The following is a 51,902-nucleotide window of genomic DNA, read 5'->3' as shown; positions in this document are numbered from 1 at the left end:
GCCACGAAACGGAACCAGTCGCGTCGCTGATCTCGCATTCCGCAGTTCAGCAGCAAACCGTCGGCGAAACGGCGGCTTCTTCAGCGTAGCCTTAATATCGTCATCGGCCGCGGCGTTCGTACTGCTCTGGGCTGACGCACTCCAAGACTCAGTTGAGTACCGAGGCTCTAGGTGTGGCTTCCTCACGCGAAAAGAGTTAAGGCGTTTAATGATGAGACTGATCCGAGAGTTCTCAATCGATGTCAATCGCGGGCGCCAGCCAATGCTCTGGCTGGCGCCTGTAGCGGTTTACTTCTTCGTGCGCGGGCTACGGCTCCATGGCTCATGCCAGCCAAGTTCTTCCATCTTGCGACGAATCGTGCTCGGGTCGACGAGAACTCCGTCATGCAGGTGAATGTCCCTCGCGAGGGATGGATAGGAATGCTTCAGGCTCTTTGGATCCTTCGACCTCTGATCATACGCACGGCGCAGGCGGGCGAGGATGGCGGGATCATCAAGGACGCTCCCGCGTCCTTGGGGTTTGGCTGAGAAAGACATGCGCGGTTCTCCAGCGGATTGGGGACTCTCTCGCGCGTTAGCACAAGAGCAACTCGATGGCCGGCGGCGCCGAAGCGCTTCAAGATTTCGAGTTGACGCACGCACTCCTGCCAGAGAGCGCGATCCGGTCTGAGACAGACCATTTCAGGGAGAAGAACATTGCAGGCGCGAAAACGCGACACGACGTCGAGCAGGCTCGGCGCCGCATTACCACGTTTTGACGGCATTGCGATGTTGCCGCCGAGAATGGCGGCACACGGGCCGGACACCGAAAGTGCGGCCCATTGACTTTCATGAACCGGGCGACTTCTAGCAACGAGGTCGCCGGTAGCTTGACTTGAACTGCACATGCCGATCGAACGGCTGAAGCAATTCTACTTGAGTTGGGTCCGGGCGGGGAGCCCGCCACTGGAGAAGTTAAGGCGTGAGGAAAATCCCATACGTTACGGCCTTGCACAGGGTCATTTGAAGTACGACGCGAACGTGTTCTCAAGTTCGACTGCAAGCTTTACCGCTGGCGCTTCCTGACCGGCGGGGCGGTTGGGCGAGGTTGCTACATGTTTCGATTGGTGCAGGTGCTCGCCACTCGGGCGGTCCCTATACATTCTTGAAAGACTGGCACTGCAAGCCAGTGTTCTCTGTTGCCAAATCATCACGTCCGAGGTGAGCGACGCGCCCCAGCCGTCGTAGGATCGAATAATTAAGGCGTTTATCTAGACAGACTCTTCCCCACCAAGTAAATCTGAGCGCAATCCGTTCGTAACACATACGGATTGAGAAAACAGGATGGCTGGGCTCAGTCAATGCCTGCCCTCGTAAATGTCGAAAGCGATGAAGAGAACATGGCAAACAACTATCAAAGGATTGCCCAGAAACTCGTGAGAAAAATTGCCTTGTATGGTGTGACTAAGCGCGAGATGGGAGACGCTCATCGCAGCATCGTGCGATCGATGCAGACAGCGATTGACTATCAGAATTGCGTTGCGAATTTTCTGGCGTTCCGCGCGGCAGGCTCGGCTCCCGCGGAGGGCCCGTATTTGCGCGCGGAGATGGACGACTTTTTGTTCCTGAACAGTATGGTCTGGCAACAGAAGACACTGGATCAACATCGCCAGGCACTCGATAAAGTATTCTCCGTGGTACTCCCGAGGTACAGGGCAGGAATCGCGACCCGGTTGCGCGGTCGGGCCTACACGGAGGACGAAGTTCAGCGGATTCTTGCCGAGCTAAGCGAGCGCCACGCCCGCTCTGTGCGCCTGCTCTATGCAACGGGAATGCGCGCCTTCGAGCCACTTCGCCTGAACGATCACGACTGCCTCCCCGTGTCGCCAGAGCGCCCTTGGCGTAGTGACCTGTTCGTCGGTCTGACAGACTTCGTGATCTGCAGTTGCAGTGGCAAGGGGGGGCTGATCCGACCCATCGCAGTTCCCACCGCGCTATACCATGAGATTTGCGAACATAGGTTTGCCCGACCAACCATCGTGTGGGACCGCAGGAAGCCGTTTGCCCCTATCTTTGATCTAACAGCTGGCCAAGCCCTCTCCACGGCGTTCACGCGGGCCTCAGTCAAGGCACTCGGCTTCTCCCTTGGTATCCACGGCCTGCGACATTCCTTCGTTCAGCGCAGACTAGCGCAACTCGAAGAACTCGGCCTCTCGTATCGCGATGCGCTTGAAATCTGCGCCCAACAAGTGGGGCATTTTCGAACAGATATCACGTTGCAGTATACCATTTTACGGAAGTGACGATGAGCTATGGAACCCTACCTACCGGCCTGCGGGCGCGGCGCCAACGCAGCGGGACAATCTATTTCTACTTTTCTTCTGGTCCCGGTATTAAGGAAATTCCGCTCGGAAGCAATAAGACCAGTGCGATCGCGCAGTATCAGATACTGCAACACCGGCGACTTATGGACACGCGACCACACGGGATCACGATGCTGGATCTGCTCACCCAATATCAGTTATGCGAGCCACCGCCGGCGGAACGCCACGCAAGACTACGACGAGACAAGGAACTTACCCAGCTCCACACATATTTCTCGGAGTGCGGCAATCCAACGGTTCGCGAAAGCCCGGACATACATAACTATCTGTCATGGCTAGCCAGCCGTGCGAACCACCGAAATCTCGACTCGGTCCGGCTGTTCCGTAGGATCTGGAACTTTATGCAGCGACATGACTATCTCGATAGCCCATGTCCGTGGGCATCGCCCCCAAGTCATAAGGAACGGATCGCGCTCGAAATCGCAGACATTCTTTATCTGTACGCTCCACCTAGGCTGAAGCAGCTTCTAGAGCAAATTCTCGATCCGAAGTCGACGTCTAGTGTTCAGCGAAGCGACCCAGCGTTGGCAAGAATCGCTTCGTCGGGTGAGGAGATCGAGAATGATCTTTCCGCTACGCTTGAACACGCCCGGCGAGACGCTAGTGAGGCACTCACGAACAGTCACCGCGATGATCTCATCGGCCCGCTCGTGACCCTGACCATCGACGAGCTTCTTGAACTACGATCCTCCCCCACACGAGCCAATCATCTTCCACCGGGAAAGATCGACCTGAGCATTGGTCGCAAAACGGTCATTGCCCGTCTTCGCGCGCGGACTTCTTAGCCTCACCACAACGACGGTTTGACTGCGTCTGGGACAGCGGTGACCAGACATCCGGCAGCGTCGTTGCCAACGCAGTAGTCGACGTGCATGGTAGACAAAAGTGGCACTTACATCCGGTTTGCCATAGCTCGATGAGTATTTCTCGCGTCGCAATGCTACCAAGTCGGACTTTTAGACGACATCGGAAGCACATTGCCGTCCAGTGGCACTCTCCATGTTGCGCTAAGTCGACCGGGTTAGTGCCCATCCGTCCCAGCCACAATAGCCGTCAAATCTCCAGGTGCGTGACCACTCTCTCAAACGAAACACTCTGCTCTCTTCCCGAATTGCTCTGTTCCGAGGGACGTGTAGACCGGCACTCGCCATCCACCATCCCAGATTATCGTCGGCTGACCGCGCTCGGCGAATGACAAAACTCAACAGCACTGCCGGTGGCATCCCCATATCAATGGAGCTTCGAGGTACACAGGTTGCCGAGTCATCGACATTCCAGGTAGCCAAGTATCGAAGCGAGAGCCCTGTTATACACATCCGCCTTGCCTTGAAAGTTACGGCTGTGTCACACAACCATCAATGCGGATATCCATTTAAATTCAATGGCATACGGACGACATTTTGCTTCATGGAAGCCGTTAAACGCCTTAGAAACCTGGCACGGCTCGAAGCAAGAACGAACGATTCCTCATATGCCAGTCCGATTCGCAACGAGCGCACATGCGCGTCGATGGCCTTTGAGTCTGGACAAGCGAGCTGCTTCACGCCTTAACTTCGCATCACTCACTATTGATTCTATTCGAACCCTAACTTACGATGGATCCGTCTCACTCGCCCTCGCGGCATTAACCGGTCTAGTGGCCGGGAATACGAAACCGGCGACAGGTATGCCGCTCATGAATGGGCCTCGGTGCTGTTCTGCGCAACATCAGAATCGAGCACATGGCTTTTGAAAAGTAGTCTGTAGCTAAGGGCCCAGCAAGACTGATCCACATCAGCAGTAGCAAGGAGGCACGCAACGCAGCGCCCCCAACCCGCACTTCTGTGCAGGTTGCAAAAGCAATGCGGTCGTGTCTATCGGAGTCGAAACCGGCGGCGGGGGTTTGAAATGGAATTTCTGCTGCCGTACAACGCTTCAATCAGAGACAGATAGCGATCGCAACGAGCGTTTGCATGCCCGTTAGAGCGGGCAAATTGTGAGCTAAGTCGCGCCTTGCGAGGACGCGCTGACGTAAACCGTCATCCAACTTTCATTGCTGTGTAGTACCGGCCCCCGGGGCGAGGAGGGGGCACGCCCCTTGTCGCTCAAACGAATCGGGCCTATTCGCCAATTTTCTCAAGAGGTGCCAAGGGAATAGCCATATCCCCGCTGCAGTCTGCACGAGCAGACAACAGTTGCATCCGTGATCCCGGGTGAGAAGCTACGAACGGATTGAATCCTATCCCAGATGATTTAAGGAGCTATTGCCATGGAAGACGTGATTGAAGTTCTAGCTTGCGACGTCGGGTATTTTTCAGTGAAAGCGGCCTACCGGTCACGCGGCGCCGTAGAGAGTTTCTCCTTCCCTTCAGTTACGAACCGCTCGACCCGCGAATCCCTCCGGTCCGCGACTGAGTTCCTTGGAAAGAATGAGTCAAGGATTGATGTCTGTGTAGGCTCAACCACCTATATTGTGGATACCGGTAAGTCGTCCCTACCGAGTTCGGCAGCAATGCGGGTGGAAGTCGACAATTTCCCGCAGACTGAGCAGTACATCGCGCTTGTCCTTGCATCGATTGCAAAAACTCGTACATCGCGGATACGCTGCCTGGTTTTGGGGTTGCCGATCCACACAATGACCAGGCATGCCGCTTACCTGAAGTCGCGATTCGAGGCCATTCACCGCCTCAGCGACCATGCCTGTGTGGTGGAGAAAGTTGTGGTCCTCCCACAACCGCTCGGCAGTTTCGCGGCTCTCAGGTCACAAGACACCATTTCGATCGATCGCACGATGAGCACATGCATCGTGGATGTGGGCTGGCACACGACCGATGCAATAGTCATCGGCCCAGACGGAACCCCGGACCTTGATCGGAGTGTGGGCCTGCCGGCAGGCGCGGCTCGGGTTGTGCGCGAGGTCGCCCACATGGTCAGTGAGAACACCGGGGTTCGTATTGAGAACCTGGACCGCGTCGATTACGCGCTGCGCACCCGCAACCCACTATTGTTGGGCGGCTCCTCCATTGACCTCGCACCGTACATCCGCCTGGCAAGCAAAGATACGATTCAGATCGCCAATGCCGTGCTGACCGGGCTGAAAACCGCCGAGGACCTGAATGTGTTCGCGACCGGCGGCGGCGCAACTTTGTACGTCGACGCATTGTCGGCCTCAATGGGATTTCCAGTAAAGCTGGTGGAACGCGCACAGATGGCGAATGCGCTCGGGTTCCTCATTGCCGCGGAAGGTGCGGCCAAGGCACGCAAATAGGGAAAATATGGCCACGATCCTGGAAATCCAGCTAACCCTTAACAATGTGGTATATCCAGCTTCCTTCAAGGCTCTCGGTCGGATTGGCTCGCCAAGACACAGAGCCGACCACATCAAGAGCATTCTTGAAAGTCACTTTCGAGCGCTGGAAGAGGCGCAGTCCAGACCGGGTGGCGACCACCTGCAACAATCAACACATTTAGCAACCTCGCGCAACCGCCCTGTCGGTTACGAAGCGCCAGCAGCAGAGCCTGCAGTCGAACTTGAGAACACGTTCGCCTCATACTTCAAGTGATTCTGCGCACGGCCGTAGCCTATGGAACTTCCTCACGCCTTAACTTCTGAGCCCGGGGGACTTGCGCCCGAACCCAACTCTTGTAAAATCAGGGCTGGCCGTTCGATCGGCAGCAGTTCAAGTCAAAATTGCCGGCGACCTCGCTGCCAGAGGTTGCCCGGTTCATGAATGGTATTGAGCCACACTTTCGGTGTCAGGCTCGTGTGTCGCCATCTTCAGCGGCAGTATCACAATCCCCGCAAATACGTGGTAGTGCGGCGCCGAGCCTGCTCGACGTCGTGTCGCGTTTTCGCGCCTGTAATGTTCTTCTCCCTGAAATGGTCTGTCTCAGTCCGGATCGCGCTCTCTGGCAGGAGTGCGTGCGTCAACTCGAAATCTTGAAGCGCTTCGGCGCCGCCCGCCATCGAGTTGCTCTTGTGCTAACGCGCGAGAGAGTCCCCAATCCGCTGGAGAACTGCGCATGTCTTTCTCAGCCACACCCCAAGGACGCGGGAGCGTCCTTGATGATCCGGCCATCCTCGCCCGCCTGCGCCATGCGTATGATCAGAGGTCGAAGGATCCAAAAAGCCTGAAGCATTCCTATCCATCCCTCGCGCGGGACATTCTCCGCCATCACGGGGTTCGTGTAGTTGCGAGCACGATTCGACGCCAGATGGAAAGACTCGGCTTGGACGAGCCATGGCGTCGTAGCCCGCGCAAGAAGAAGTAGATGCGTCAGGGCGCCAGCTGAAAAATCGGCTGGCATCCCACCAATACCTATGGAAGCGACGATGCGCACAACCTGTGCAGTTTGCTCTGTGTCGACCGTCGGTCCGGTTTCGTTATGGTCGCTACATCGCTGGGGACCTGATTTCTTCCCAGCATCGAATCGACTTGCTAAACACGATTAGGAATACAAAATGGATGAACTGTATGCACACGTGTCACCTGCGCCATACGTCACCGTCGATCTTGCCTCGGCGATAACCGGGCTGACCCAGAAGGCGATCCGCCGGAAGATCGAGGACGGCAAATGGATTGAGGGGCGAGAGTTCCGGCGATCGCCAGATGGACGCATCTTCATTTCAATCAAGGGGTATCAGGAATGGGTGGAAAGAACGGTGGGGTAGAGGTTCGTGCGCGCTCCATACGCCTGAATTTTACGGTTGATGGCGTGCGTCAGCGTCCGACACTCACAGTAAACGGCAAGCCGATGCCCCCGACACCGGCCAATCTGAAGTATGCACATCGGCTCGTTATCGAGATAGGTGAGCGAATCCGTACCGGTACGTTCACCATGACCGAATACTTCCCTACCAGCGGAAATTCGACGGCCCTGACCGTGAAGGAATGGTTAGAGACTTGGCTCGGCGCACAGCGCATCGAACGGTCAACCAGGGCCAGCTACCAAAGTGCATTGCGGTTCTGGGACACCGCAATATGCGACGAGAAGCAGCGCAGGATGGGCCAGATGCCGCTGCGCACGCTAAAACATAGCCATGTTCTCACCGCCATTGCAAACCGGCCCGATGTCAGCGGCAAGACGGTGAACAATTACGTGTCGGTGCTGCGCGACGGACTTGCGCTCGCGGTCAAGGATAAGCTACTCACGGCAAACCCCGTGGACGACGTGCCGCGCGCGAAGCATCAAAAGCCGCTGCCCGATCCTTTTTCGCGCGAGGAGTCGGAGTGCATTATTTCAGAGGCCGCGCGTGCTGACGAAGGCCAGATACACAACATGGTCGAGACCTGGTTTTGGACCGGTCTCCGCACATCAGAAATTCTCGGCCTCGAATGGGCGAATGTCGATTTTCCAAGCGGAACGGCCCTGATCGCCAGCGCGCTCGTTCACGGCGAACAGAAGGACAGAACCAAGACCTCTGTGGCGCGCGTGGTGCATCTTAACAGCCGCGCTCAGGCTGCACTGCAGCGCCAACGCGAATTCACACAGGTTGGAGGCGCGCGTGTTTTTCAGGATCCACGCTACAGCGCAGACTGGAAAAGCGAAGAAGCATTCCAGCGTGTGTACTGGAAACGAATGCTGAAACGGCTGGGGATCCGATATCGCCGGCCATACAACATGCGGCACAGCTACGCGACTGCAATGTTGATGGCCGGTATGACGCCCGCGTTCTGCGCGCGCCAGCTAGGGCACAGCGTCGAGGTCTTTCTGCAGACCTACGCCAAGTGGCTAGATGGTAACCAGAACGACATCGAGATGGCACGCCTCGAAGCGGCGCTATTGTCCCCGGCCCGTCCCCACAGGAAGTAGGAAACGCGCAAGCAATTGATTGATAGAGAGTTTTCTGGTGGGCCGGGTGGGAGTCGAACCCACGGTGTCCTTTCGGAGGCGGATTATGAGTCCGCTGCCTGCAACCAGCACGGCGTCCGGCCCTAAGATGACTTGAAACCAACAAAAAGACCCGGTCTAAAAGAGGCCGGGCCTATTCGTTGATTGGCCGACATACTACACGAAAAAGGGGCTTCCGTGACCGCTTCGCATCAGCAAAGCGACCAGGAAGCCCCCGTATCCGCAGCAGCAGCCGGATGCCCCTCGCTTAATTGCCTTCGAGGAACGACTTCAGCTTGTCAGAACGGCTCGGGTGACGCAGCTTGCGCAGCGCCTTAGCCTCGATCTGACGGATCCGTTCACGCGTCACGTCGAACTGCTTGCCGACTTCTTCGAGCGTGTGATCGGTGCTCATCTCGATACCGAAGCGCATACGCAGCACCTTCGCTTCACGCGGCGTCAGCGAGTCGAGCACGTCCTTCACGACATCGCGCATGCTGGCGTGCAATGCAGCGTCGGCAGGAGCCACCGTGTTGGTATCTTCGATGAAGTCGCCCAGATGCGAATCGTCGTCGTCACCGATCGGCGTTTCCATTGAGATCGGCTCTTTCGCGATCTTCATGATCTTGCGGATCTTGTCTTCCGGCATCTCCATCTTTTCAGCCAGCGTTGCCGGATCCGGCTCGAGACCGGTTTCCTGCAGAATCTGACGCGAGATGCGGTTCATCTTGTTGATCGTTTCGATCATGTGAACCGGAATCCGGATCGTGCGCGCCTGGTCCGCAATCGACCGCGTGATGGCCTGACGGATCCACCACGTGGCGTACGTCGAGAACTTGTAGCCGCGACGATATTCGAACTTGTCCACTGCCTTCATCAGGCCGATGTTGCCTTCCTGGATCAGATCCAGGAACTGCAGGCCACGGTTCGTGTACTTCTTCGCAATCGAGATCACGAGACGCAGATTGGCCTCGGTCATTTCACGCTTGGCCTGACGCGCCTTCAGTTCGCCCGCCGCCATCTGACGGTTGGTTTCCTTCAGGTCCTTCAGCGGCAGCACGACGCGCGCCTGCAGATCCAGCAGGCGTTGCTGCTGTTCGCGGATCGCCGGAATGTTACGCGTGAGAATGCCGCTGTACCCGTGACCTTCGGCCACGATCTTGTCGGCCCACTCGAGATCCGTTTCGCTGCCCGGGAAACGCGCGATGAACTCCGCACGCGGCATGCCGCACTTGTCGACCACCGTATGCAGAATCTGACGCTCGACCTGACGCACCTCGTCCACCTGAGCACGCAGCGTGTCGCACAGACGCTCGACAGTACGCGCGGTGAAGCGGATCGTCATCAGCTCGTTCTGGATCGTTTCCTGAGCCTTCAGATACGACTTCGACTTGTAGCCTTCCTTCTCGAAGGCACGACGCATCTTGTCGAACCATTCGCTGATCATGGCGAACTTCTCGAGCGAGGCACGCTTCAACGCTTCCATCTGCGCTGCGTTGGCGGTGGCTTGCGCGGCACCGTCGTCGTCTTCCTCTTCCTCTTCTTCGCCCTCTTCGACTTCGTCCTCTTCGCTCTCGATCGCTTCCGCTTCCTGCGCGGAGAAGCCGTCCGCATCTTCCGCGTTGGCGTCGATCAAACCGTCGACCAGTTCATCGATACGAATCTCTTCGTTCGCGACACGCTCAGCCATGGCCAGGATGTCGGCGATCGTCGTCGGGCATGCGGAGATGGCCATCACCATGTGCTTCAGGCCGTCTTCGATGCGCTTCGCAATTTCGATTTCGCCTTCGCGCGTCAGCAGCTCGACCGTACCCATTTCGCGCATGTACATGCGGACCGGGTCGGTGGTGCGGCCGAATTCGGAATCGACCGTGGACAGCGCTACTTCGGCTTCCTCTTCAACTTCGTCGTCCGACGAGGCCGCTGGCGCGTTGTCGTTCAGCAGCAGCGTTTCGGCATCGGGCGCCTGTTCGTAAACGGCCACGCCCATGTCGTTGAACGTGCTGATGATGCCTTCGATCGCCTCGGTCTCGGTGAAGTTGTCCGGGAGGTGGTCGTTGATTTCGGCGTAGGTCAGGAAGCCGCGTTCCTTGCCGAGCTTGATCAGCGCGCGCAGTTTCGAGCGGCGCTCTTCGAGCTCTTCGACGGTGCCTGGTTGGGAGGACGCAAACGCGTCTTTCAGCAGCGCTTTTTCCTTCGCGCGGCGGTCGCGTGCCTTGGCCTTGTCGCCTTTGCCCGGAGCTGCAGTAGTTTCCTCGCTCGGGGTTGCGTCGTCATCGACGGATACTTCGTTCAGCTTTTTCGTCATGGAGTTCGCCGTACCGGCTGTAGTCTCGACTCGCGGCTGCTGGACAACAGCCGGTAGAACCGTGGATACTGAAGACTCGCGCGCTACCGCATCGTCCTGGGCGGCAACCGCTTCCCTTGCGCTTCTGGTACTCGGCTGCTTCGTGACCGGCTTGGCGGCTTTCACCGTACTCACCGACGCCGCTTTCGCAGCGGAAGAAGTCGAGGATTTCTTCCGGGCAACAGGTGTCACGCTCACGGCAGATCCGGCAGACCCTCTTTCTGCGGAAGAAACGGACCTGGCCCCGGTGACCTTCGTGGTCGGCTCGTCAGAGCCTGTGCCTGCCGCTTTCTTTCCGCCTGTAGTCTTTGCCATTGCAATCGCCTTTCGCCTTTTGCCTGGAAAACAAACCGCTGAAAACCTTTTATTATAGCTTAGGTCCAGCCCACCCTCTTACAGCCCGAGCTGACGCTTCATGTCAGCCCGTTTCTGATTCAGATCCGTCAACTCCGCAAACTCCTCCGCGGTATGTCTGGATTGCCGCGAAAGTTGCTCGAGTCGCTCACAATAGGCGTCGTAACGCATCTTCAGGATCGCCGCCTTCAACTCCTCGCCGACAATCCGCTCCTGCTCGCGCCGTTCCTCAATAACGGCTGCATCCGTAGGGTCCTTCAGCAACAAATCCCGAACGTTTTCATCATAGTCCAGAATTTTGCGAAAGATTTCCTCGAAAGTCGGGGCATTGGCGCCATTTCGCAAGAGGTCGGACAGCAATTGAAACTCCGCGGCGTCGCCCAGCGCGCGGGCGTGCGTCGTCACTTCCTCGAACAGCTCGCCATGCCGTGTAATGGTTAGTAACGCTTGCTCGGCGTCTTCATCCAGCACCGCGACCGTCCGGGGATGCATCACCAGATTGCGCAGGGTCTTTTCCTCGATCCCGGTCACGCTGCGGCGGTCCTTGCGGGCCGGCGCCTGCCTTGCGGCCGCGGCGATCCGGGAATCCACCTCGCATAACGCGGCCACCTCGTCGAACGGCACGTCCAGCCGGTCGGCAAACATATGCATGATCTGCGCACGCAGCGCATTGGCCGGCAGCGCCTGCAGCAAGGGCTTGGCGTCGAACAGTGCGCGCGCCCGGCCTTCCGGCTGGTCCAGCTCCTTGCCGGCCAGCACTTCATTAAGCATGAACTGCGACAGCGGCATGGCCCGCTCGACCTGTTCGGCAAACGCTTCCGTGCCGAATTCCCGCACGTAGCTGTCCGGATCGTGCTCGGACGGCAGGAACAGGAAGCGAATCGTCCGGTTGTCCGCCGCATGCGGCAGACAGGCGTCGAGCGCCCGGCGCGCGGCCTTTCGGCCCGCGGAATCGCCGTCGAAGCTAAAAATTACCGTATCGGTCTGACGCAGTAATTTCTGCACATGAATCGGCGTACAAGCAGTTCCCAGCGTGGCCACCGCGTTCTGGAACCCCAACTGGGCCAGCGCGACCACGTCCATGTACCCTTCGACCACCAGCGCGTAATGCTGTTCACGAATCGCGAGGCGCGCCTCGAACAGCCCGTACAGCTCGCTGCCCTTGTTAAATAGAGGCGTTTCCGGCGAATTCAAATACTTAGGCTCGCCACCATCGAGCACCCGGCCGCCAAAGCCGATGACCTGACCTTTGACATTGCGGATCGGGAACATGATCCGCTCACGAAAGCGGTCGTACCGACGGTTCTGACCCTGAGCGTCGGCCTTCTCGCTGACGATCACGAGCCCCGAGTCCACGAGCGCCTCGTCCCGATAGTTGGGGAATGCGGCCTCAAGGTTCTGCCAGCCATCGGGCGCGTAACCGATGCCGAAATGGGCCGCAATCGGCCCCGTCAAGCCGCGCTTTTTCAGGTACTGGATCGCGTTGGGCGCGCCGCGCAATTGCTTGCGATAAAAATCGCATGCTGTTTGCATCACATCTGACAGCGCGGTGGTGACAGCTTTGGACGCGGCCGGCGCGTAGCCACCGCCCCCGCCCCCCTGACCCGGCGACGGCTCCTGCGGCACCGTCAAGCCGACCGACTGCGCCAGATCGTTGACCGCCTCGGGAAACGTCAGGCCGGCGTGCTCCATCAGGAAGCCGATGGCCGTGCCGTGCGCGCCGCAGCCAAAGCAATGATAGAACTGCTTAGTCGGACTAACCGTAAACGAAGGGCTCTTTTCGTTATGAAACGGACAGAGCCCCATAAAATTAGCGCCGCCCTTTTTCAGTTGCACGTACTTGCCGACCACGTCGACGATATCGACGCGGTTCAGCAGATCCTGCAGGAACGAATGCGGAATCACAGTGGGGGCACTACCTTGAAAGCCTGAAGGCTGCGCGGCCAGCCCGTCGAGGAGCGGGCCGCAAAGACCGGGAAAACCGCATTACTTCGCGAGCGCAGCCTTGACCAGCCCGGACACGGCGGTCATGTCGGCACGGCCCGCGAGCTTCGGCTTGAGCACGCCCATCACCTTGCCCATGTCCTGCGGGCCGGTGGCGCCGGTTTGCGCGACCGCGGCCTGCACTTCGGTGGCGATCTCCGCGTCGGACAGCTGCTCCGGCATATAGGCCGAGAGAATGGTGAGCTCGGCGCTTTCCTTCTCGACCAGGTCGGTGCGGCCTGCGGCCTCGAACTGGCTGATCGAGTCTTTGCGCTGCTTGATCATCTTGTCGATGACCGCGGTGATGGCGGTGTCGTCGAGCACGATGCGCTCGTCGACTTCACGCTGCTTGATCGCGGCGAGCAGCAGACGGATGGTGCCGAGACGCTCGGTTTCGCGGGCCCGCATGGCGGCCTTCATGTCGTCGTTGATCCGATCCTTGAGACTCATTACTCACCTGAATGCGTTGGAATGTAAAAAGATCTGGCCATGCTCCGTGCATCAACACAAAAACCCGCTTGGGACTGCTTCCTCAAGCGGGTTGGCGCGCGTGTTTTGCACGAATGCGCGGAGTAGATGCGGCTTGACCAGGTGGCCTTGAAGGCCAGGTTGTTCGCACGGGGCAGCATCTCGTGCCGCCACCGGTTGCGTGCCGACGCTCCGTAGGAACCGCAGCGACGTCAGAATCAATAAAACTTCTTTGGCAACATCTGGCTACGCAGCCGTTTGAAGTGGCGCTTCACCGCCGATGCCTTCTTGCGCTTGCGCTCAGCCGTGGGCTTTTCGTAAAACTCGCGCGCTCGCAGTTCAGTCAACAGACCGTTCTTCTCGATCGTGCGTTTGAAGCGGCGCATTGCGACTTCAAATGGCTCGTTTTCTTTTACGCGGATGATCGTCATTTTTCAATAACGGAACTTCGTAAAGGTTGGGGAGTATAGCAGACCTTTCTCATAAAGAGACGCCCGCGTCAAGCCCCCTGGGGCCAGTTCACGCCTGCTCAAGCCCTGGCGTACTCCGCGGCCGCCTGGCCTGCCGCCACGCCCGAGGCCCACGCCCACTGGAAATTGTAACCGCCCAGCCAGCCGGTCACGTCGACCGCCTCGCCGATGAAATACAGGCCGGGCACGCGGGCGCTCATCATTGTCGATGACGACAGATCGCGCGTATCGATCCCGCCGCGCGTCACCTCGGCCTTGCGGTAGCCTTCGGTGCCGTTTGGCGTGAGCGTCCAGCGCGACAGCGCCTCACCAATGCGGCGCAGGGCCTTGTCCGGCAGGTCGGCGATGCGCGCCTCCGCCGGAATCTGATGCGTCTCCAGCCAGACGTGGGCGAGCCGCGTCGGCACCCATTCGGCCAGCAGGTTGGCAATCTGCCGTTTGGTGCTGGTTTTCGCTTCCAACAGCGCGGTGGCGGCGTCCCGCTCCGGCAGCAGGTTGATGTGGATCGGCTCGCCGGGCTGCCAGTAGCTCGAAATCTGCAGGACGCCCGGCCCGGACAGCCCGCGATGCGTGAGCAGCAGGTCTTCGACGAACTCGGCGTCAGCTTTCTTGCTGCCCGTCCCGATTTGAACCTCTAGCGAGACGCCTGAGAGCGCCGAAAACGGCTCCCAGTCGGCAGCAGCGAAAGTAAGCGGCACGAGAGCCGGACGAGTGTCGATCAGCTTGTGGCCGAACTGCTTGGCCAGCCGATAGGCGAAATCCGTCGCACCGATCTTCGGAATCGACAGGCCGCCCGTCGCCACCACCAGCGCCCGGGTGCGGATCGGGCCGGCATGGGTGTCAAGGGTGAAGCCCTCCGCTGCATCCTGGCGTACGTGCTCGACGGCCAGCGGCCTGCGCCATGCGACGCCGCCGGCATCGCACTCGCTTTTCAGCACGTCAATGACCGCGTCGCTCGACTGATCGCAGAACAACTGCCCTTTGTGCTTCTCGTGCCATGTGACGTGATAGCGCTTGAGCAGCGCCATGAAGTCGCGCGGCGTGTAGCGCGCGAGCGCCGAGCGGCAGAAATGGGGATTCGCCGACAGGTAATTCGCCGGTCCCGCGTACAGATTCGTGAAGTTGCAGCGGCCGCCGCCGGAAATGCGGATTTTTTCCGCGAGGCGCGGCGCGTGGTCGATCAGCGCGACGCGCCGCCCGAGTTGCCCGGCGACCGCCGCGCACATCATGCCGGCTGCGCCCGCGCCGATGACCGCGATATCGAAGGATTCCATGGCGCGCATTGTACCTGCGGCCCCTCCCCCGCACTGCTATACTTTCAGGCTCGCCTTTTCACTTTTTAGGGCGCCTGAACATACGCGCAAGTCCAAGCGGACAGCCATTCAGCCGCATGTTGCCGCGCCCTTCGGCCCTCGAATCATGCTCGTTCTCGGCATCGAAAGCTCCTGCGACGAAACCGGTCTCGCGCTCTACGACACGGAGCGCGGCCTGCTTGCGCACGCGCTGCACTCGCAGATTGCGATGCATCGGGAGTACGGCGGCGTCGTGCCGGAACTCGCGTCGCGCGACCATATTCGGCGCGCGCTGCCGCTGCTCGAAGAGGTGCTTGAGCGTGCCGGCACGGCGCGCGGCGAGATCGACGCGATTGCCTACACGCAAGGCCCGGGACTGGCTGGCGCGCTGCTCGTGGGTGCCAGCATTGCCAATGCGCTCGCCATGGCGTGGGACAAGCCCACCATCGGCATTCACCACCTCGAGGGGCATTTGCTGTCGCCGCTGCTGGTCGACGAACCGCCGCCGTTTCCGTTCGTAGCGCTGCTGGTATCGGGTGGCCACACGCAATTGATGCGCGTCACAGACGTGGGCGTGTACGAGACGCTTGGCGAGACCCTCGACGACGCCGCCGGCGAAGCCTTCGACAAGACCGCCAAACTGCTCGGCCTTGGCTATCCGGGCGGTCCGGAAGTCTCGCGGCTGGCGGAATTCGGCACGCCCGGGGCGGTCGTTCTGCCGCGCCCTATGCTGCATTCTGGGGACCTCGATTTCAGCTTCAGCGGCTTGAAGACCGCCGTACTGACGCATGTGAAGAAATTGGGCGGCGCAAATATCTGCGAACAGGCCAAAGCCGACCTCGCGCGTGGTTTTGTCGATGCCGCCGTCGATGTGCTGGCAGCCAAATCGCTGGCCGCGCTCAAGAAGACGGGGCTCAAGCGGCTGGTGGTCGCAGGCGGGGTGGGCGCCAACCGGCAGTTGCGCGAGGCGCTCTCCGCTGCGGCGAAGAAGCGTGGTTTCGATGTGCATTACCCGGATCTCGCGCTGTGCACCGACAACGGCGCAATGATCGCGCTCGCCGGCGCACTACGGCTGCAGCGCTGGCCGGACCAATCGGGCAAGGACTACGCGTTCACGGTCAAGCCGCGCTGGGATCTGACCTCGCTCGCGCGCTGAGCGGTTCGCGCGGCGGTGAAACGCAAGAGCACGGTTGGCGGGCGACGAAGTATCGGACGAAAAAACATGCCACACAACACAACGGCCGCTTAAGCGGCCGTTGTCACGTCATAGCAAAGCGTTGCTCAGCGAGCCGCCCGTTTGTCATGCTCAATCACAGCATAAGCACTGTGATTGTGGATCGATTCGAAATTCTCGGCTTCGAGCACATACGCGACGATCCGCGCATCCGCGTTCAGACGCTGCGCCACATCGCGCACCAGGTCTTCAACGAACTTCGGATTCTCATACGCGCGCTCGGTGACGAACTTCTCGTCCGGCCGCTTCAGCAAACCCCACAACTCACACGATGCCTCTTCTTCGGCAATCCGAATCAGATCTTCCACCGGCACGTCATCAGTCAGCTCAGCGTTGATCGTCACATGCGAGCGCTGATTGTGCGCGCCGTATTGCGAGATCTTCTTCGAGCACGGGCACAGGCTCGTGACCGGCACCAACACCTTCAGGAACAGGCGCGTCACGCCGTTGCGGGTATCGCCCGTCAGCGTCACTTCGTAGTCCAGCAGACTTTGTACGCCCGACACCGGCGCGGTCTTGTTGACGAAGTACGGGAACGACACTTCGATCCTGCCTGCTTCGGCTTCGAGCTTCTCGAGCATCGCCGCCAGCATCGTGCGGAACGTCGACGGCTCGAGCGGCGCCTTGTTCTCTTCAAGGAGCGCCACGAAGCGCGACATGTGCGTGCCCTTCTGTTCGGCGGGGAGGTGGACGTCGAGGTTCCACATACCGACCGTCGGCTGCACGTCGCCGCCCTGCGTGCGCACCGTCAGCGGATGACGCACGGCCTTCACGCCGACCCGTTGAATCGGGATCTGGCGGATGTCGACCGTACTCTGCACGTCGGGCATCACAAAGGCGGGATTCATCTGATTCATCTTCTTGTCCTTTAGAAAGCGCCGGGCCGCCCCAGGTTTTCAGCTCCGCAGGAAGTCCCTTTGGGACTGCCTGCTGCGGGCCCGTCGCAAAGCGACAGTTGGGGTGCTCAGCCGCCGGGCGGATCGACGCGCGCAACGGCGAACGCCGGCTGAGGCCGGCGTTGCATGATGGGCCCGAGGGCCCATCGATTCAAGTTGGAGATTGCTATAGCCGCGATAGCGCCCGCAACCCGCGGGCGCCCGGCCCGGCCCTACGACGCGCTCACTGACGCTGTTAAGCGACGCGCTTGACCGACTTGCCTGCAGCGCCGGTGGCGTGATCCAGGAAGCGTTCGCGAATCGACTTCGCAATGCCCGCGCCGTCCAGACCGCACTCCACGAGCAGCTTGGCCGGATCCCCATGATCAATGAAACGATCGGGGAGGCCCAATTGTAGTACGGGCCGCATAACCCCACTGGCGAGCAGGGCTTCGACGCAGGCCGAACCCGCGCCGCCCATCACACAGCCTTCTTCGACCGTGACGAGGTAGTCGTGGCTCTCAGCCAGTTGGCGCACCAGATCGGCATCGAGCGGCTTCACAAAGCGCATGTTCGCCACGGTGGCGTCCAGTTGCTCCGCGGCTGCCAGCGACGGTGCGACCATCGTGCCGAACGCCAGAATCGCGATCCGCTTGCCGGCCGGCTGCGCGGTTTCGCGGCGCACTTCGCCCTTGCCCAGCGGCAGCGCGGCCATTTGCTTGACCGTTGCCACGCCCGTACCGGCGCCGCGCGGATAGCGCACTGCCGACGGGCCCGGCTGCTGCAGTGCCGTGTAGAGCATCTGACGGCATTCGTTTTCGTCCGACGCGGCCATCACCGTCATGTTCGGGATGCAGCGCATGAACGCCAGATCGTAGGCGCCCGCATGCGTCGCGCCGTCGGCGCCGACCAGACCGGCACGGTCGATTGCGAAGACCACCGGCAGGTTCTGCAGGGCGACGTCGTGGATCAACTGGTCATAGGCGCGCTGCAAGAACGTGGAGTAGATCGCCACGACCGGCTTCATGCCTTCGGCGGCGAGGCCGCCAGCGAACGTCACCGCGTGCTGCTCGGCAATGCCGACGTCGAAGTAGCGGTCCGGGAAGCGCTTTTCGAACTCCACCATGCCCGAGCCTTCGCGCATGGCCGGCGTAATGCCGACGACGCGCGAGTCGAGCTCCGCCGCGTCGCACAACCATTCGCCGAAAACGTGCGTGTACGTCTTCTTCGAAGGCGCCGTGGACGGCTTGATACCTTCAGCCGGATTGAACTTGCCCGGGCCGTGGTACAGCACGGGATCTGCTTCAGCCAGCTTGTAGCCCTGGCCCTTCTTGGTCACCACGTGCAGGAATTGCGGACCGCGCAGTTCCTTGATGTTCTGCAGCGTCGGGATCAGCGAATCGAGGTCGTGACCGTCGATCGGGCCGATATAGTTGAAACCGAACTCTTCGAACAACGTAGCCGGCACGATCATGCCCTTCGCGTGCTCTTCGAGCTTGCGGGCGAGGTCGAGCATGGGCGGCGCGACGCGCAGCACGCGCTCCACACCGGCACGCGCTGCGGCATAGAAGCGGCCCGACATCAGGCGCGCCAGATGGCGATTCAGCGCGCCCACCGGCGGCGAAATCGACATGTCGTTATCGTTCAGGATCACGAGCAGCGGCACGTCGTCTTCAACGCCCGCGTTGTTCATGGCTTCGAACGCCATGCCAGCCGTCATCGCGCCGTCGCCGATCACGGCGATACCCATGTTGTTCTCGCCTTGCAACTTGCTGGCGATAGCCATCCCAAGCGCAGCGGAGATCGACGTGCTGGAGTGCGCCGTGCCGAACGTGTCGTACTCCGACTCGTCACGCTTCGGGAAGCCCGAGATGCCGCCGTACTGACGCAGCGTGTGCATCTGATCGCGGCGACCAGTCAGGATCTTGTGCGGATAGGTCTGATGGCCGACATCCCAGACGATCCGGTCGCGCGGCGTGTCGAACACATAGTGCAGCGCAATCGTCAGTTCGACCGTGCCAAGATTCGACGATAGGTGTCCGCCCGTCTGCGAGACGCTGTCGAGCACGAAGGCACGCAACTCGTCTGCAAGCGGTTGCAATTGGCGGCGATCGAGGCGGCGCAGGGCCGACGGGTCGTCGATGGTTTTCAGCAAGTCGTACATCGTCGTTCCATTGTAGGAAAACTTACGCGCCCGCACTTCATTCACGCATCCATTTCTTCGGACGCGCGGCGGCGGGCTTTCGCGTTTAGCTAACCCGGTTCACCACCAGATCAGCCAGTTCGGCAAGACGCTGCGCACGCGCGCCAAATGGCGCAATCGCAGCGTGGGCATCGGTGCTCAGTTGCGCGGCGAGTTCGCGCGACGCCTCGAGCCCAATAATCGACACGTAGGTCGGCTTGCCGTCCTTCGCGTCTTTGCCTGCCGTTTTGCCGAGCGTCGCGGAATCAGTCGTGACGTCCAGAATATCGTCCACCACCTGAAACGCGAGGCCCACCGCGGCCGCGTACGCGTCGAGCGAACGCATTGCGTCCGCGCTGGGCGTTTCGCCAGCCAGTGCGCCCATGCGCACCGAAGCGCGCAGCAGCGCGCCGGTCTTCATGCGGTGCATCGTTTCGAGCTGCGGCCGCGTCAGCGTATGTCCGACGCTCGCCAGATCGATGGCCTGGCCGCCGGCCATGCCGATCGAGCCGCTCGCCAGCGCCAGCTCCCGCACCAGTGCGGCTTGTTGCGCAGGCGCCAGCACATCGGCCGTCAGCGCAACAAATGCCTGCGATTGCAGCGCGTCGCCAACCAGCAGCGCGGTCGGTTCATCATACTTAACGTGCACCGTGGGCTTGCCGCGACGCAACGCGTCGTCGTCCATACACGGCATGTCGTCATGCACCAGCGAGTAGACGTGGATCATCTCCAGCGCCGCCGCTGCCGCGTCGAGGCATTCGGCGCGTGCGCCCGTCAGTTCCCCTGCCGCATGGCACAGCAACGGGCGCACCCGTTTGCCGCCGCCCAGCACCGCATAGCGCATCGCGTCGTGCAGTTGCGCCGGTTCAACCGAAGCCGCCGGCAAATAGTGTTCTAGTGCTGTCTCGACACGCCCAAGTACCGAGTGCATCCATTGTTCGAAAGTCATAGGTCGTCCCCGCTCTCAGTAGCGGTTGTGCCTGCGCCACTCATGGGCAGCGGCTTGAGGGTCTCGCCGTCGAGTACCCGCACCTGCTGCTCGACCTTTTCCAGTTGCTGCTGGCAAAACGTCACGAGGGCCGCGCCGTGCCGGTAGGCGGACAGCGACTCCTCGAGGCTCAGACTGCCGCCTTCCATCCGCGCAACCAGGCCTTCCAGCTCAGCCAGCGCCGCTTCGTAGTTCTCGGGCAGCGGTGTGCCGTCAGCGCCCTCAGCGGCCGTTGCAGCGGTATCTTTCGATGCGGTCTTCGCCATGAATGGTCGCAAAATTAAAACAAGTCGGACATTCTACGGCAAAAGCGACTAAACCGATCCGCTTGCCGCCCTCCGCCCCGCCTGCTTCCCTTACGCCCCACCCAGAGCCTGACAGAAAAAAATCCTTTTTGCTCCACGAAAACAGTGAACCAACTTCACAATTTTGACCCAAATCAGACACTTAGTCGCCCCAAGGAGGGGCAAACGGGTATAATCGCGGGCTCCCTAAATCGAAACCTTCGATGGTTGGGTTGTTCACTGCTTTCACGTCTTCATCGGGAGTGGGAATGTCCAATCTGAGCAATGCATTGCAGTTGCGGTCTGTTCACAGCCAGCTGCCAGTCACGGCTTACTTTGACGATGCGCTTCTAACGCGCGAAATCGAAACCCTTTTCAAGAAAGGTCCTCGCTACGTCGGGCACGAACTCATGGTGCCGGATGCGGGGGATTATTTTGCCTTGCCCAGCGAGAGCGAGGGGCGTGTGCTCGTCCGTAACAAGCAGTCACAAGTCGAGCTGCTGTCGAACGTGTGCCGCCACCGGCAAGCCATCATGCTCAACGGCCGCGGCCAGGCGGAAAACATCGTCTGCCCCCTGCATCGCTGGACGTATGATCTGAACGGCCAACTCCTCGGTGCACCGCATTTCGCAGACAACCCCTGCCTGAATCTCGGCGCTACGCCGCTGCAGAACTGGCAAGGGCTGCTGTTCGAAGCCCAGGGGCGCGATGTCGCCAAGGATCTGGCGCGGCTCGGCACCAAGCAGCATTTCGACTTCTCGAACTTCATGTTCGACCACGTCGAAGTCCACGAATGCAACTACAACTGGAAGTCCTTCATCGAGGTCTACCTCGAGGACTACCACGTCGCGCCGTTCCATCCGGGCCTCGGCAGCTTCGTCAACTGCGACGATCTGACCTGGGAGTTCGGCGACTGGTACAGCGTGCAGACCGTGGGCGTCCACAAGGATCTGGAGCAGCCGGGCAGCCCGACCTATCGCAAGTGGCACGACGAAGTGCTGCGCTTCCGCGACGGCAAGACGCCCGAGTTCGGCGCAATCTGGATGGTGTACTACCCCGGCATCATGATCGAGTGGTACCCGCACGTGCTGGTCGTGTCATGGCTCATTCCGCGCGGCGCGCAGAAAACCACGAATGTCGTGGAGTTCTACTATCCCGAGGAAATTGCGCTGTTCGAGCGTGAATTCGTCGAAGCCGAACGTGCTGCGTACATGGAAACGGCGCGTGAAGACGACGAGATCGCCGAGCGCATGGACGCCGGCCGCCGTGCGCTGATGGAGCGCGGCGAGTCGCAGGTCGGACCGTATCAGAGCCCGATGGAAGACGGCATGCAGCACTTCCACGAGTTCCTGCGGCGCGAACTCGGCACGATCTGAACGGCGCAACCGCCGTACAGCCTGCGGGCTCAGAGCAATCACAGAAAGACGGGCTTCGGCCCGTCTTTTTTTGTTTAGACTAACAACATCATTCGGTCGAACTGCTTGAGCGCGTCTGGTTGTTGGCTCGGGCCGTGCCGAAATCGCTCAGGAGCCGTCATGCCACATACCCACTACACCACCCTGATCTCCGCGGCGAACCTCGCTGAACGGCTCACCGCTGTGCCTGGCAGCGTATTTGTGATCGACTGCCGTTTCGATCTGGCGGACACGGAAGCCGGCGAAAAAGCCCACGCGGCCGGCCACTTGCCGGGTGCGCAGTATCTGCATCTGGATCGTGACCTGTCGAGCGCGAAGACCGGTACTAATGGCCGCCATCCGCTGCCGGACCGCGCGAAGCTCGCCGCCATGCTGGCCGCGCGCGGCCTCAAGCAGGGTCAGCAGGTTGTTGCCTACGATGCGCAAGGTGGCATGTATGCCGCGCGCGCCTGGTGGCTGCTGCGCTGGCTGGGTCACGATGCGGTTGCCTTGCTCGACGGTGGGCTGCAAGCCTGGCAAGCGGCCGGCCACCCGCTGACGCAGGATGTTGCGCCGCAAAGCCCCGGCGACTTCAAAGCCGGCGCGCCACTGGCGGTCACGTTCGACGTCCAGGCCGTGGAGCGCAATCTGAATACGCATGACCGGGTGGTGATCGACGCGCGGGCCGCAGACCGGTATCGCGGTGAGAACGAGACGCTTGACCGGGTCGGTGGGCACATTCCGGGCGCGCTGAACCGCTTCTTCAAAGACAATCTGACGCCCGACGGGCGGTTCAAGCCGGCTCATTCGTTACGAGAAGAATTCCAGGGATTGTTGCCTGGAATCGCACCGGATCGCGTCGTGCTGCAATGCGGTTCCGGGGTGACAGCCTGCGTCAACGCGCTGGCGATGGAAGTCGCCGGCCTGCATGGCGCGGCGCTTTACGCGGGATCGTGGAGCGAGTGGTCGTCCGATCCGGCACGGCCGGTTGCGACCGGACCGAATCCGTAACGGCGCAGGGCGGGCCGGCGGTATTGCCGGCCGCTTCGATGGGGTAGCCGCCGCAGCGCCTACGCCACGCCGTGCTGCTTGAACCAGACCAGCGCGCGGCGCCAGCCGTCTTCCGCATCAGCCTTTTTGTAGCTGGGCCGGTAATCCGCAAAGAACGCATGCCCTGCATCGTCGTAGACGACGAACTGCGAGCCGCGTCCCCCTTCAGGTCCCTGCGCGATCGCCTGCTTCATCTGCGCGAGCGTGTCCTGCGGAATGCTCTGATCTTGCAGGCCGTAGAGCCCCAACACCGGTACCTGAAGGTCTGCCACCCGATCGATCGGATTGGCCGGTGTGTTGGCCGTGTGGTTGCCCGCCACCCGCCCGTACCAGGACACCGCCGCTTTCACATGCGGATTGTGCTCGGCGTACAACCAGGTGATCCGGCCACCCCAGCAGAATCCATTGACGCCCAGCCGCTTCAGGTCGCCGCCGTGTTCGCCGGCCCAGGCCACGGTGGCGTCGAGATCGGCCAGAGCCTCCTCGTCAGGCACCTTGCTGAGCAGTTGTGCGTCCAACTGCTGGATCGTCGGATACGCCGACGCGTCACCTTCGCGCACAAAGAGATCCGGCGCGATCGCTAGATAACCGAGCTTGGCGAACCGCCGGCAGACGTCGGCAATATGCTCATGTACGCCGAACGCCTCGTGCACGACGATGATCACGGGCAGGTGCGTCTTGCCCAAAGGTTGCGCGCGATAGGCCGGCACGAGGGTGTCGCCTGAATGCACGGCCACTTCGCCCGCTTCGAGGCCGTCGCTATCCGTGTGGATGGTTTGCGCCGACACCGGCAACACGGCAGCGGCAAATCCGGTGCCGAGCGCTGCCTTGATGAACGTGCGTCGATTGAAAGGAACGTGCGGGACCAGGCAGTCGACTTCAGGTTTCAGCATGCGGCACTCCTTGAATGAAGGGCAACAAAGGACGAACGGCTGTGAATGGCGGTAGACAATAGGACGAACGGCAACAGGATACGCTCGTGCGCAATCCCGTTGCAGAAGCCTGGTGAACCCCGATGCCATGCCGGGCGGCGGCGCCGGAAAAGCCGCTGATAACGTCTGAACCCCGCACACCACCTACCGCAGCACCACTCCTCAGTGCAGCTTCACCCGCGGCAGCGTCGTGCGGCGCAGCCAATGCGCGAAGGTATCGAGCACCATCCGCGCGTAGCCATGCAGCGCGGCAATGTGCAGCCGGTACAGCGACATGTACATGAAACGCGCAAAAAGCCCCTCGATCAGCATGTTGCCGCCGATCACCCCGCCCATCAGGTTGCCCACCGCGCTGAAATGGCCGAGCGAAACCAACGAGCCGAAGTCCCGATAGGTGAACTCCGGCAGCGGCTGACCCCCGAGCCTCGCAGCAAGCGCCTTCAGCAGGAAGCTCGCCTGCTGGTGAGCGGCCTGCGCCCGCGGCGGCACGTTGCGTTCGTTGCCGGGCCACGGGCAGGCGGCGCAATCGCCGAGCGCGAAAACATTGTCGTCGACCTCGGTCTGCAGCGTACGGCGCACGATCAATTGGCCGAGCCGGTTGACCGGCAAGCCGTCGAGCTGACTCAGGATCGCTGGCGCCTTGATGCCTGCGGCCCATACCGTCAAGTCGGCGCGAATCGTCTTGCCGCTCGCGGTGCGCACGAGGCCCGGCGCAACTTCGGCCACTGTCTCGCCGGTCATCAGCTTGACGCCCAGCTTCGTCAGCAGCTCCGCCGTGGCGGTGGACACCCGCTCCTGCAAGGCCGGCAAGATTCGCGGCCCAGCCTCGATCAGCACAATGCCGACGTCGTGGCGCGGATCAAGCTTATGCAGCCCATACGCGGACAACACCTGAGCCGTATTGCGTAATTCCGCAGACAATTCGACCCCCGTCGCTCCACCGCCGACAATCGCCACCTGGATACGCGGCTCCGTCGACGGCACAGACACGTCATGCACCGGCTCCACCGGTTCGTGCACCTGATGCTCGGCGCGCATGCAAGCCGCGATCAGGCGTTTGCGAAAGCGCTCGGCCTGACCGACCGTGTCGAGCGCGAGCGAATACTCCGGCGCGCCCTGGACGCCGAAGAAATGCGTCGTACTGCCGATGGCAATCACCAGCGTGTCATAGTCGAGCACACGCTGCGGCAACAACTCCGCACCGTCATCATCGATGACCGGCCCGAGCGTGATGCGCTTCGCTGCCCGGTCGAGCCCGGCTAGCTCACCCTGCTGAAACTCAAAGCCATGCCAGCGCGCCTGCGCGGCATATTCGAGTTCCTGCGTGAATGGGTCCATGCTGCCGGCGGCAACCTCGTGCAGCAGCGGCTTCCAGATATGGGTTGGATTACGATCGACGAGCGTGACCTGCGCGCGCACCTCGCCCTTGTTCTTGTGTGGGGCATAGCGGTCGCCAAGACGCGTCGCCAGTTCCAGCCCTCCCGCACCTCCACCAACGACGATAAAACGATGCATCGTAGTTCTCCGTGTTTGCCGATCGGTTGTGCGTCGAGACGGTCTACGTCATCCCTGTAGGAGCCGTCCGTCAGAGATTGTCCGCGAGCAGTACGGTTTGCCACAAGCCATCCAGGCGCATGTGTGACATGCGCACGACGATATCGCTCCAGCCTCAGGTCTGCGTCAATGTGCCTCTTCCCAATTGGCGCCAGCTCCCACTTCTGCGACCAGCGGCACTTTCAGCGCGGCAACGCCGCACATCAGTTCGGGCAAACGCTTGCGTACCTCGGATAGTTCGCTGTCCGGCACTTCGAGGATCAATTCGTCGTGCACCTGCATGATCATTCGCGTGCCGGTGTTCGAGGCTTCGAGCCAGTCCTGCACGGCGATCATCGACTTCTTGATCAGATCGGCGGCGGTACCCTGCATCGGTGCGTTGATCGCAGCGCGCTCCGCGGCCTGGCGTCGCGGCCCATTGCCACCGTTGATTTCCGGCAGCCACAGACGACGACCGAACACAGTTTCGACGTAGCCCTTCGACTTCGCGCTTGCGCGGGTTTCGTCCATGTAGCTCGCGACGCCGGGATAGCGCGCAAAGTAGCGGTCGATATAAAGCTTCGCCGCATCGCGCGTAATACCCAGGTTTGCGGCCAGACCGAATGCGCTCATGCCGTAGATCAGGCCGAAGTTGATCACCTTCGCCACTCGACGCTGGTCGCTCGACACTTCGAGCGGCGTCACGCTGAAGATTTCCGCCGCGGTCGCGCGGTGGATGTCCTCGCCCTGCGCGAATGCGCGCAACAACGACGCATCACCGGAAATGTGCGCCATGATGCGCAGCTCGATCTGCGAGTAATCCGCAGAGACGAGCTTGTGACCCGGCGGCGCAATGAACGCCTCGCGAATGCGGCGCCCTTCCGCGGTCCGCACAGGGATGTTCTGCAGGTTCGGATCGTTCGAGGCGAGCCGTCCGGTGACCGCCACGGCCTGCGCATAGTTGGTATGCACGCGGCCCGTCTGCGCGTTGACCATGCGCGGCAGCTTGTCGGTATAGGTGGACTTCAGCTTCGACAGGCCGCGATGCTCGAGCAACAGCTTCGGCAACGGATAATCTTCGGCCAGCTTTTGCAGTACTTCTTCATCGGTGGACGGCGCGCCGCTCGGGGTCTTCTTGACTACCGGCAACTGCAGCTTCTCGAAGAAGATCTGCCCAATCTGCTTGGGCGAGCCGAGATTGAATTCTCCGCCGGCCAGCGTATAGGCTTCCGTTTCGAGCTCAATCAGGCGGGTGGCGATTTCATTGCTTTGCAGTCGCAACTTCTCCGCGTCGATCAGCACGCCGGTGCGCTCCATCTTGCGCAAGACGCGTGAAGTGGGGACTTCGATGTCGCTGTAGACGCGCTTCAAACCCTCGTCTGCCGCCACTTGCGGATACAAGGCCTGATGCAGACGCAACGTGATATCCGCGTCTTCTGCTGCGTATTCGGCGGCCTGAGCAAGGGCGACCTCATCGAAACCAATCTGCCCCGCGCCCTTGCCCGCCACCTCTTCGTACTTGATCGTCTTGATGCCGAGATGTCGCAGCGCGAGGCTATCCATGTCATGCGTACGATGCGACTCCAGCACATACGATTGCAGCAACGTATCGTGCTCGATACCGTCCATTACGATGCCGTAGTTGGCGAGCACCTGTTCGTCGTACTTCATATGCTGGCCGACCTTCTTGTGATCAGCGCTTTCGAGCCACGGCTTCAACTTCGCGAGCACTTCGTCGCGCGGCAGTTGCACCGGATGGTCCGGCCCACGATGTCCAACCGGAATATAAGCGGCAGAGTTAGGCTCGACCGACAACGAAATGCCGACGAGTTGCGCCAGCATCGGATCGAGTGCAGTAGTTTCAGTATCGAAGGCGGTGATCTCGGCAGCAGTGATCTTCGCGAGCCACGTATCGAACTGTTCCCACGTCTGTACAGTGTCGTAGTGACGCTCGCCGTCGATCACCGGTGCGACGTCTTCGCCCGCACCCGGGCCTTCCACCACCTCGGCCACTTCAACTTCACGCAGCCACGTCTTGAAGCCGTGACGCGCGAAGATATCGCGTAGTTCATCGCGCGCTTCGGCGCGGCTTGCCAGACTCTCTTCGATACACGTGAGATGCGGCGTCATATCGCATGCCGTATCCACGGTCACGAGCTTGCGCGCCATGGGCAGAAAATCCAGCGCCTTACGCAGATTGTCTCCTACCGCACCCTTGATTTCGTTCGCGTGTGCGACGATGCCATCGAGCGTTTCGTATTGCGTGAGCCACTTGACCGCGGTCTTGGGACCACACTTCTCGACACCGGGCACATTGTCGACGGTATCGCCGATCAACGACAGGTAATCGACGATGCGCTCCGGCGGCACGCCGAATTTAGCCAGGACGCCGGCACGGTCGAGCGTCTCGTTGGTCATCGTATTGATGAGGGTGACATGATCCGTCACAAGCTGCGCCAGATCCTTGTCCCCCGTCGAGACGATCACCTTCATACCGCGCTTTTCCGCAGCGACGCTCAACGTGCCGATCACGTCATCGGCTTCGACGCCGTCGATCATCAGCAACGGCCAGCCGAGCGCACGCACCGCGACATGGATTGGCTCGATCTGCTGCGCGAGGTCTTCGGGCATCGACGGGCGGTTCGCCTTATAGTCGGGATACCAGTCGTCGCGAAACGTTTTGCCCTTGGCGTCGAACACGCACGCGCTATACTCTGCTGTAACTTCCTTGCGCATGCGCCGCAGCATGTTGATGATCCCGTACAGCGCACCCGTAGGTCCGCCATCGGGTCCGCGCAGATCAGGCATCGCATGGTAGGCCCGGTACAGATAACTCGAACCGTCAACCAGTAGCAGGGTCTTACCTTCCAGCTCAGCTTCCAGGATTCGTTCTTCAGGCATTATGAACAAGAGAAAAGTGATTCCGAGTCTGCGATCGCTCGCAGATCAAGAGCGCGCAACGGCCAAGAAGGCCCGCGCATCGTGGCAGATGTTCACGATTATGGCAGAGTTTATCGAGGCGACCGAGTACCTCTCGGAGATTCGCCCGGCCGTCAGCATCTACGGTTCGGCGCGCCTGAAACCGAACTCGCCGTATTACAAACTGGCCACGCAGATCGCGCGCAAGCTGTCGGACGCGGGCTTTGCGGTGATATCCGGCGGCGGCCCCGGCATCATGGAAGCGGCCAACAAGGGCGCTCATGCGGGCAAGGCACCGTCAGTGGGCCTGAACATCGAACTGCCGCACGAGCAATCGGGCAACCAGTGGCAAGACATCTCGCTGCGCTTCCGTCACTTCTTCACGCGCAAGGTCACATTCGTGAAGAACTCGGATGCGGTAATCGTGATGCCTGGCGGCTTCGGCACGCTGGATGAACTCGCCGAAGTGCTCACGCTCATTCAGACCAAGAAGTCGCGCCATGTGCCGATCATTCTGGTGGGCGGCGAGTTCTGGAAGGGTCTGCTCGGCTGGTTCAAGGAATCGTTGGTGCCGATGGGTCTCATCAATCCGGACGACATGAACCTGATGCAGGTGATCGACGATCCGGACCAGGTGCTCGAAGCGGTGCTGAAGTTCTACGAAGACCGCGACGAGGCAGAACCGCATCCTGCGAAGTCCGATGAAGACCGGATGTTCTATCTGTAACGCCTGAGGTTGTAACGCGTGATGTGATTCGACGAAGCCGCGCGGCGCGCCGCCGCCCGGCTTTGTACGTGTGGGCGGCGCCCTTCAGGCGCGCTCAACCTCATCGGCCTGATCGCCCTGCTCCTGCAGCCAGCGGCAAAACTGCTCGACCGGCGGCGCATGCGCCACTTCGCGCCGCGCGACCCACCAATAACCACGCGCGTCGATACGCGGACCTTCGAGCGGCATCACGAGCCTGCCCGAAGCCAACTCATCTGCGAGCATCGGCACTGGCCCCAGCGCAACGCCGAGTCCATCCACCGCTGCTTGCAACGCCAGATAGAAGTGATCGAACGACTGCTTCTTGCGGCATTTCGCCTTCACACCAGCCGCGGTCAGCCAGTTGCGCCACGCGTCCGGCCTCGTATCCGAATGCAGCAACACATGACGCGCGAGATCGTCGGCCACCTTGATCGGCGAGCGCTGCAATAGCGCAGGACTGCACACCGGCAACTCGGTTTCGCCCAGGAAATGTCCACTCACGCAGTTCGGCCAATGCGCCGGGCCGCGCCGGACTGCCACGTCATAGCCATCAAGTATCTCGATCGGCGTATTCGAGGTCGACAGCCGCAGTTCCACGTTGGGCATCTTGCGCTGAAACTGATTGAGCCGCGGCAGTAGCCATTTCATGGCGAAAGTGGGCAGGGCGTTAATGCGCAGCACATGCACCACGCCGGTGTCGCGTAGTTGGCTCGTCGCGAGGGAAATACTGTCGAACGCAGCCTGGACGGTCGCCAGATAGCGGCGGCCGTCGTCCGTGAGACGCACGCGCTTGCCGATGCGGTGAAATACCTGCACGCCGACCCACGCCTCGAAGGCCGCGACTTGCCGGCTGATTGCACCGTGTGTCACATGCAATTCGTTCGCCGCCGCGGTGAAACTGTCGTGCCGTGCCGCAGCTTCGAAGGCGCGCAGCGCCGGAAAGGGAGGAAGATTTCGAGCCATGCTTGTGATTCTAGATCACAAGGAACCGCCCGAGAAATCGTTTTGCCCGACGACAAAACGGCGTTAACCTCCCAGCATGAACAAGACGGCTCGTAACATGAACTCAAACCTCACCTCAGCGCAAACCGGGGCCGACGCCGGCCTTGCACCACCGCCCAGCGTCACCGAGATCTTCGGCGGCTTTCTCGGCCTCGGGCTGATCTCGTTCGGTGGCGCGCTGCCGCTCGCGCGGCGCGCGATCGTCGAGCAGCGCCGCTGGCTCTCCGCCTCCGACTTCACCGACCTGCTGGGCCTGTGCCAGTTCCTGCCAGGCGGCAACGTGATCAACCTGTCAGTGGCGATCGGCATGCGCTTTCGCGGGTTGCCTGGCGCGCTCGCGGGCCTGCTCGGACTGATCGCGGGTCCGTCGCTGGTTGTGATCGGCCTGGGCGTACTGTACGAACACACGCAAAATGATCCGCACATCCGCCATCTGTTTGCAGGCCTCGCCGCTGCCGCGGCCGGACTGCTGATCTCGATGGCAGTGAAGATCGTGCTGCCGCTGTGGCGCAAGCCTGCCGCAGCGACCATCGCCACGCTGGGCTTTCTGGCGATCGCGCTGCTGCGCTTTCCGTTGCTGCCCACGATGCTGGTCCTGACACCCCTGAGCATCTATCTCGCGTCGAGGACCGCACGATGACCGACACGCTGATCTCACTCGCCATCATTTTCTGCCAGTTGTCGCTGCTGGCTTTCGGCGGCGGCAACACGATTCTGCCGGAGATGCAACGTCAGGTGGTCGACGTGCATCACTGGATGCCCGCCAGCGAGTTCAGCGCGCTTTTCGCGCTTGCACAGGCCGCTCCGGGTCCGAACCTGATGGTCGTAACCCTGGTGGGTTGGCACGTGGCGGGCTGGGCGGGGATGCTGGTAACTTCGGTGGCGAAGTTCGGGCCGTCGTCGATCGTGACGATCCTCGCGATGAAGGCGTGGGAGCGCTTCAAGGACCGGCCGTGGCGGCGCTATGCGCAAGCGGGCTTGGTGCCCGTGACCGCGGGGCTCGTGGCCGCGAGTGCGGCGCTAATCGCACATGCGTCGGACACGACGCTGATCGCATGGGCAATCACCGCGGTTTGCGCGGTGCTTGCGGTTAAGACCCGCATCCACCCGTTGTGGCTGCTGGCGGCCGGGAGCCTGATTGGGTTGACCGGCTTCGGGCAGTTCTAGTTCTCCACGGCGCAGTCGGGTTTCGACCGGCCTGGAACCGCCCGTGAAGCCGGCGGCTTACTTGCCAGCTTGTTCGCCTTGCTCGCTTGCTTGCCGCATTACTGGAACGCCACTTCCGCAAAGCTGCGCAGCTTGCGGCTATGCAAACGGTGCAAACCATTCATGCGCAGCAACTCCATCGCCTTGACGCCGATCTGCAGATGCTGATCGACCTGCGCCCGATAGAACTGGTCCGCCATACCCGGCAGCTTCAGTTCGCCATGCAAGGGCTTGTCCGAGACGCAAAGTAAGGTGCCGTAAGGCACGCGGAACCGGAAACCGTTTGCCGCAATCGTCGCACTCTCCATATCCAGCGCAATCGCGCGGCTTTGCGACAGCCGCTGCACCGGCTCGCGATGATCGCGCAGTTCCCAGTTGCGGTTGTCGACGCTCGCCACCGTGCCGGTGCGCATGACGCGCTTCAGTTCGACGCCATCCAACTGGGTCACCTGCGCGACCGCGCGCTCCAGCGCCACCTGCACTTCTGCGAGCGCCGGAATCGGCACCCACAACGGCAGATCGTCGTCGAGCACGTGATCTTCGCGCACATAACCGTGCGCCAGCACGTAGTCGCCGAGGCGCTGCGTGTTACGCAGACCGGCACAGTGACCGAGCATGATCCATGCATGCGGACGCAGCACGGCAATGTGATCGGTGATCGTCTTCGCGTTGGAGGGACCCACGCCGATGTTGATCATCGTGATACCGCTGCCGTCGGCGCGCTTCAGATGATACGCAGGCATCTGCGGCAGACGCGGCGGCGCCGTGCCTTCGACCTCCTGCTCGCCAAGGTTTTCGTTGTACGTGATCACATCGCCCGGCTCGACAAACGACGTGTACTCGCTACGGTAAGCGCGCAATTCTTCGTCGTCCGTATGGGCCATCATCGTGCGGCCCAGCTTGACGAACTCGTCGATGTAGAACTGGTAGTTCGTGTACAGCACGTAATTCTGGCAATGAGTGGGCGAAGTAGCCGTGTAGTGCTTGAGCCGGTGCAGCGAAAAATCGACGCGCGCCGCCGTGAACAACGCGAGCGGATGCGGCTCGCCAGGTCCCGGTTCGTACGTGCCGTTGACGATGCGATCGTCGAGAAAGCGCAGGTCCGGTGTATCGAATACGTCACGGATGCCAAGCAACCGCTCGCGATCAAGGTCGCCTTCCAGATGAATGCCTTCCGCGAACGCGAAATGAACCGGAATAGGCTGGTCGGACACCCCCACTTCGATCTTTACATGATGGTTCTTCGCCAGCAGCCGAAGCTGCTCGCGATAATAGTTGCCGAACAGATCGGGCCGCGTCACGGTGGTTTCGAACACACCGGGGCCCGCCACGAAGCCGTACGAGCGGCGCGAATCGATATGCGTATTGACCTCGGTGCACACCCTGACGAACGGGTAGCACGCGCGCACCCGGTGTTCGAAGGGTTCATTACGCCTGTAACGCGCAAACGCGTCGCGTAAGAAAGAGGTGTTCGCTTCGTAGATGGCAGACAGATGGGTGACGGCGTCTGCCGCGTCGTCGAAGGCTTCGGTCGGGAAGTCATTGGCGGGCGTCTGCACCGCGCGCTGATTGGTGTTGTTGTTCATCTTCATTCGCCTCGATTGATGAGATGACCTTACCACGGAACCCTGAAAAATTGATCATCGGGGCCCGACCAGCCGGTCGTCTGTCAGATTGCGCGCATGCCACGCGCACAACGCGCGAAAGCAGCGCAAAATAAGGCTATCGCGCCCGTGGGCAAGGCTGGATTTGCTAGAATCGGGGCACCCTATTGGAGAATCACCATGAAGCCGCTCCTTCCCGTCGCCGTTGCGCTGGCGCTCGCCATCGCCAACACTGCGATGGCTGCCCAGCCCGTGGACGCACCGCCGCCGCCCGACAAGCACTTGTCCGCCAACGAACAGGCTGGCCTGCCGGACCTGGCTGCGATCAACCGTCCGGCCGCTGAGGTCAGCTCGAAGGTCGAGATCAACCAGCCGCGCCTGCCGAGCTTCTATGAAAAGAGCCCGAACGGCACCGAAATCACGGAATACCGCGACAAGGGCAAGCCAGTCGAAATCAACGTGCATTCGAATCTCGGTACGAGTTATCACATGGGCGCGCCGCTCGACACGTCGCCGAGCGCAAACAACAGCGGCCATCCCAGCACGCGTCTGCCGTCCGTGAGCCTGACCTACTGATTCTTACTGATCCTTTTACCCTGCGGCGGGGCGCCGGCTCGCCCCGCTCGCGCCCTGTATGACCCGTTACCCGGGCCTTCAGTCTGTTTATCCCGCTTGCCCTGATTACCCATACCTTGCCGCACTGGCCGTACCGAGCCAGCCCGACCACCTGATCCGACGTCTCCCGCATGGCTGTCTTCACCGCTGTCACCGAACCCCAACTCGCGCAATGGATGCGGCATTACGATCTCGGCGACGTCGTCGAGTTTCGCGGCATCTCGTCCGGTATTGAAAACAGCAATTTCTTTCTGACGACAACGCGCGGCGAATACGTCCTCACCATTTTCGAAAAGCTGACGGCGCAACAGCTGCCGTTCTACCTCGATCTGATGCAGCATCTGGCGGCTCACCGCGTCCCGGTGCCGGACCCGATGCCGCGCGAAGACGGCGCGCTATTCGGCATGCTGCACGGCAAGCCCGCCGCTATCGTGACGAAACTCGAAGGCGGTCCGGAACTGGCGCCGGGCGTCGAGCACTGCATCGAAGTCGGCCAGATGCTGGCGCGCATGCACCTTGCCGGGCGCGATTATCCGCGCCATCAGCCGAATCTGCGCAGCCTGCCGTGGTGGCAGGAGACCGTGCCCGCCGTGCTGCCGTTCCTCAGCGGCGCGCAGCGCGACCTGCTGTCGTCGGAGCTCGCGCATCAGGAAGCGTTTTTCGCCTCGTCCGATTACGCGGCGCTGCCCGAAGGTCCGTGCCATTGCGACCTGTTCCGCGACAACGTGCTGTTCGCCCATGCGGCGCCGGACAGCGGTCACGAGGTGCGCCTCGGCGGCTTCTTCGACTTTTATTTCGCCGGCTGCGACAAATGGCTATTCGACGTGGCGGTGACGGTCAACGACTGGTGCGTCGATCTGACCACCGGCAAGCTGGACGAGACCCGCGTCGAAGCCATGCTGCGGTCCTATCAGACCGTGCGCCCGTTCACGCCGGAAGAGAACCGTCACTGGGGTGACATGCTGCGCGCAGGCGCCTACCGCTTCTGGGTCTCGCGCCTGTATGATTTTCATATGCCGCGTGCGGCCGAACTCCTCAAGCCGCACGACCCGGGCCATTTCGAGCGCATTCTGCGCGAGCGCCTTTCTGGCGTTGCACTTCCAGGCATCCATACCTCATGCAACTAATTGAAGTTCCCGCGAAGACCGGTTATGTATGGTTCAGGCAAGGCATCTGGCTGTTCCGCAAGAACCCGCTCGCATTCCTGACGCTGTTCTTCGCGTATCTGCTGGTGATGACGCTGGTCGCACAGATCCCATACGTAGGCGGCATACTGCCGCTCGCCTTCATTCCGGGCGTCGCCGTCGGCTTCATGGCCGCCTGCCGCGACACCATCGCCGGCAAGCCGGTGTTTCCCACCATTCTGGTGGACGGCTTTCGCTCGTATGGCTCGGTCGTCGCGCGGCGTCTGCTTGCGCTGGGCGGCTTCTACGTCGTCGCCATGGGGCTGGTGCTGGCCGGCTCGGCTCTCGCCGATGACGGCATGCTGCTGAAAGTCATGCTGGGCACCACCGCCATGGAGCCCGAGACCATCCTCAACAGCAACATCATGATGGGCATCCTCGCGGCCATGGCGTTCTATATTCCGGTCGCGATGCTGTTCTGGTTCTCGCCCGTCCTCACGGCGTGGCACGATGTGCCGCCCGTCAAGGCAATGTTTTTCAGCATCGTCAGTTGCTGGCGCAACCGCGGCGCGTTCGTCGTCTTCGGTGCCTTGTGGTTTGCGGTGGAAACAACCGTGATGTTCGGCCTGACCGCGCTGATGCAGGCGCTCGGCGCCGGCGACTTCGCGGTCGCCGTGCTGATGCCCGCAACGATCATCGTCACGACGATGCTCTACTGCTCGTTCTACGCGACCTATCGCGGCTGCTTCGGCGTGCCGACTCCCGATACTCCCGATTTGCCCACCACACCGGCAAATTGAATGGCGCGCGTCCGACGCCTGAACACCCAATTCGACACCGGCCTCGTCTGGTTTCGCCGCGATCTACGCAGCACCGATCAGGCCGCGCTTTACTATGCATTGAAGCATTGCCGGCGGGTCTGGTGCGTCTTCGTATTCGACACGGCCATCCTGCAGCCGATCCTTGAGACATGGCGAGGCCGCCAGCCGGATCGCACTCCTGAAGACCGTCGCGTCGAATTCATCCTCGCCGCGCTGGAGGAATTGGACCAAGTGCTGAGGCAACGCGGCGGTGGCCTCATCGTACTGCACGATGACGCGCGCGCTGCCATCCCCGCCCTCGCGGAGCAGCTCGAAGTCGAAGCCGTCTTCACGAATCACGACTACGAGCCTGCTGCGCTCGAGCGCGACGACGCCGTGCGCGAGGTACTGGCCGAGAAGGGCCGCGAGCTGATCACGTTCAAGGATCAGGTGATCTTCGAACGCGACGAAATTCTCACAGGACAGGGCAAGTCGTTCACGGTGTTCACGCCGTACAAGAATGCGTGGCTCAAGCAACTCAACGCCTTCGATCTGAAGCCGTATCCGGTCGAGACGTATCTGTCGAACCTGGCGCCGCCGCCTGCCGCACTGGATCGTAGTCGACCAACCCTCGAGCAACTCGGATTCGCACCCAGCAACCTCGCCGACCTGAGGCTGCCTACCGGGATGAGCGGCGCCCAGCACCTGCTCGACGATTTCCTCACCCGCATCGACAGTTACGCGGACCGTCGCGACTTCCCAGCCGTCAAAGGACCCAGCTATCTCTCGATGCATCTGCGTTTCGGCACAGTGTCGATCCGCACACTGGCCCGACTCGCACACGAGTTCTCATTGCAACCGGACGGCCAAGGCGCGGTGACCTGGCTATCGGAACTGATCTGGCGGGATTTTTACTTCATGATCCTGTCGCACCATCCAAAGCTGGCGAGCGGCGCGGCGTTCAAAGCCGAGTACGACGCACTGCGCTGGGAAACCGGCCCGCACGCGGACGCGGCGTTTGCGGCGTGGTGCGAAGGACAAACCGGCTACCCGCTGGTCGATGCGGCCATGCTGCAGCTCAATCAGACGGGCTACATGCACAACCGTCTGCGCATGGTGACGGCGAGCTTTCTGGTGAAGGATTTGGGAATCGACTGGCGGCTCGGCGAACGCTATTTTGCCGAGCAATTGAATGACTTTGACTTCTCGGCGAATAACGGCGGCTGGCAGTGGGCAGCCTCAACCGGCTGCGACGCACAACCCTACTTCCGGATATTCAATCCGGTGACGCAATCGGAGAAATTCGATCCGGAGGGGCGCTTTATCAAGCGCTACCTCCCGCAACTGGCCAACGTGCCACCAAAGTGGATTCACGCGCCGTGGCTGGCAGGAGCTGACCGGCTGTCCGAGTTCGGCGTGACGCTCGAAAAGGACTACCCAGCGCCGATCGTCGACCATGCAGAAGCTAGGCAGCGCACGCTTGCGCGCTTCGGCAAGTAACGATAGTGGGCACTTACATGCCAGAACCCCGGCAACGCCGGCGGTTCGTTCAACTCCAGCTTAGTGCTGGGTCATCCATGCCGGATGACGAACTGCTGCTTCGCGGTCGAGCTTGCGCATACGGAACTCGAGATCGTACAGATCCGTGGCTTCGGCCAGGTAAGCGTCGCTACGCTCTTTAGCCATCTGGTCAGCGGACTTCGTCAGGAACAGGAACAAGCGGCTCAGGAGATACATGGTCAACCTCGAAAAGAGTCTAGGGTTAGTGCCTAGTGGATAACCCGTATTATAGGGAAAACCCTAGGATGTGCCAAGCGCTCTTTTCTGAAACGTTGCTCTACTGCCTCCCATCCTCCTCCCGGCGCCCCCTAAGCCCCGCCCGACGCGGTTCCCGCAGCGGCGGCTTCAGTTTCACGCGCCTTCACGGCGCGTCGTTGATATCTGAAAAACTCCCAGATCAGGGCACTCGCATCCGGCCCTTTGGACGAATGAAACGGCACCGCGTCATCCCCGCCGCTCCACGCGTGGCCCAACGACTGGACGCGGCATAACCGCACCACGCGCCGCCCCCCCCGGACATAGTCGCGCATCACCACGCCCGCTTTACGTTCTTCGCGCATCTCACCGGCTTTCCGTTCGCCCTCGGCATCGACCAGTCTGTTTAAGCGTAAGAACTCGGTCGCCAACTGCTCCGCATTGACGGGCGCGACCACATGATCCGCATCCCCATGGACAATGATGGCCGGCATGCCTGGGTAAGCGGCGACATCGACAGCTTCGTCGACCAGCACCACCGGGTCGTGCCGCGTGCCCCGCCGCATGACATCCATCGCCACAATTCCCGAACGGGCCTCGCCGAACGCCGGCCCGGAATGGAGCGCGACCGCGGCAAACCGGTCCGGGTAGCGCGTGGCGAGCAAGGTTGCCAACCCGGCACCGGCCGACAACCCCGCGACATAAACCCGCTCACCGTCGAAGCCATGCTCGGCAACCAGCGCATCGACCAGCGACACCACCGCGCGTGCCTCGGCACCGCCCGCGGTATCGCTGCTGTCGTACCAGTGCCAGCAACGATGTGCATGAACATGTTTGGACTGCTCGGGGTAGACCACCGCAAAACCGAAACGGTCCGCGAGCAGGTTCATGCGCGTACCTTCGGCGAATTCGTCGATGGATTGCTTGCAGCCGTGCAGCATCACGACCAGCGGCATCGGCGCCGACGCCGTCCCGGGCGGCACGTACAACCCGTATTGCAGATGATTGACAAGACGCCCCGGCGCCGCCGGCGCCGAATGAAACGAGCGCGTCCACGACCCGCTCGCCCAGGCGGCTGCCCGCGGACGGACCCGGGATTCACGGGCGCCCGGACGCGGCGCTTCACGTTTGGCGGGCGAACGGACGGTGGCCGCCGGTTTGACCGGCTTCAGCTTGGCGGACAGTTTGCCCGTGGGCCGCACGGGCCGTGCGGCATTGCGCTTTACGTCTCGCGCGTGTTGAGCCTGGATCGAGATCAGGCGTTTCAAACCGCCCAGCCAGATTTTCGTCAGACTTTTTGCCATTGGATGATAACCTCGCAAAAAGGGACCGAACAGTTCTGTAGAACGGCAGGTCGTTGTGCATTGCACAATAACATCAATCCCGACCCGGTGCTAAGCGCATCGCGCGTCCCAAAATCGCGAATGGGCGCCGAACCGGCACCTGCCGGATTCTCGTTGCCCGTCGCATTGTCAGAGCTTTTTGCGAAGCGTTTCATACGCAGTCATGCTACGCCACGGCATCGGCGCCACCCGCCAAAGGCGGTGCCATAACGTCGCGCTGCAAGCTCCGACGGCTGCTCCCGTCTATACTGACAGTCGTAAGCTTGAAACACGTGCAGCGTGTCTCAATCTTCTGTCGGCCAGATGGATGGCTGGCGCGTTAAACAATCACGGCCCTGATTCTACGCGGCGCCCGTCGCGCTTCTTTACATGCCTGACCTGCCCTTTCACCTTTGGTATTCGATCACCAGCCTCGGCGGCGCGGGTCTGACGCTGCCGCTCGCGATTGCGATCGCGCTATGGCTGGCGCTCGGCTACTCGTGGCGTATGGCAGCGGGCTGGCTGTTGCTGCTGGGTGCGGCGATTGGTGTCGTCACGATCACCAAGCTGGCCTTTCTCGGCTGGGGCGTCGGCGTGCGGGAACTGGACTTCACCGGCCTGAGCGGTCACGCAGCCCTCTCCACCGCTGTCTACCCGGTCGCGCTGTTTCTGATGCTGCTCCCCGCGCGGCCCGCGTTTCGCCTGGTGGGCGTGGTGCTCGGGCTGGCTGCCGGTGTTGCGGTTGGCATGTCGCGGGTGGTGCTGGATGCGCACTCGCCGTCCGAGGCAATCACCGGCTGCATCGTCGGTGGGGTGACCGCGCTGATGTTCGTGCGCTGGTCGTGGAATGCGGAGCCCGGCCGGCTGTCCGCCGTGCCCGTCGCCGTCAGTCTCGTGATGCTGACCGTAGGGCTGCACGGCGTCCATGTGCCGACGCAGCGCTGGGTCACGCACATCGCCCTCAAGGTCTCCGGCCACGACCGCCCGTTCATCCGCGCGCGCTGGAAGGCGGGACACTACAAGTCACCGAGCGCCGCGCCGTTGTCGCAGACGCAAAATACGCTGGCGCCGCCGGTTATGCTGGACGCCGGCGACGCGTGATGCCTGACGCGTGATGCGGTAGCCGGCACTCGCCGCGCCCGAACACTTCGCCTTAGCGCATGCCCGAAGCGGGCGCCTCTTCCCTTGATCAATCGCTCACGCCGAGAATTACGCTTGATGCCTTGAAGGCCGCGATCGCGGGTTTTCCATCGGCAAGGCCAAGCACATCGGCGCTTTCATTCGTGACGACGGCCGTGATGACGATGCCGCCGTCGAGCATCATCGACACCTCTGCATTGACCGCGCCGCGCTTCACGCTGTGCACGGTGCCGCGTAACTGATTGCGCGCGGACAGTTTGAGCGGCGCGCCGCCCTCTTCGACGACCAGCATGACCCACGACGCCTTGATCAGGGCGAACGCCGCCGCGCCTTCCGTTAAGCCAAGGGTTTCCGTACTTTCATGCGTCAGCACCGAGACGATGGTCTGACCGCCCGGCAGCATCAGCGAAACCTCGTCGTTGACCGCACCGCGCTTGATCGAGGCGACCTTGCCGCATAACTGGTTACGCGCACTTGTTTTCATGCCCATTCTCCCGATCAGCGCCCAATCGGTCGCGAACCCGTCGATCGCAGCGCTCGCGCGCTCAAGGAACCGCCGATGTTCGTGTTCGATCGCATGAAACGTGTCGATCAGACGCATCGCGCGCGGCGTCAGCGTCGTACCGCCGCCGCCCTTGCCGCCGGCTGCACGCACGACCAGCGGCTCACCGGCGAGATTGTTCATCGCATCGATCGCGTCCCAGGCAGCCTTGTAGCTCATGTCGACCGCCTTCGCTGCCCCGGTGATCGAACCGGTGTGGCGGATCGCCGCTAGCAGCGCGATGCGCGACGCTCCACCGAGCGTTTGCTCACCGGATTGAAACCACACCGAGCCGCCGAGTTCGAGTGGTTCACCGATTGGGGCTGCGGTACTGGGGGCTGCGGCATTGGCGTCTGCGGCATTGCGGTTCGCCGCGCTGGCGTTCGTCGCACTGGGGTCTAACGCACTGGGGTCTAACGCACTGGGGTCTACCGCACGGGGGTTTGCCGGCTTGGGAGGCATGTTGGAAGGCGTCAGGATGGGCGTTTCATTATAGCGAGACCGCCTTCGCTACCCGCCCGCTCCGCCCGTTATTTTCGGCTTGCGTAACCTGCGCAGCAGGCGCTCGCCTTCCTGCGCCGTGTAGCGTTTCGACGCTTCACACCAACCCTGTGCGAAACCTGACTGGTAAGGCGGCGCATCGATCTGCTGGAGATAGCGCAACGCGACTGCCGCATCGTTGCCGTCGCCGAGTACGGTCTGCATGCGCGCGACGGTCTTCGCGCTCTCCTTGCGTGTTTTCCGTGAGGCGATCGATTCAAAGAACTCGAGCGTATAGCGCAGGTACTTCGCCTGGATGCGTTCCTTGTGGCGAGCGCTCTCGTCAAGCGTCGTCAGTTTCGGTGCGCTAATCAAGCGCTTGTAGTATTTGCGCACGCGCTTTTGCGCATAGGCGCGCAACGACGTATCTGCGGCCTCTTCAGGCGGTTCGCGTGAAGGCAATCCGCTTAGCCATTCAAGCCACACCAAGGCAAGCTGCGCGTAGCGCGCCGAGCCCATGGCTGTTTGTACGCCCTCGCGTGCTTCGAGACGCCGCGCATCGGCGCTCTCGCAGATCGTGATCCAGCGCGCGCCGTCTGTGTCCGCAGCGGCAAGAGCCGGCAAGGTCGAATCGACGAACACGTCCCAGTCACGCGCGTTACCAAGCACGGTGCCCAACCATTTGAGATCCGGTGCGATGCGAGTCTTCCACGCGTCATCCTCCCAATGCCGGAAGATCCGCAGCGCCGTCCTCAGACGCCGCTGCGAGATGCGCATCTGATGGACGAATTCTGTGCTGACAGCATCGCGCACGCCGGCGTCATTGCCGAACCACTGATCCGCCAGGCTATGGCCGATTGCAATCAATGCGGCGTGTGGCGTCGCGATGCCGGCCAGATCAATGGCTGTAGCACGAGCAGGCTCGGCGGCATCGTGCGGGTCGGTGGCGTCGTAGGCGCGATCGAACGCCCTGCGCAAAACCGGAAAGGCCGGCAAGGCGGCGACCAATGTGCAAGCAACCGCGAACAACGCGGTCAACGAGGGGCCGAGTGCGTTATCGGCGAATGGGGTAGTCAGACGAAGTTCGCGGGCGGGTGCCGCGTCGCCTCCGGTAGAAGCGGGAAAGCGATCGAAGACGATATCGACGACGATCCCGTCCGCCGCTGGCCACTGCCATGCATCGCTCTTACAGGCGAGCGTTGTGAGCGGCGCGAGATCGCCAGCATCCGCGAGCAGATCCCTGTGCTCCTCGGGTACGGCTGCAAACGCCGAACCGACCGGCGTGTCTGCATCAAGCGGCGCCTCGTAGAGGATCTCGCGCGCCGTGACGCCCGGGGAGTAGCACTTTTGCTGGCAGACCACGACGCGCCGTCCATCCGGCGACGTCTCGAGCATGACCTGCAAGCCGCCCTCGGCCATCTTTTCGGTCTGTTGAAACCGGGTACTCGTCGTCTGCCTAGTGGCGCTCCGGGATTCGGCGCCAGGCGAGTCCGGGCGCTCTGCGCGCTCAGCTTGCGGGAATTCGTCCAGCGCTTTGACGAGAGCGGCATCGAGCCGCTCCGCCGTGCGGGCACGGCGGCTCCGCTCATGCTGCACGGACCATGCATGCAACGCCGACTGCGGAACATCGAGCACGATTTCGAGGAAACGGCCCATGGACTCCTCATCGTCTGAGCGAACGAGGCCGCGCGCAGAAGGAATAGGCGAAACCTCCTATTCATGTTACATGGACGGCACGCCAAGCGGCTGCATCGCGGTCAATTCGTCTTCAGAAGGGTCAGCGGTTTCGCCGCTCAGCAAATGCGACGTAGGCGGCCACGTTGCGCCTGCGCGAACGCAGCGACGGTCCGCTGCGCATTACCGCGTTGCCGTCGTTTGCATCGCGCTGTCTGGTGCCACGGCTCGGGAAATTCCGCGCGCCGCAGCCGAGCGGCCGGATGTCGCGGCCTTCCGGGCCTGGTTGCTGTCGGAGGCGAAGGCCGCCCGGTCTGCGTCGTAGCGCGTGTCGAAAGGCAACGCGACTCAGACGGCAGGCGCGTATTGCGCGATCCCATTGCCAAACGACCAGTTCTCCTTTGGCACATCCACGAGGTTCACGAACACATCTTCTGGCCGCACGCCCGGACTTTCCGCCAGATGCTCGGCGATCCGCTTGTAGAGCGCCTTCTTCAATTCCACTGTACGCGTGTTGTTCGCGGTGATCTGGATCAGGACGAGGTCGTCGCTGCGGTTGATGTCCAGGTAATGCTTGCCGTAAAAGAAGTTGTCCTCATCGTGCTCTGTAACGACCATGAAAAAGTCGTCCTCCGGCACGTTGAAAATTTCGATCAACGAACGATGGACTCCCTGCGTAAGCGCCTTCCGATAAGCCGCCGGCTTGCCGGCGCGAACTGCAATTCGAGTGAACGGCATGATGAAAACTCCTTTGGAAGAAGATTGAGTACACAGCTTAGGCCGCATCCATCATAATTTACAGCCATCAATGGCTATTTCATTTATTTTCAACCGAAATGAAAGTACTCGATCTCGATGCGGTACGCGCGTTCGTTCTGGTCGCGGATCTGCATAGCTTTACGCGCGCGGCTGACGCGCTCGACACCACGCAATCCGCCGTCAGTCTGAAGCTAAAGCGGCTGGAAGCGCATCTCGGCAAGCAACTGGTCGAACGTACGCCGCGGGTGGTGCGGCTTTCGGCTGATGGCACCGCGTTTCTTGGCGCCGCACGCGACCTGCTGAACGCGCATGAACGCGCGCTCGGCTCACTGTCGGTAGAGCGGCGCAGGCTCGCGCTGGGTTTGAGCGAGCACGTCGCAGGCGGCAATCTGCCGGATCTGTTGGCGAAGCTGAATGCTTACGATCCGAGGCTGGTGGTTGAATTGCATCTCGGCATGTCGGCGGCGCTGCTTGCTCAGTTTGACGAACGGCGGCTCGACGCCGTGATCGTCCGCGACACCCCGGACGACGCGCCGCGTGACGATGCGACCGTGCTGTTCAGCGAACCGCTTGGCTGGCTTGCCGCGCCGCAGTGGCTATTGCGGGTCGGCGAACCGCTGCCGCTCGCGCTGCTCACGGCGCCGTGCAATGTGCGTGCGGCGGCGATCCATGCGTTGGATGAAGCCGGTGTGGCATGGCGTGAGGCGTTCGTCGGCGGCGGGGTGGCCGCCGTTGGCGCGGCGGCTGCAGCCGGGCTGGCCGTGGCGCCCTTGGCGCGGCGGGTGGCGCCGCGTGGGCTGATCGATGTCGGAGTACGACTTGGTTTGCCGAACTTGCCGGAATCGCGCGTGACGCTGCACTCGCGACTGCGCGATCGGCGTTCGGTGGAGACGGTGAAGTTGTTGACGGAGGGGTTGGGGAGCGGGATTTGAGCCGTGTTCCAGGCACGCGCAGCCTCAACGCCAACGCAAACGCAAACGCAAACGGGCAGCGTGCGTTCAGTGCAGGATCGGTGGTAAATCGCGGCTCCCGGCAGCGGAGTTCGCAGATGGGTTCGCCGCCGTATTAGTGGCCATTGTTGCGGCCGGTTGGGTGGGGACTGCCCTCGCCGTCGGGTTCGTCATCGCAACCGCGGCTTGCGTCGCGGCCGGTTTGGCCGCCACCTTCTGCGACTTGGAATGCACCGCCGTCTGGACATGAGCGGCCCCGGAATGCGCCGTGTTGACCACTTTGCTCGGCGTGCCCTTGGAGTTCTTGAGGCGCGCTGTCGTGACCGCCTTACTCGTCGCTCCCTTGGCCCGCGCCGTCTTTACCGCCTTACGCGGCGCACTCTTCGCAGCGAGCCTGGAATGAGGTTTGACCTGATGACCGGCGTGCACCGATGCCTTCTTCGGCTCGACCTTTTGCCGCTTGCTCTTGCCACCCGCCGCTCCTCTGACAGCAACCTTTTTATCCGCAGGCACATGCACCTTGACCTGCTTCGGCGCGTGCCTCGCCTCCGGCGGATTCCACACCTCGGCGTACTGCGCCGCCTGCGCCGATACTGCACAGCACGCTACTGCCGCCGCTACCGCTACTGCTCGCACCCACATCGCCTGCCACTCCTGAACGTCGATTATCTGTCTCGCATATTCCCGCTGGGACGCGATTATACCCAATTCACCCTTGCAATAATCCACATCTGGACTAATATTGATACAAAGTACAGATAAGGACCAACCTCCATGCCACACGCCGCTCTTACCTCCCATGACGACCCGCCTCTGCGCCGGCCCGTCACGGAACCCTCGCTGACAGAAATGTCGGCAGCGGGCCTGCGTGCGTTCTTCAAGATCGCCCGCGACTGGGATCTGAGCGCCGAGGAACAGATCGTCCTGCTCGGCTCGCCGGGCCGCTCGACCTTCTTCAAGTGGAAAGCCGAGCCGCAAACCGCGCGGTTGGGCCGCGACACGCTCGAGCGGCTTTCGCTGCTGCTCGGCATTTACAAAGCACTGCAAATCTTGCTGCCACAACCGGCTGCCGCGGACGGCTGGATCAAGCGTCCCAATAGCGCACCGCCGTTCGGCGGACGCCGTGCCCTTGACCGAATGCTCGCCGGCAATATCAGCGACCTCGTCGCCGTACGCCAGTATCTCGACGCAACGCGAGGCGGCTGGGCGTGACTGAATTGCATTGGCAGGACCGCTGGCGCGTGGCGCCGCTCGACTGGTCGCCCGCGTATCGCGTGATTCCCACGCGTTTTCCGGCAGTGAATCTGTTCGACCGGGTGGCCAACCCCGAAGACTTCGACGCGCTTTACGCGCTCGAGGCGATGACCAACGACCGCCTGCGCACCGAAGTCGGTGAACTCGATCTGGTTCCGCGCGAAGAGCGCCGTTTCGGTTCCGGCTACGGACCGATCATGGCCGCGCTCACGCACCTGAATCCGCTCGGCAGCCGTTTCTCGGACGGCACCTACGGTGTGTTCTACTGCGCCCGTTCACGCGCCACGGCCATTGCGGAAACGCGCTATCACACCGGCCAGTTCCTCGCGGCGACAGCCGAGGCGCCGATGCGTCAGCAGATGCGGTTGTACACCGTGATCGCGAGTGGCGAGGTGGTGGATTTGCGCGACGACGCCTCGCTCGATGCTGCCATCCTCTCGCCGCACGACTACGTTGCCGGACAGTCGCTAGGGCGGGCGGTGCGCGGGGCTGGCGCGCCAGGGATCGCCTATCCGTCGGTACGCGATCCAGGCGGCGAATGTCTCGCGGCGTTCAAAACCGCGCTACTGCGGGACTGTCATCACGCGGCGTATCTGGAATACAACTGGAACGGCAGCGCCGTCGATGTGGTGTTCGAACTGAATCAGGTGGGATAGGCCATCACCGCGCCGCGCAGCCACCGTTGGCGGCTGCAAAATGCGCTCAAGATAAGCTCAAAGCTCGCCGCTCAAGGCAAAGCAAGCGCCGCCGCCCCTTCCGCACGCGCCACCTCAACGGTCACGGACCAGCGTTGCGTCCGGCCCGCTTCGACCATCGTCAGCTTGCCGCCTGGCCCAAACGCGCCCGTATCGATAAACACCTGTGCGCCGATCTGCTGGACGTTGCGCATCGGCGTATGGCCGCAGTAAGTGAGCGACAGGGTGCGCTGCCGGCTGGGGTCGCCGTTGCCCATAGCAAGCTCGCGTCCCCATAGCAGTTGTTGCCGCTCATCTGCAGAAAACTCTCCTGCATCGAGGTCGGCATCGGTTCCGAAGAATTCGGCGTGCAGCACATTGAAGCGCTCGTTGCCGCTGCCGATCACTCGCGCGAGCGGCAATTGATTCAGCCGCCGCGCGTAATGGCGCAGCTTCTCATCGGACAATTGCACCGCCCACGCGCCGCCAATGCCGTACCACCACTGCCGGCGCAAGCGGCCTTCCGCGACGGCGCACAGCGTGTCCTCGTGGTTGCCGAGCACCGCATAGAACCAGGGTTTCTCGAGCAGCGCGAGCGCCTCCTCCGACTGCGTGCCGCGATCGATCAGATCGCCGACCGAAAACAACCGGTCGCGCGACGGATCGAAGGCCACTTCGTGCAGCAAATAGCGCAATGCGTCGACGCAACCATGCAAATCGCCTACGACAAAGTCGCGGCCGGTGCGATTGACGGCATGATGTTCGACAGCGGTAACGAGTGTGGATGCCATGCGACCATAATAGAACGCCAACGCAAAGCGCGTATGCGCGGTTTCTATCTTTTCTCGGATGCTTGTGAGGGCGGCAGCCCCCGCACTTTTGAATCTTTCCCGATCAGGTGGCGCAACCCGGAAAAGCCTGCCGGGTTGCGCCACCTTGGTGCTACGTCAAGCGGTCATTGTTGCTGGGCTCGCAGCTTTGCCACTTGATCGACGCTCACCATCGCCTGCGGGTTGCCAAAGTGTTTGGTCACGTAGTTCGTGATCGCCGCGACCTGATCGTCGGTCAGTTCTCCGTCAAATGCCGGCATCAGCACGTCGGCGTTTTTCGTCGTGCGGCTCACGCCGTGCAGAATCATCATCGCCAGATTGTTCGGCTCGTTCGCGCCGGCCGTTGTGTTGTGAATCAGCGACGGATACGCACCCGGCGCGCTCGCGCCGACCCCTTGCCCGGTCCAGTTGTGACACGAGGCGCAATTGGCGATGAACAGTTGCGCGCCGTTCACGCCCGTAATTTCAGTGCCGCGCAGCGCGGTCACGTCGTTCGCAGGCGTGCCCCACTGATCGCGCGGATGCGTTTCGCCGCCAATGACAGGCGCGACCGAACGCAAGTAGGTGACGATCGAGGCCAGATCCTCGGACATCAAATACTGCGTACTGTCCTCCACCACCTGGCCCATCGGCCCCGCTGCATTGGCTCGGCCCGGCACGGCGCCGGTCGACAGATAGCTGACCAGTTCGTCGTTGCTCCAGTTAGCCACGCCACTGTTCTTCTCGGGCGTGATATTGAACGCGTGCCAGCCGCCTTGGGTCGCGCCAGAGAAGCGGTCGGTAGTTTTCAATCCTTGCAGAATGTTGCGCGGCGTGTGGCATTCCTCGCAGTGGGCCAGCCCTTCCACCAGATACGCGCCGCGATTCCATTCCGCGCTCTGCTTCGGATCGGGCACGAAGCGGCCCTCGTTGAAATTGAACATATTCCAGAACACCATCAGCCAGCGCTGGTTGAACGGGAAGCGCATCTGGTTGCGCGGCGGCGTGTAATGGATCGGCGCGAGCGTGTTCAGATAAGCGCGGATCGCCTGCACATCCTGGTCGGTGACTTTGGTGTACTCAGCGTAAGGGAATGCCGGATAGAGCCGCTCGCCGCCCTTGCCGATACCCTGTTGCATCGCCCGCATGAAGTCGCTATCGGTCCATTGGCCGATGCCGGTATCTGGATCAGGCGTGATGTTCGGTGTGTAGATCGTGCCGAACGGTGTGGCGATCGGCAGACCGCCGGCGAATGGGCGGCTCTTGTCAGCCGTGTGACAGGCCACGCAATCGCCGGCGCGCGCGAGGTATTCACCGCGCTTGACCAGACCGGGATCGGCAACGGCAATGCCGGTGGCCGGCTGGCCAGGCTGTGCAGGCTGCGTTGATTGCGCCGGGTCGTCGGCACGCGCCTGCGCGATCGGCGACTCGTCATCATGGCGCGTCGGTGGATCATAGGCCTCGTGCCATGCGAGGTACAACGCAAACAGCGAGAAAGCAGCCGCGAGCGTCGCCATCCGGATACGGCGGCGGCGCGCGCCCGGTGCAATCGAACCGGCCGGCTGCACGCGAGACGTCTTGTTCGTCATTGTGGCTCTCCGTCAGGGCTCGGGTCAGATCTCACGCTTCAGCTTGTCGGCCAGCTTCAGCGACAAGGCCGCAATCGTCAGCGTGCAGTTCACCGAGGCAGCGGTGGGCATCACGGCGCTACTCGCGATAAACAGATTCGAATGATCGTGCGTGCGGCAGTCTGGATCCACAACCGAATCCGCTGGATCGTTGCCCATGACCGCCGTGCCCATGATGTGATTGTTCGGCGCGAAGGTATCGTCGAACGACACTTCGACGCCGCCGAACAGGGTCGCGATCTGCGCATACAGTTCGCGCGTGTTCGCCGCGCTCTTCTTCACGTAGTCGTTAATCGAGTAGTAGATCTCCGGCTGCGGAATGCCGAGAGAATCCTTGTGATCCGCCGAAGGCACGATGCGGTTCTGCGGTTCGGCCAGATGTTCGTGGAAGCTGTTGATGTTCAGCGTGCGCGCTGCGCGCTCGCGAATCTGCCGGTCAAGTTCGGCGCCGGTCACGCCTTTCTTGATCAGAGCGGCGGTGACGGACAGGGTCGGCACGCCGTTGGAAAGATGGAGCTTCTTGGCCGCGTAATCAGAACGGAACGCGCCGTCGCGGAAGTTCACCACCGAGGTCATTTCCATCGGCCCGCGCCCAGGCCACAGCGGTTCGTTGGCGAGGAAGGTCACCCCCGTGCCCGGATGGTCCATCAGATTGCGGCCCACCTGGTCGGAGCTGTTGCCAATGCCGTGCGGAAATTTATCGGAGGTCGACATCAGCATCAGCTTCGGCGTTTCGATGCCGTTCGCCGCGAGCACGAACAGCTTGCCGCTGACGCGTGTGCTATTGCCGTTCGGATCCTTGTAATGGACCGCGGTAATGAGCCCCTTGTTGTCCGCTTCGACGCGGTACACCACCGCTTGCGGAATCAGCTTCGCGCCCGCCTGTTCAGCCTTCTCTGCATGCACCACGCCGTTATACATGGCGGCGATGGGGCAGATCGGCATGCAATTGTTGTTGCCGCAACAGGTTGGGCGGGCATCGTAAGGGCGGCTGTTGCGGGCCACCGGTTCGGGCACCACCTTGAAGCCTTGCGCGTTGAGCACGTCGCTAAAACGCTGATCCATGTACGACAACGGCAACTGGCTCATCGGATAGGGCTTCGAACGCGGCGAGCCGAGATCGATCGTGCTATCCGGACCCGACACGCCAAGCTGCACTTCAGCGGCGAAGTACCAGGGTTCGAGCGTTTCATACGGATAAGGCCAGTCGCGGCCCACGCCGTACAACTTCTTCAGCTGGAAGTCGGACGGCAACAGCCGCCATGCAGCCGCAGCCCAGTGCCAGGTGGTGCCGCCCACCAGTCGCACGTACTGCGAATTGTAGGGATAGTCGCCTTTCTGGATCAGGTAGTTGTTGGCGGGCGAATACTCGGGGTGAGGAGCGTAGGGCGTCGAAGGATAGGGCGTCGCGAAATCAGACTTGGCGGGTGAATTGCGAAAGTTCTCGACGATCTGCCAACGGGGAATGCGCGGTCCGGCTTCGAGCACGATCACCGATGCGCCGGCCAGCGCCATCTGATGCGCGACCAGACCGCCCGCCACGCCCGAACCGACCACGACAATGTCCGCGGAATTGGAATTTGCCATTGTTGCCCTCTTCTTGTTGTGTCGACCAGAGTTCGCGCTATAGCGCGTTACTCTGGTCTTATGCAACGTAGTTGCACTTATCGTTGCTTGCTGTCTGATGCGTGCCGCAGTCATGGATGACGCGACGTACGATACGTTCGGGAGGCATGCCGTGCTTCAAGCGCCGGCGGGCTTTTGCGTCCAGTAGAACGGCACGTCGCGGCAATACGACGGAATCGTCAGCACATCCTTGACGGGATCGAACATCAGCGCACTTTCGTAGGCCACCACCTGGACACGCGGCATATCGCCGACGAGGCCCAGATACCAGCCACGCATCACTGCGCTGACCGTCTTTGCGAGCGCTGGCTGATCGGTTTGCAACGCTTGTGTCACCGTGTCCGACGGTACGCCGCCGTGGCTTTGCAGCCAGGTATTGAGGGCAACGACGTTCTGTGTGAACTGGTTGTCGGCGCTGGAGAGCGCATCGTAGACACGCTTGCCGAGAACCGGGTTGAAGCTGGTTCGGCCGGTCAAATGTTGCGAAAGCGCGAGGAAGGCGTCGAGACCGCCGCCTGCGGGCGCATCGGCATAGGCCGGCGTGAGTCCGAACAACGTCCCGAAGCGCCCGGCGCTCGTGAACGCCAGCGCGGCAGCCGCCGCGCATGCGCCTAGCAGCCATGTGCGGCGGCCGGCGGAATGGGCATGCGTCACCTCGCGGTGCGCAGCGTTCTCATCTTTTTCCTGGACATCTGTCATGGGCGCTCCACAGATGATGAGTCAATTTCAACCGGCGAGCCCGCAAGCCAACGGCATGCTGCCGCTGCGGGTGATTCCGGTTGTCCGCCCCAAACCTGGTCTGCGCCGCTCAAGCGGTCTCGTTCGCGAATGAAAGCCCAACGCAAGGCCGTTGCGAGAGACTTGCGGAAAGACTATAGCTCATACAGGACCACCTCACCTTAACCGCCCATGCCATCGAATATTTATCCACAGGTTCTACGCAACCGACCGCGCATGGTCGCCGCGCTCGCAATCGGTATCATCGGCGCCGTCGTGGTGCCCTCGCACATGAGGCCGATGGTACGCGTGCTGGCCGCGTGGGACCTCGCGATATGGTCATACCTCGTGCTCATCTGGGTGCACATGGCCAAGGCCCATGAGGACGAGGTCCGCGAATTCGCGCAACGCGACGACGAAAATGCCGGCGTCGTGCTGTTCGTGATCTGCCTCGCAACCCTGGCAAGCATTGCGGCCATCGTCCTCGAACTGGCGTCGGCAAAAAACCTCGGCGCCGCATCGACGCTCGCGCACTATCTGCTGACCGGTCTGACGATGTTCGGTGCATGGTTCATGATTCCGACCATCTTCACGCTGCATTACGCACGGCTCTACTACGCCAATCCGGACGAGACCGCGCTGCTGTTCCCCGATCGCAAGCTGCAGCCGAACTATTGGGACTTCCTGTACTTCTCGTTCACGATTGCGGTGGCGTCGCAAACTTCAGATGTGGTGCTCCGATCACGCTCGATCCGGCGTGCCGCTCTGGCGCAGTCGATCCTGTCGTTCTACTTCAACGTGGCCGTACTCGGCCTGTGCGTCAACATCGCGGCCGGACTACTCGGTTCGTGATGCAAGCGGTGGCCGGCAGCAGTCCCCCGGTAGGCGCTGTCGGCAATACTCGCCCCCTCGATGTAAAACCCGCTTGCCGACCACCCGCTTTGCACGCTGACTGAGCGCCGGACGCAGCGGCGCCGCGCCCGCCCACCCGCCTT

47 protein-coding genes and 1 tRNA gene are annotated in these 51,902 nt (G+C 61.7%); 22 read left to right on the top strand and 26 right to left on the bottom strand.

The window, feature by feature from the left end:
• Positions 1–288: 288 nt before the first annotated feature.
• The gene (locus tag P3T40_RS34580) at positions 289–537 is read right to left on the bottom strand and encodes a hypothetical protein (RefSeq protein WP_429272205.1); all 249 of its coding nucleotides are present in this window, start codon (positions 535–537) and stop codon (positions 289–291) included.
• A gap of 842 nt (positions 538–1,379) precedes the next feature.
• Here P3T40_RS34580 and P3T40_RS34575 point away from each other — a divergent pair.
• The 6 genes from P3T40_RS34575 (at position 1,380) to P3T40_RS34550 (ending at position 8,156) form a co-directional block, all read left to right on the top strand.
• Complete coding sequence (locus tag P3T40_RS34575; RefSeq protein ID WP_429272204.1) at positions 1,380–2,282, top strand: hypothetical protein; 903 nt, start codon at positions 1,380–1,382, stop codon at positions 2,280–2,282.
• A 2-nt stretch (positions 2,283–2,284) separates the two neighbouring features.
• A complete protein-coding gene (locus P3T40_RS34570; RefSeq protein WP_429272203.1) occupies positions 2,285–3,148 on the top strand; it encodes a hypothetical protein in 864 nt (287 codons plus the stop codon).
• A gap of 1,463 nt (positions 3,149–4,611) precedes the next feature.
• Positions 4,612–5,610, top strand: a complete 999-nt coding sequence (locus P3T40_RS34565) for a hypothetical protein (protein WP_429272202.1) — start codon at positions 4,612–4,614, stop codon at positions 5,608–5,610.
• Between the two features lie 7 nt (positions 5,611–5,617).
• On the top strand, positions 5,618–5,905 hold the full coding sequence (locus tag P3T40_RS34560) for a hypothetical protein (protein WP_429272201.1): 288 nt from the start codon (positions 5,618–5,620) through the stop codon (positions 5,903–5,905).
• Between the two features lie 899 nt (positions 5,906–6,804).
• Entirely contained in the window at positions 6,805–7,014 is a 210-nt protein-coding gene (locus P3T40_RS34555; protein ID WP_429272200.1) for an excisionase, read from the top strand.
• Positions 6,990–8,156, top strand: a complete 1,167-nt coding sequence (locus P3T40_RS34550) for a tyrosine-type recombinase/integrase (RefSeq protein WP_429272199.1) — start codon at positions 6,990–6,992, stop codon at positions 8,154–8,156. The genes P3T40_RS34555 and P3T40_RS34550 overlap by 25 nt, the downstream gene beginning before the upstream one ends.
• 35 nt (positions 8,157–8,191) lie before the next feature.
• On the opposite strand, the gene P3T40_RS34545 is transcribed toward P3T40_RS34550, so the two are convergent.
• From P3T40_RS34545 to P3T40_RS34520, 6 genes are all read right to left on the bottom strand, one after another.
• Positions 8,192–8,279 (bottom strand) — tRNA-Ile (locus P3T40_RS34545).
• A gap of 163 nt (positions 8,280–8,442) precedes the next feature.
• Complete coding sequence (gene rpoD / locus P3T40_RS34540) at positions 8,443–10,836, bottom strand: RNA polymerase sigma factor RpoD (RefSeq protein ID WP_429272198.1); 2,394 nt, start codon at positions 10,834–10,836, stop codon at positions 8,443–8,445.
• Positions 10,837–10,914: 78 nt separating this feature from the next.
• Complete coding sequence (gene dnaG / locus P3T40_RS34535; RefSeq protein WP_429272197.1) at positions 10,915–12,780, bottom strand: DNA primase; 1,866 nt, start codon at positions 12,778–12,780, stop codon at positions 10,915–10,917.
• Between the two features lie 81 nt (positions 12,781–12,861).
• Positions 12,862–13,308 (bottom strand): GatB/YqeY domain-containing protein, encoded by a 447-nt coding sequence (locus P3T40_RS34530; RefSeq protein WP_429272196.1) that lies wholly within the window; start codon positions 13,306–13,308, stop codon positions 12,862–12,864.
• A 236-nt stretch (positions 13,309–13,544) separates the two neighbouring features.
• Positions 13,545–13,757 carry a 30S ribosomal protein S21 gene (rpsU, locus tag P3T40_RS34525; protein WP_074266548.1) on the bottom strand — a complete coding sequence of 71 codons (213 nt, stop codon included), beginning with the start codon at positions 13,755–13,757 and terminating at the stop codon, positions 13,545–13,547.
• Positions 13,758–13,855: 98 nt separating this feature from the next.
• Positions 13,856–15,070 carry an NAD(P)/FAD-dependent oxidoreductase gene (locus tag P3T40_RS34520; RefSeq protein ID WP_429272195.1) on the bottom strand — a complete coding sequence of 405 codons (1,215 nt, stop codon included), beginning with the start codon at positions 15,068–15,070 and terminating at the stop codon, positions 13,856–13,858.
• Positions 15,071–15,215: 145 nt separating this feature from the next.
• On the opposite strand from P3T40_RS34520, the gene tsaD reads away from it, so the two are divergent.
• Positions 15,216–16,244 carry a tRNA (adenosine(37)-N6)-threonylcarbamoyltransferase complex transferase subunit TsaD gene (gene tsaD / locus P3T40_RS34515; protein WP_429272194.1) on the top strand — a complete coding sequence of 343 codons (1,029 nt, stop codon included), beginning with the start codon at positions 15,216–15,218 and terminating at the stop codon, positions 16,242–16,244.
• 125 nt (positions 16,245–16,369) lie between these two features.
• On the opposite strand, the gene folE2 is transcribed toward tsaD, so the two are convergent.
• From folE2 to P3T40_RS34495, 4 genes are all read right to left on the bottom strand, one after another.
• Complete coding sequence (gene folE2, locus P3T40_RS34510) at positions 16,370–17,179, bottom strand: GTP cyclohydrolase FolE2 (RefSeq protein WP_429272193.1); 810 nt, start codon at positions 17,177–17,179, stop codon at positions 16,370–16,372.
• A 274-nt stretch (positions 17,180–17,453) separates the two neighbouring features.
• Complete coding sequence (gene dxs / locus P3T40_RS34505) at positions 17,454–19,361, bottom strand: 1-deoxy-D-xylulose-5-phosphate synthase (RefSeq protein WP_429272192.1); 1,908 nt, start codon at positions 19,359–19,361, stop codon at positions 17,454–17,456.
• Positions 19,362–19,446: 85 nt separating this feature from the next.
• Complete coding sequence (locus tag P3T40_RS34500) at positions 19,447–20,328, bottom strand: polyprenyl synthetase family protein (protein WP_429272191.1); 882 nt, start codon at positions 20,326–20,328, stop codon at positions 19,447–19,449.
• Positions 20,325–20,633: an exodeoxyribonuclease VII small subunit gene (locus tag P3T40_RS34495; protein ID WP_429272190.1), complete on the bottom strand. Its 309-nt coding sequence runs from the start codon at positions 20,631–20,633 to the stop codon at positions 20,325–20,327. The genes P3T40_RS34500 and P3T40_RS34495 overlap by 4 nt, the downstream gene beginning before the upstream one ends.
• 287 nt (positions 20,634–20,920) lie before the next feature.
• On the opposite strand from P3T40_RS34495, the gene P3T40_RS34490 reads away from it, so the two are divergent.
• On the top strand, positions 20,921–22,027 hold the full coding sequence (locus P3T40_RS34490) for an aromatic ring-hydroxylating oxygenase subunit alpha (protein ID WP_429272189.1): 1,107 nt from the start codon (positions 20,921–20,923) through the stop codon (positions 22,025–22,027).
• A gap of 159 nt (positions 22,028–22,186) precedes the next feature.
• On the top strand, positions 22,187–23,056 hold the full coding sequence (locus P3T40_RS34485) for a sulfurtransferase (RefSeq protein ID WP_429272188.1): 870 nt from the start codon (positions 22,187–22,189) through the stop codon (positions 23,054–23,056).
• A gap of 59 nt (positions 23,057–23,115) precedes the next feature.
• Here the strand turns inward: P3T40_RS34485 and P3T40_RS34480 are convergent, their stop codons facing one another.
• The 3 genes from P3T40_RS34480 to polA form a co-directional block, all read right to left on the bottom strand.
• Positions 23,116–23,988, bottom strand: a complete 873-nt coding sequence (locus P3T40_RS34480; RefSeq protein WP_429272187.1) for a dienelactone hydrolase family protein — start codon at positions 23,986–23,988, stop codon at positions 23,116–23,118.
• Positions 23,989–24,189: 201 nt separating this feature from the next.
• Entirely contained in the window at positions 24,190–25,542 is a 1,353-nt protein-coding gene (locus P3T40_RS34475) for an NAD(P)/FAD-dependent oxidoreductase (RefSeq protein WP_429272186.1), read from the bottom strand.
• Between the two features lie 165 nt (positions 25,543–25,707).
• The gene (polA, locus tag P3T40_RS34470) at positions 25,708–28,461 is read right to left on the bottom strand and encodes a DNA polymerase I (protein ID WP_429272207.1); all 2,754 of its coding nucleotides are present in this window, start codon (positions 28,459–28,461) and stop codon (positions 25,708–25,710) included.
• 1 nt (position 28,462) lies between these two features.
• Here polA and P3T40_RS34465 point away from each other — a divergent pair, with 1 nt between their 5' ends.
• Positions 28,463–29,206 (top strand): TIGR00730 family Rossman fold protein, encoded by a 744-nt coding sequence (locus P3T40_RS34465; RefSeq protein ID WP_429272185.1) that lies wholly within the window; start codon positions 28,463–28,465, stop codon positions 29,204–29,206.
• Positions 29,207–29,290: 84 nt separating this feature from the next.
• Here the strand turns inward: P3T40_RS34465 and P3T40_RS34460 are convergent, their stop codons facing one another.
• Positions 29,291–30,190: a transcriptional regulator GcvA gene (locus P3T40_RS34460; RefSeq protein ID WP_429272184.1), complete on the bottom strand. Its 900-nt coding sequence runs from the start codon at positions 30,188–30,190 to the stop codon at positions 29,291–29,293.
• A 97-nt stretch (positions 30,191–30,287) separates the two neighbouring features.
• On the opposite strand from P3T40_RS34460, the gene P3T40_RS34455 reads away from it, so the two are divergent.
• Together P3T40_RS34455 and P3T40_RS34450 are read left to right on the top strand one after the other, a co-directional pair.
• Positions 30,288–30,869 (top strand): chromate transporter, encoded by a 582-nt coding sequence (locus tag P3T40_RS34455; protein ID WP_429272183.1) that lies wholly within the window; start codon positions 30,288–30,290, stop codon positions 30,867–30,869.
• Complete coding sequence (locus tag P3T40_RS34450) at positions 30,866–31,396, top strand: chromate transporter (protein ID WP_429272182.1); 531 nt, start codon at positions 30,866–30,868, stop codon at positions 31,394–31,396. Before P3T40_RS34455 ends, P3T40_RS34450 begins: the two co-directional genes overlap by 4 nt.
• A 98-nt stretch (positions 31,397–31,494) precedes the next feature.
• On the opposite strand, the gene P3T40_RS34445 is transcribed toward P3T40_RS34450, so the two are convergent.
• A complete protein-coding gene (locus P3T40_RS34445) occupies positions 31,495–33,021 on the bottom strand; it encodes an AMP nucleosidase (RefSeq protein WP_429272181.1) in 1,527 nt (508 codons plus the stop codon).
• Between the two features lie 198 nt (positions 33,022–33,219).
• Here P3T40_RS34445 and P3T40_RS34440 point away from each other — a divergent pair, with 198 nt between their 5' ends.
• The 4 genes from P3T40_RS34440 to P3T40_RS34425 all read left to right on the top strand — a co-directional run bounded on the left by P3T40_RS34440 (position 33,220) and on the right by P3T40_RS34425 (position 37,078).
• Positions 33,220–33,615 carry a hypothetical protein gene (locus P3T40_RS34440; RefSeq protein ID WP_429272180.1) on the top strand — a complete coding sequence of 132 codons (396 nt, stop codon included), beginning with the start codon at positions 33,220–33,222 and terminating at the stop codon, positions 33,613–33,615.
• Positions 33,616–33,785: 170 nt separating this feature from the next.
• Positions 33,786–34,781 carry a homoserine kinase gene (locus P3T40_RS34435; RefSeq protein WP_429272179.1) on the top strand — a complete coding sequence of 332 codons (996 nt, stop codon included), beginning with the start codon at positions 33,786–33,788 and terminating at the stop codon, positions 34,779–34,781.
• On the top strand, positions 34,772–35,578 hold the full coding sequence (locus P3T40_RS34430; protein WP_429272178.1) for a BPSS1780 family membrane protein: 807 nt from the start codon (positions 34,772–34,774) through the stop codon (positions 35,576–35,578). Before P3T40_RS34435 ends, P3T40_RS34430 begins: the two co-directional genes overlap by 10 nt.
• The gene (locus P3T40_RS34425) at positions 35,579–37,078 is read left to right on the top strand and encodes a cryptochrome/photolyase family protein (protein WP_429272177.1); all 1,500 of its coding nucleotides are present in this window, start codon (positions 35,579–35,581) and stop codon (positions 37,076–37,078) included.
• A gap of 60 nt (positions 37,079–37,138) precedes the next feature.
• Here the strand turns inward: P3T40_RS34425 and P3T40_RS34420 are convergent, their stop codons facing one another.
• Both P3T40_RS34420 and P3T40_RS34415 read right to left on the bottom strand, forming a co-directional pair.
• On the bottom strand, positions 37,139–37,315 hold the full coding sequence (locus tag P3T40_RS34420) for a DUF3563 family protein (protein WP_429272176.1): 177 nt from the start codon (positions 37,313–37,315) through the stop codon (positions 37,139–37,141).
• A gap of 131 nt (positions 37,316–37,446) precedes the next feature.
• Positions 37,447–38,637 carry an extracellular catalytic domain type 1 short-chain-length polyhydroxyalkanoate depolymerase gene (locus P3T40_RS34415; protein ID WP_429272175.1) on the bottom strand — a complete coding sequence of 397 codons (1,191 nt, stop codon included), beginning with the start codon at positions 38,635–38,637 and terminating at the stop codon, positions 37,447–37,449.
• Positions 38,638–39,045: 408 nt separating this feature from the next.
• Between P3T40_RS34415 and P3T40_RS34410 the strand changes: the two genes are divergently transcribed.
• Positions 39,046–39,756, top strand: coding sequence for a phosphatase PAP2 family protein (locus P3T40_RS34410; RefSeq protein ID WP_429272174.1), 711 nt, complete (start codon positions 39,046–39,048; stop codon positions 39,754–39,756).
• 88 nt (positions 39,757–39,844) lie between these two features.
• Here the strand turns inward: P3T40_RS34410 and P3T40_RS34405 are convergent, their stop codons facing one another.
• From P3T40_RS34405 to P3T40_RS34395, 3 genes are all read right to left on the bottom strand, one after another.
• Complete coding sequence (locus tag P3T40_RS34405; protein WP_429272173.1) at positions 39,845–40,798, bottom strand: TOBE domain-containing protein; 954 nt, start codon at positions 40,796–40,798, stop codon at positions 39,845–39,847.
• A gap of 48 nt (positions 40,799–40,846) precedes the next feature.
• The gene (locus P3T40_RS34400) at positions 40,847–42,472 is read right to left on the bottom strand and encodes a CHAD domain-containing protein (protein ID WP_429272172.1); all 1,626 of its coding nucleotides are present in this window, start codon (positions 42,470–42,472) and stop codon (positions 40,847–40,849) included.
• Between the two features lie 366 nt (positions 42,473–42,838).
• The gene (locus P3T40_RS34395) at positions 42,839–43,228 is read right to left on the bottom strand and encodes a tautomerase family protein (RefSeq protein WP_429272171.1); all 390 of its coding nucleotides are present in this window, start codon (positions 43,226–43,228) and stop codon (positions 42,839–42,841) included.
• Positions 43,229–43,326: 98 nt separating this feature from the next.
• Between P3T40_RS34395 and P3T40_RS34390 the strand changes: the two genes are divergently transcribed.
• On the top strand, positions 43,327–44,181 hold the full coding sequence (locus P3T40_RS34390) for a LysR substrate-binding domain-containing protein (RefSeq protein ID WP_429272170.1): 855 nt from the start codon (positions 43,327–43,329) through the stop codon (positions 44,179–44,181).
• A 66-nt stretch (positions 44,182–44,247) separates the two neighbouring features.
• On the opposite strand, the gene P3T40_RS34385 is transcribed toward P3T40_RS34390, so the two are convergent.
• Positions 44,248–44,841 carry a hypothetical protein gene (locus P3T40_RS34385; protein ID WP_429272169.1) on the bottom strand — a complete coding sequence of 198 codons (594 nt, stop codon included), beginning with the start codon at positions 44,839–44,841 and terminating at the stop codon, positions 44,248–44,250.
• A gap of 132 nt (positions 44,842–44,973) precedes the next feature.
• On the opposite strand from P3T40_RS34385, the gene P3T40_RS34380 reads away from it, so the two are divergent.
• Together P3T40_RS34380 and P3T40_RS34375 are read left to right on the top strand one after the other, a co-directional pair.
• Positions 44,974–45,411, top strand: a complete 438-nt coding sequence (locus P3T40_RS34380) for an MbcA/ParS/Xre antitoxin family protein (RefSeq protein WP_429272168.1) — start codon at positions 44,974–44,976, stop codon at positions 45,409–45,411.
• Positions 45,408–46,109: an RES family NAD+ phosphorylase gene (locus tag P3T40_RS34375; RefSeq protein WP_429272167.1), complete on the top strand. Its 702-nt coding sequence runs from the start codon at positions 45,408–45,410 to the stop codon at positions 46,107–46,109. The genes P3T40_RS34380 and P3T40_RS34375 overlap by 4 nt, the downstream gene beginning before the upstream one ends.
• A gap of 71 nt (positions 46,110–46,180) precedes the next feature.
• Here P3T40_RS34375 and P3T40_RS34370 read toward each other — a convergent pair whose 3' ends face one another.
• The 4 genes from P3T40_RS34370 to P3T40_RS34355 form a co-directional block, all read right to left on the bottom strand.
• The gene (locus tag P3T40_RS34370) at positions 46,181–46,918 is read right to left on the bottom strand and encodes a metallophosphoesterase (RefSeq protein ID WP_429272166.1); all 738 of its coding nucleotides are present in this window, start codon (positions 46,916–46,918) and stop codon (positions 46,181–46,183) included.
• A 164-nt stretch (positions 46,919–47,082) separates the two neighbouring features.
• Complete coding sequence (locus P3T40_RS34365; RefSeq protein ID WP_429272165.1) at positions 47,083–48,525, bottom strand: c-type cytochrome; 1,443 nt, start codon at positions 48,523–48,525, stop codon at positions 47,083–47,085.
• Between the two features lie 24 nt (positions 48,526–48,549).
• On the bottom strand, positions 48,550–50,151 hold the full coding sequence (locus P3T40_RS34360; RefSeq protein WP_429272164.1) for a GMC family oxidoreductase: 1,602 nt from the start codon (positions 50,149–50,151) through the stop codon (positions 48,550–48,552).
• A 156-nt stretch (positions 50,152–50,307) separates the two neighbouring features.
• Positions 50,308–50,889 (bottom strand): sugar dehydrogenase complex small subunit, encoded by a 582-nt coding sequence (locus tag P3T40_RS34355; protein ID WP_429272163.1) that lies wholly within the window; start codon positions 50,887–50,889, stop codon positions 50,308–50,310.
• Between P3T40_RS34355 and P3T40_RS34350 the strand changes: the two genes are divergently transcribed.
• Together P3T40_RS34350 and P3T40_RS34345 are read left to right on the top strand one after the other, a co-directional pair.
• Entirely contained in the window at positions 50,888–51,022 is a 135-nt protein-coding gene (locus P3T40_RS34350; protein ID WP_429272162.1) for a hypothetical protein, read from the top strand. The genes P3T40_RS34355 and P3T40_RS34350 overlap by 2 nt on opposite strands.
• 77 nt (positions 51,023–51,099) lie before the next feature.
• The gene (locus tag P3T40_RS34345; RefSeq protein ID WP_429272161.1) at positions 51,100–51,759 is read left to right on the top strand and encodes a DUF1345 domain-containing protein; all 660 of its coding nucleotides are present in this window, start codon (positions 51,100–51,102) and stop codon (positions 51,757–51,759) included.
• Positions 51,760–51,902 lie beyond the last annotated feature (143 nt).

This window comes from Paraburkholderia sp. EB58 (assembly GCF_050436665.1).
Classification (GTDB): Bacteria; Pseudomonadota; Gammaproteobacteria; order Burkholderiales; family Burkholderiaceae; genus Paraburkholderia.
This window is presented reverse-complemented; position numbering and strand designations above follow the sequence as displayed.

Excerpts from the sequence above, each read along its gene's own strand:
- tsaD (WP_429272194.1), top strand. The coding sequence starts at position 15,216 with ATGCTCGTTCTCGGCATCGAAAGCTCCTGCGACGAAACCGGTCTCGCG.
- P3T40_RS34550 (WP_429272199.1), top strand. The coding sequence starts at position 6,990 with ATGGGTGGAAAGAACGGTGGGGTAGAGGTTCGTGCGCGCTCCATACGC.
- P3T40_RS34395 (WP_429272171.1), bottom strand. The coding sequence starts at position 43,228 with ATGCCGTTCACTCGAATTGCAGTTCGCGCCGGCAAGCCGGCGGCTTAT.
- polA (WP_429272207.1), bottom strand. The coding sequence starts at position 28,461 with ATGCCTGAAGAACGAATCCTGGAAGCTGAGCTGGAAGGTAAGACCCTG.
- P3T40_RS34440 (WP_429272180.1), top strand. The coding sequence starts at position 33,220 with ATGAAGCCGCTCCTTCCCGTCGCCGTTGCGCTGGCGCTCGCCATCGCC.
- P3T40_RS34485 (WP_429272188.1), top strand. The coding sequence starts at position 22,187 with ATGCCACATACCCACTACACCACCCTGATCTCCGCGGCGAACCTCGCT.
- rpsU (WP_074266548.1), bottom strand. The coding sequence starts at position 13,757 with ATGACGATCATCCGCGTAAAAGAAAACGAGCCATTTGAAGTCGCAATG.
- P3T40_RS34465 (WP_429272185.1), top strand. The coding sequence starts at position 28,463 with ATGAACAAGAGAAAAGTGATTCCGAGTCTGCGATCGCTCGCAGATCAA.
- rpoD (WP_429272198.1), bottom strand. The coding sequence starts at position 10,836 with ATGGCAAAGACTACAGGCGGAAAGAAAGCGGCAGGCACAGGCTCTGAC.
- P3T40_RS34500 (WP_429272191.1), bottom strand. The coding sequence starts at position 20,328 with ATGACTTTCGAACAATGGATGCACTCGGTACTTGGGCGTGTCGAGACA.
- folE2 (WP_429272193.1), bottom strand. The coding sequence starts at position 17,179 with ATGAATCAGATGAATCCCGCCTTTGTGATGCCCGACGTGCAGAGTACG.
- dxs (WP_429272192.1), bottom strand. The coding sequence starts at position 19,361 with ATGTACGACTTGCTGAAAACCATCGACGACCCGTCGGCCCTGCGCCGC.
- P3T40_RS34560 (WP_429272201.1), top strand. The coding sequence starts at position 5,618 with ATGGCCACGATCCTGGAAATCCAGCTAACCCTTAACAATGTGGTATAT.
- P3T40_RS34555 (WP_429272200.1), top strand. The coding sequence starts at position 6,805 with ATGGATGAACTGTATGCACACGTGTCACCTGCGCCATACGTCACCGTC.
- P3T40_RS34380 (WP_429272168.1), top strand. The coding sequence starts at position 44,974 with ATGCCACACGCCGCTCTTACCTCCCATGACGACCCGCCTCTGCGCCGG.
- P3T40_RS34480 (WP_429272187.1), bottom strand. The coding sequence starts at position 23,988 with ATGCTGAAACCTGAAGTCGACTGCCTGGTCCCGCACGTTCCTTTCAAT.
- P3T40_RS34400 (WP_429272172.1), bottom strand. The coding sequence starts at position 42,472 with ATGGGCCGTTTCCTCGAAATCGTGCTCGATGTTCCGCAGTCGGCGTTG.
- P3T40_RS34520 (WP_429272195.1), bottom strand. The coding sequence starts at position 15,070 with ATGGAATCCTTCGATATCGCGGTCATCGGCGCGGGCGCAGCCGGCATG.
- P3T40_RS34415 (WP_429272175.1), bottom strand. The coding sequence starts at position 38,637 with ATGGCAAAAAGTCTGACGAAAATCTGGCTGGGCGGTTTGAAACGCCTG.
- P3T40_RS34460 (WP_429272184.1), bottom strand. The coding sequence starts at position 30,190 with ATGGCTCGAAATCTTCCTCCCTTTCCGGCGCTGCGCGCCTTCGAAGCT.
- P3T40_RS34570 (WP_429272203.1), top strand. The coding sequence starts at position 2,285 with ATGAGCTATGGAACCCTACCTACCGGCCTGCGGGCGCGGCGCCAACGC.
- P3T40_RS34435 (WP_429272179.1), top strand. The coding sequence starts at position 33,786 with ATGGCTGTCTTCACCGCTGTCACCGAACCCCAACTCGCGCAATGGATG.
- P3T40_RS34425 (WP_429272177.1), top strand. The coding sequence starts at position 35,579 with ATGGCGCGCGTCCGACGCCTGAACACCCAATTCGACACCGGCCTCGTC.
- P3T40_RS34495 (WP_429272190.1), bottom strand. The coding sequence starts at position 20,633 with ATGGCGAAGACCGCATCGAAAGATACCGCTGCAACGGCCGCTGAGGGC.
- P3T40_RS34350 (WP_429272162.1), top strand. The coding sequence starts at position 50,888 with ATGGGCGCTCCACAGATGATGAGTCAATTTCAACCGGCGAGCCCGCAA.
- P3T40_RS34490 (WP_429272189.1), top strand. The coding sequence starts at position 20,921 with ATGTCCAATCTGAGCAATGCATTGCAGTTGCGGTCTGTTCACAGCCAG.
- P3T40_RS34355 (WP_429272163.1), bottom strand. The coding sequence starts at position 50,889 with ATGACAGATGTCCAGGAAAAAGATGAGAACGCTGCGCACCGCGAGGTG.
- P3T40_RS34405 (WP_429272173.1), bottom strand. The coding sequence starts at position 40,798 with ATGCCTCCCAAGCCGGCAAACCCCCGTGCGGTAGACCCCAGTGCGTTA.
- P3T40_RS34345 (WP_429272161.1), top strand. The coding sequence starts at position 51,100 with ATGCCATCGAATATTTATCCACAGGTTCTACGCAACCGACCGCGCATG.
- P3T40_RS34450 (WP_429272182.1), top strand. The coding sequence starts at position 30,866 with ATGACCGACACGCTGATCTCACTCGCCATCATTTTCTGCCAGTTGTCG.
- P3T40_RS34370 (WP_429272166.1), bottom strand. The coding sequence starts at position 46,918 with ATGGCATCCACACTCGTTACCGCTGTCGAACATCATGCCGTCAATCGC.
- P3T40_RS34530 (WP_429272196.1), bottom strand. The coding sequence starts at position 13,308 with ATGAGTCTCAAGGATCGGATCAACGACGACATGAAGGCCGCCATGCGG.
- P3T40_RS34445 (WP_429272181.1), bottom strand. The coding sequence starts at position 33,021 with ATGAACAACAACACCAATCAGCGCGCGGTGCAGACGCCCGCCAATGAC.
- P3T40_RS34575 (WP_429272204.1), top strand. The coding sequence starts at position 1,380 with ATGGCAAACAACTATCAAAGGATTGCCCAGAAACTCGTGAGAAAAATT.
- P3T40_RS34475 (WP_429272186.1), bottom strand. The coding sequence starts at position 25,542 with ATGCATCGTTTTATCGTCGTTGGTGGAGGTGCGGGAGGGCTGGAACTG.
- P3T40_RS34360 (WP_429272164.1), bottom strand. The coding sequence starts at position 50,151 with ATGGCAAATTCCAATTCCGCGGACATTGTCGTGGTCGGTTCGGGCGTG.
- P3T40_RS34385 (WP_429272169.1), bottom strand. The coding sequence starts at position 44,841 with ATGTGGGTGCGAGCAGTAGCGGTAGCGGCGGCAGTAGCGTGCTGTGCA.
- P3T40_RS34565 (WP_429272202.1), top strand. The coding sequence starts at position 4,612 with ATGGAAGACGTGATTGAAGTTCTAGCTTGCGACGTCGGGTATTTTTCA.
- P3T40_RS34430 (WP_429272178.1), top strand. The coding sequence starts at position 34,772 with ATGCAACTAATTGAAGTTCCCGCGAAGACCGGTTATGTATGGTTCAGG.
- P3T40_RS34455 (WP_429272183.1), top strand. The coding sequence starts at position 30,288 with ATGAACTCAAACCTCACCTCAGCGCAAACCGGGGCCGACGCCGGCCTT.
- P3T40_RS34365 (WP_429272165.1), bottom strand. The coding sequence starts at position 48,525 with ATGACGAACAAGACGTCTCGCGTGCAGCCGGCCGGTTCGATTGCACCG.
- P3T40_RS34420 (WP_429272176.1), bottom strand. The coding sequence starts at position 37,315 with ATGTATCTCCTGAGCCGCTTGTTCCTGTTCCTGACGAAGTCCGCTGAC.
- P3T40_RS34580 (WP_429272205.1), bottom strand. The coding sequence starts at position 537 with ATGTCTTTCTCAGCCAAACCCCAAGGACGCGGGAGCGTCCTTGATGAT.
- P3T40_RS34390 (WP_429272170.1), top strand. The coding sequence starts at position 43,327 with ATGAAAGTACTCGATCTCGATGCGGTACGCGCGTTCGTTCTGGTCGCG.
- P3T40_RS34410 (WP_429272174.1), top strand. The coding sequence starts at position 39,046 with ATGCCTGACCTGCCCTTTCACCTTTGGTATTCGATCACCAGCCTCGGC.